The following is a 45,281-nucleotide window of genomic DNA, read 5'->3' as shown; positions in this document are numbered from 1 at the left end:
CGGTGACCGCACGGCCTCGGGCGGAACCAAGTCAGTCACGATCAGCGACTCGGCCGGAGGCAGTGCCGACATCGTCGACCGCGACCAGTTCGCTGGATTCGAACGACGCACGATCACCAAGCTCGGGTCGTCGGGCAACGTCGTCGACATCGACATCAACACACCGTGGACCAGCGCCGCCACCGCCTCAGCGAACAGCCGCAACGCCTACCTCGTCAATGTCGGCTCAACCGACACCAAGACCCGCCTCGAGGACGGCAGCTACCGCACCACCCGAAACTCGACGACCTTCGATTCACGAGGCCGCGCGACCCAGGTCAACGACGCTGGCGACATCGCGACCACCACGGACGACCGTTGCACGGCCACGACATTCGCCGACAACGCTGCAGAGTGGATGTTCGACTACCCAGCCACCGAGGTGACGCTCGGGCGGACCTGCGGCACCGCAGCCACCGAGCAGTCGCACGTCATCTCGGCCACCCGCACGGCCTACGACGGCCAGAACGTCGGCGTCGCGCCCACCAAGGGCAACGCCACCGGTGTCGACGGCCCCAAGTCGTTCGCCGACGGGACCATCTCTTACCAGCGCGACTCCACCACCACCTACGACGCCTACGGACGCGCCCTGTCGAACACCAATGCGAAGGACCGGACAGTCACCACCGCCTATGCCCCGGCGACCGGGCACCCCGACACCGTCACGGTCAACAACCCCAAGAATCAGCAGTCAATCAGCTACCTGAACCGTCAGTGGGGAACACCGAACCGTTCCACTGATGCGGCCGGCAAGAACACCGACTACACCTACGACGCGCTGGGCAGGGTGACAGCGATTTGGGGACCTGAGCGCGATAAGGCGACCCAGACTCCGACGGCCAAGTACGCGTACCGGGTCAGTACGACCGAGCCCAATGCGGTGACTTCCGAACGGCTCAATGCGGCTGAGGAGTACGTCAAGACCGTCGCGTTCTACGACGGCCTGATGCGCGAACGCTCCACTCAGAGCCCATCTCCTGGTGTCGACGGAGGACGGATCATTACCGAGAAGTGGTACGACGACCGCGGTTTCGTCGCCTATGACATGGGCCCGTACTACAACGCATCGGCAGTCAGCACGACACTGAGCACCGCCGATGAGGCCGACGTGCCGCGCTACACCAAGAACACTTACGACGGCGCAGGCCGAGTCACCGACGCCGCACTGGCGTCCCTGGGTGGTCTCAAGTGGTCCACCAAGACGCAGTACAAGGGTGATCGGACACGCACCATCCCGCCGGTCGGCGGCACCACGACCACCGAAGCCATGGACGCACGTGGACAACTGACGAGCCTGACGCAACACACCTCAGCAACTGCGACGACTGGCGACGTCACCAACTACGCCTACACGCCAGCAGGGCAGCTGCGGACCGTCAAGGACGCGGCCGGATCAACCTGGACGAAGACCTACGACATCCGCGGGCGCCTGGTCAACGACGCCGACCCGGACAAGGGCACCAGCACGCACACCTACGACGCCACCGACCTGCAGACCACGTCGACCGACGCACGCGGCGTCACGTTGTGGACTGGATACGACGAGCTAGATCGCAAGGTCGAGCTGCGAGACGACAACGCCACCGGCACCAAGCGGGCCGCCTGGACATATGACGCGGTCCGTCCCGGAGAGCTGTCAGCATCGACCCGCTTCGTCGGCACCGATGAGTACACCACTGAGATGAAGTACGACACCGCCGGGCGCATGATCGAAAGTCGTCTGCGGCTCCCAGCCGCTGAGGCCGAGCTGTATCGCGGTGCCGGATACCCCACCACCACCGCCTACAACCCCGACGGGTCAGTTCAGCAGGTCAATCAGCCGCTTGTTACCGGGTTGAGCACCGACGCCCTGCGCTACACCTACGACGCGCTGGGCAACGTCAAGACCTTCAAGGGATCCGTCGCGTTCGTCACGGACACCATCTACTCGCCGATGGGTGAGGTGCTGCAACGCACCAGCGGCAGCGTGTCGGGCAAGTCGGTCTACGACACTCGTTACTACGACGACGTCACCCGACGCGAAACCCGCCGATCCATCGGCCGGCAGGGCACAGCGACCCAACCCGTCCTCGACCTGCAGTACACCTACGACCAGGTCGGCAACGTCACCCGGCTCGATGACAACGCGACCGGCGACGCAGCTATGAACGGTCAGAAGTGGCGCCAATGCTTCACCTATGACCACCTACGTCAGATGACCAAGGCCTGGTCGACTTCCAGCACCACCTGCGCAGCACCGACGCCGACGACGCTGGGAACCATCGCCCCCTACGCCGACACCTACACGCTGGGCAACAACGGCAACCGCACCAAGGTCATCTCGATGCGCAAGCCCGCCAGCACCGTAACCACCACGACCCGCACCTCAGCATTCCCCGCAGCGACGGATCCAAGGCCCCACGCAACGACCTCCGTGGCGTCGACGGGAAGCGCAACCGGCACCGAAACCTTCACCTACGACCCAGCCGGCAACATGAGCAAACGCTCCACCGCACCCACGGCTGGCAAGGCATATGAGTGGGATCGCGAAGGCCGCGTCAAGGCCATCGCCGATCTGGCGAACTCGGCCAAGAAGATCGAGTACATCTACGACGCCGACGGAAACCGTCTGCTGGAGAAGGACTCCACTGGCTCGCAGAAGACCATCACGTTGAACGTCGGCACCTCACAGATCAAGGTCAACGCCAACCCACCGGGCACCACCGGCACCGCGACGACCACCACGACCCGCACGTACACGATCGGCGATGAACCCATCGCCACACGGACCGCAGCAGGCGTCAAGCTGATGGGCACTGACGCCCAGAACACCCCACTGGTCACGATCGACTCCAACAATCAGTCTTACACGAAACGCCGCAACACCCCCTACGGCGACCAGCTCCAAGCCCCCGCAACACCGGGCTGGCCATCGAACAAGGGGTTCTTGAACAAGACCACTGACAGCTGGTCCGGCACCACCCACCTCGAAGCCCGCGAGTTCGACGCCCGCGACGGACGATTCATCTCCGTCGACCCCATCGCCGACTTCACCAACCCTCAACAACTCAACGGCTACGCCTACGCCCACAACACACCAGTCACCGAGTCCGATCCCACGGGGCTTTACGTCGACGGCGGACTGCGAACCAACCGAACCGGGCCAGTCATCGTGAAGCGTGGGGGGAAGAATTACGCCCAACAAGGAGGCTGGTACGTCAGACCGCCGCGGGTCCCGACGAGGAAGCCGCTAAGTTCGTCCGGCCGATCCGTTCAGAATCTCTTCAATCAAGTTGTGACTAGTCCCGGGGCATCGGCCGCTAGCGCTGTACTTACAGGCGCTTCCAAACACCCGATCGCTACAACGATCCTCATCAATCGAACAGCAGATGCAGCGCTGAGTGTCGCTCTCCGTGATCTTGATGCTCTCCGGGCACCACCCAAGCCAGCACGGCATCGCGCGGAAACAGGACGTGCAGCAAAGTTGGGGAGGTTCGTACGCGGGGCATCCGGCGTCGCCACAGGAGTCGTGGCCGTCTCCGAGTCCGTACAATTGTTTCGAGCTCAGTGGGCCTCCGACTCGGAGACCGGAACCTCATGGGAGCTAAAGGTCCTTCGAGCCACAGCACGTCCTACATTCGAGGTTGGAGGCAAGCTTGTTGGAGGCACCGCTGGAGCAACGCTGGCTGCAACAACTCTGCCCGCTTGCGCGACAGTGGTGGCCTGCGGCGCATCGATCGTGGCCATCGGCGGCTTTTCGTACTATGGGTCAGACGCGGGAGGACGAGTGGGGAAGACATTCGCAGATTCTTTGCTAGGAGGGAATCTTGATGAATGATGGTCCGCGGGAAGAAGAGATCCTCATACGAGCTCGCCGAGTCGGCCTACGAAGAACGCCGATATACACGTATATGACATGGCTGACAGTTCTAGCATTCGCTTGGGCTGTTCTCTTCTACCTGCTTGTTCGCGTCAATCCGGAGGTCGAAAACGGATCGGGGCGACCGTTCTTTGTCGTCATGGCTGGCATTGCGACCTGCACCTTTCTCGTTGACTTATTTTGGGCTTGGTTCTTGGCGAGAAAGTGGGGGCTTTCTCGACTTCTCAAGGCGCGAACGGGGGTGGCCGAGGAGGCTGCCGACCGTAGCGATCATCAAGCGGTACTGACCGCACTCGACCCCGTTAGGCGGTTCTGGGGCTCCGAGGAGATGTTACTGACAGCTCGCGCCCGCATCGCCGTCAGGAAAGCTGAACGGTCGTAACGCAAGCACGCGTCTTGAGCAGACCTTGCGAGATCAACGATCTCACGGATGGGATCGTCCTAGAGCGCGCCAGACAGGTTGGGCTTCGGCGGTCACCGATTTACACCTACATGACTTGGGCGTCGGTTGTCGCTCTGGCGTGCGCGTTCGCTGGATTCATGCTGACTAGCCTCGGTCAGGCAGGTGAATCGGTTCTCCTCCCGACCGTGCTGGCAATCGTCTTCTTTTCGGGAGATTCAATCGATACGCCGGTGGCTTGGTTCCCAGCATGACGGTGAGGGCAGCTCGGCTCTTGGAGGAGCGGACGCCCGCGGCCGAGGAATCTGCTCACCGTAACGATCACCATGCAGTACCAGCCGCTCTTGACCCAGTCAAGCGCTTCTGGGGCTGTGAAGAGATCTTCTTGATCGCCCGTCCACGTCTCGCTTTGCTAAAGGCTGGCCGGCTGACCTGGTCGTGGCCTGGGCGCTGATCAGTTGGTCAGGTGGTGTTGGTGGTGTTGAGCAGGATCCGCAGGGCGGCTTGGCCTCTGCGGGCCGCGGAATCATCGAGCGTCATCCACGCCGAAGTTGTGGGGTCGCCGAGGTGGTCGGCGAGGTGCCGCAGTCGACGTCTGTCGCCGCCCGAAGCCGTCCCGTCCAGAACGGTGAAGGGGTCGGCGATGCAGGCCAGCAAGGTTGCGGCGTCGCTGAGGTGTCGTGCCTTGTCACGCGAGTCGACCTGATGCGCGGCGGCCTTGAGGATCAGCGCTCCATACGGGTTGGGGACGCTGATCGTCACCGGCACGTCGTCGATGGTGATCGTGGCGTTGATGGTGCGGCGAAGTGCCTGGGTGCCGCCGGCGATCGCGACCATGTCGTAACCGCGGAGGCGTTCGATTCTTGAGGGTGCGACGTGGTCGGCAGTCACGACATCGACCGTCTCCATGCTCAGGTCGACGCGGTCGTTGCCGCGACGAAATCTGTGCGCGAATCGGTTGCGCGGGTCGATGGACGGGTCGAACGCATACCCAAGCTCTTCTAGGGCGGTGGCGACACGGGCCGGGCGGCCGGTGGCGGTTTCGACGTGCACGACCATGTCGACGTCTCTGGTCGCGCGCAGTGTGGTGATGCCGGCGTGGATGGCGTGAAGCTGGACCATCAGGCCCCCGACCAGGCTCCAGTCCTCCGGCCCCAGGGTGCTGGCCATCTCGGCAACCTGCGGCCACGGTGGCGCCCACCCGCCCGGCGGCCTGCTGATGGTCAGGTGGTCACGTTCGGTCATGCGAACGCCTTCAGTCGACGAGTCAGGGCGTCGAGGGCTGCGGTGTGTTCGCGCGGATCCAGCGAGGTGGCCAGGTCGATCGCAGCCAACGTCTCCCCCGCTCCCGCGATCGTCTCGATGATCCCGAGGTCGAAGCTGGTGGTGCAGACAGTGACATCGATGTCGCCAACTCCGTCGGTCGCCAATGCGAACTCATCGATCAACCCGTCCAGGTCATCTGTGGCCAGATACCCCTCCACGCCGGCGCCGCTCGCAGGAGTCAGGTCATCGAACAAGGGCGAGGTGCTGGCGGTGACGAGCCGCTGCCCCAACCGCGTTGCTGCTGCGCGGTGGGCAGCGAAGTGGTGGACGGTCGCGCGGTTGCGGACGGCTGAGACGAACTCGTCGGCGCCGATGTCACGCAGCCTTCCCTTCAACCGTGAGCGTTGGGCCTGACCCAGCCATTCAACCCGCACGCCGGCCAGCAGGCCGATCGCCGCCCACGCAGTGTCCTCAGCCCAGGCACGTTGCCGGTGCCCCGCCCTCTGGCGGCCGAACCGGTGCACCGACTCCGCATCGAGCAGATTGGCTCCGACCGCCACGATCGCGCCAGCCTTGGCCAGGCGCTGCACCTGACGCACCGACACACTCAGTCGCTCTGCAGCCACGTCCATCGCCATCAAAGCCATACAGACAATGTCGCATCAGCGACACTATCGGTCAAGCGAGGTAGCCGGCCGTCAGGTGTCATCAGGCCGACCACCTGGCCGCGGTCTCCGAGGCGAGTCTGAGCAACGGCTCGAGATCACGGTGCTCGCGAAGTCATCCCAGCACCAAAAGGCCGTCCAGGTCCTCGGGCCTGGACAGAGCCCCAACCCTAAATCAGATCGCCCGCCCCCTGAATCAGCCACGGATCCCCAACGGAGCAGATAACGTACGCGGACGCATTGGTGAGGGAGAACATGGATCACATTGACTGGCTGCCAGACAAGGCCAACAGCATTAGCTCATCGACTGGGAGGCTCGTGGTCGACGGCGCCCGGTCTGTTGAAGTTCACCCCGATGCCTCATCCAAGGCGCAGATTGCGGCCCTGCTCGACTTGCTTGATCTTCACCTCAGCGGCGCGGCGACCAGCGAAGACATCCGCCCCGACCGAGTCATAATTCGAATCCCAGAGCCGAGTAGCGAGGCCCGCGGTGCAATCGGCACGCTCATCGACGCTCTTGTCACTCCACTGACTATCGACGTGCTCGAACTGACCAGAGACTCTGCCTGGTCCCCCGCCGCCATCGGATGGGACCTCAGCGAAGTTAGCGAGTACCGCCGCTGGCCCGGCCTGCTCTCGCGATCTCGCCCAGTCCCACCTCTGGTGTCCGCCATCGTGAGAGACGCCGCCATCCCAGCGCTACGCGCGTATCCGATGCTCTCCACCGAAGCCGGATGGTCGCTGCGTCTAGAAGGTCTTGAAGTCGGACGCGTCACAGCGGATCAAGTCGCACTCGGTGTCGGGAAGGACGGCAAGTCCGGCGCCCAGAGCCGGCAGCGCGCGGCGTGGGTCGACTCCACAGGGAACGCGATGCCGTTGATCACTTCGGATGCCAGCGAGGCCGTTCGGGAGATCGCCAAATTTGCAACTAGTTGGCAGAATCCGGGGACAACGAAGCTCGAGCAAGATGAACACGCACTGGAGTCCCGGATTCTGCGCGGCGAGACGCCTATTCAGATCAACGGTCGTCTGCTGTCGCTCATCGAGTCTGATCCGGTCGTGAACTGGGGAAGCCAGTTCCCCACCAAGTGGGGTCCTGGCGGCAAGGCTCGGTACCTGGACGCCCTGCTTCGCGACGGATCGATCCCGTGGGCGGTCGAGATGAAGGTGGAAGGCGGCGCAGGTGTCGGGCAGTACTATCGCCACGCTGTTGCTCAGGCTGTCCTCTATCGAGAGTTCATCCGTCAAGCACACCCGCTCCACGAATGGTTCGAAGACCGCGGCCTCGACGCTGCGCAATGTCGGGCGGCCGTCGTCGTGCCACAGATGACCAACCCCAAGCAAGCACGATGGCGCGACCATGTCGTCCGACTTTGCGAAGCATTTGCGGTGGAGTTCATCGAAGTGGATCCGAAGCACGCGCTGCGACACTGATCGAGTTTTGTCCCACGCGTGCTCTAGCGTCCCGGGCCATGACGCTCGATGAGTACGCAACGGGACAGCAAGCGATCGCTTCAGCATGGAAGAAGCGAACACCTACCCTCCTCGGCTTCGCTCGGGAGTCCGCCCCGTGGATCAACCAAGATGGCAGTCCAGTTGGCTTCTACACCCACTGCCTGCCGCGTGAATCCGCCGCCTCCAACCTCTTACCGGGAAACCATGGCGCCATCGGCCTGTTCGCCGAACTCGAGATCCCGTGGCACTGCGGCATCAACGAAGGACCAGGCAACAATCTGCTGTCCAGTCAGGTCCAGTGCGTGAATGCGCTGATGCCGATGGTCAACGATCCCCAGCGAATTATCCGCGCTTTTGGCGATCTTCTTGATATCGCCGAAGTTCTCGAGATCGAGCCGAACCGATACCTGACGTTCGAGTACATCGGCCCGACCGACTACTTCAACGAGGGCGCTGGCCAGCCTCGAGTCCGAGGTGCCAAATGCACCAGCCTCGACGCGGCGTTCCTCTACTCGACCAGCGCGGGCACGACCGAGTTGGCTCTGATCGAGTGGAAGTACACCGAGAAGTACAACCGCATGCGTAAACCAAACATCCGCTATGACCAGACACGCATCAATCGCTACGGCCCGGACTACCACGACCCGTCCGGTCCGCTCCGCTCCGACTTGATCGACATCAAGTGGATGCTCGACGAACCCTTCTACCAACTCATGCGCCAGCAACTACTCGCGTGGCGTCTCGAGCAAGACCGAGCAGAAGGTGCCGCCGTCGTCAGGATCCTCCACGTACTACCTCCGACGAATGATGCCTACCAAGCGTCGCTCGTTCGGCACGACCGCCAACTTGGTGACAGCGTCGACGCTGTTTGGTCCAAGCTCCTCCACAGTCCCGACAGATTCATTCACGTCAACCCGGAAGTGTTTCTCGACGAATCAATCACCAGTTGGGACTACATCGACCGCTACTCACCGGCTGACACCCACGACCTTCCTTGGGGCGTAGCCGTCTGGCGCCGTGACGGCCGGATTGTCGCGGCCGCCTACGTCGAAGAAGACAGCTTCGAGTGGTGCCAGAGTCGCACCACCATCGAGCGACCAACCGACCGAACACAACTCGCCGCGATCCCTGACCGCGAGTATTTCGCTCTGGCTGACGATGAGAGGACCATGATCGTCGGCCCCCGACAGTTTGCACGCGCTTTTCTGCGAGCAGTCGTGGCTACCGGCCTCACCCAACCAGACACCCTCACCTGCTGTTCATGGCCCAACAACACCGAGGAACTCATCAGCGCATGGCCGCCACTCGAACTGGGGTTTCGAAACGGGTTCTGAAAGCCCGAGCGCTCACCTGGGACCAACACGTCGCCGACGCGTCAACTAGACCGCACCACCGGCACATGAAAAAATCCCCTGAACAGCATTTCTGCTGGTCAGGGGATTTCGTTGGTAGCGGGGACAGGATTTGAACCTGTGACCTCTGGGTTATGAGCCCAGCGAGCTACCGAGCTGCTCCACCCCGCGTCGCTGGTTCAAGTTTACGACATCGTGACCAGTGGACCAAATCGGGGTGCAGCGGGCGGCTCCGCCCTGCATCGTCACCGCGTACGAGCCATGATTGAAGAACCAATCACTTTCCATCGGAAGGCATGACATGCCCAGCACCACGTCCAACGGAATCGAACTGAACTACACCGACACCGAAGGTGACGGTCGTCCGGTCGTGCTGATCCACGGTTGGCCCCTCAGCGGCGCCTCGTGGTCCGAGCAGGTTCCCGCCCTCACCGAAGCGGGCTACCGCGTCATCACCTACGACCGCCGCGGCTTCGGCGCTTCGGACAAGCCGGCCGACGGATACGACTACGACACCTTCAGCGAGGACCTCGCCGGTCTGCTCGATCACCTCGGCATCACCGACGCCACCTTGGTCGGCTTCTCCATGGGTGGTGGCGAGGTCGCTCGCTACCTTGGCACCCGCGGCAGCGAGCGCGTTCGCTCGGCCGTGCTCGCCTCGTCCGTGCCGCCGTTCCTGCTCAAGACCGATGACAACCCCGACGGTGGACTCGCCGACGAGGACGTCGAAGGCATGAAGTCCGGCTTCCGCGACGGTCGGGACGCGTTCCTCGACGGGTTCACCACGAACTTCTTCTCCGCCGACGGTGACCTCAAGGTCACCGAGGCGCAGCGTCAGGAGGCCATCGCACTGGTGGCCCCGGCCACCGACGTCGCGATCGAGGCCTGCATCGACGCCTTCGGTCGCACCGACTTTCGAGGCGACCTGGCCAAGATCGACGTGCCGGTGCTCGTCATGCACGGCGACGCCGACGCCATCGTCCCGTTCGAGGTCAGCGGCAAGCGTTCCGACGAGTCCATCGCGGACTCGACGCTGCACGTGATCAAGGGCGGCCCGCACGGCGTCAACGTCAGCCACGCCGACGAATTCAACCGCGCGCTGCTTGAGTTCCTCGCCAACTGACCTCACCCAGACGACGGGCGCGGATGCAGGTGCATCCGCGCCCGTCGTCTGTCGTGTCAGCGTTCCTCGCGGAACTCCACATGTCGCCGTACGACCGGATCGAACTTGCGCAGGGTCAAGCGATCAGGATCGTTGCGGCGGTTCTTGCGTGTGACGTAGGTGAATCCCGAGCCGGCTGTTGATCGCAGCTTCACGATCAGGCGGATCTCACTACTGCGCGCCGCCATCAGACCCGCCCCCCTCGCGCCACCAGCTGCGCGATCACGGCATCGATGCCCCGGACGTCGATGGTCTTGATGCCGCGCGCACTCACCCGCAGCGTGACGGTACGGCCGAGGCTGGGCGCCCAGTAGCGCTTACGTTGGATGTTGGCGTCGAATCGACGCTTCGTGCGCCGGTGCGAGTGGGAGACCGCGTGGCCGAACCCCACCTCGGCTCCGGTGACCTGACAGACCCGTGACATGACTGCTCCTTCGCTTTCACTGCATGACGTGACTTGTGTAGAATGAGACTCATTCCCATTAAGTCTACGTCTGGAGCACAACCGATGCAGCACGGCATCCACCCCACCTATCGGCCCGTGGTCTTCCGAGACCGGTCGGCCGACCTCGTGTTCATCTCCGGGTCGACCCTGACCGGCGAGGAGACGACCGAGATCGACGGCCGCTCCTACCCGGTCATCGACGTCGACGTATCCTCGGCCAGCCACCCCTTCTGGACCGGCCAGGGACGCGTGCTCGACACCGAGGGCCGCGTCGAGAAGTTCCGCCGCCGCTACGGGATCGACGCGTGAGCACTCCCCTGGTGCTGCTGACCGGCATCGACGCCGAGGCACTGGCCAGTGCCATGATCGCCCTGCAGTGGGACGTGCCGGATGCCGTCGCCGTGCGCCACGAGATCGACGTCGAGCGACAGATTCTGACACGGACTGTCAGCGACGTGTCCGGCATCGTCGAACGGATCCATCTCGACCTCGACCATGCGTGCGTCAGCTGTGCCCTGCGTGAAGACATCATGCCGACCCTGGTGCGGCTGGCCGACGACGGTCAGTGGTCCACGATCATCGCCCACCTGCCGGTGTCGGCCGATGCGACCCAGGTGTGCCGCGTGCTCGACCACGACGAGACCCTCGCCCGGTCGCTGCACGTGGCCTCCGTGATCGCCGTGGTGAACGGTCCGACCGTCCGAGCGGACCTCCTGGGCGACGACCTGCTGCGCGAGCGCAGGTTGCAGACGTCTGCGTCCGACAACCGCGGTGTGGCCGAGGTCCATGCAGCCCTGATCGAGTACGCCGACGCCGCCGTCATCGTGGGCGACGTCGAACCCACAGATCGCCACCTGGTCTCGATGCTGCAACGACCCGACGCGATCGGCGCCGTCGATCACCTCGATCTCGACACCGCGCGCCTCGTGTCCGTCAGACGGCCGCACCAGGCGGCCGAGAACTGGGTCCACCCCGCACACATCGCTCCCGTCGGCCTGGTCGAGACCGGTCAGGCCTGGACCATCGAGCTCCGCTCGGACCGCCCATTCCACCCTCAGCGACTGCTCGACAACATCGGAGCGCTCGGAGGTGGCGCGCGTCGCTCGCGCGGCTGCTTCTGGCTGCCGACCCGCCCGACCGCCTCGAGGAGTGGGACGGCGCCGGCGGCCAGCTCAGTGTCGGGCCGTGCGAGCACGACGACATCGGCCCGCACACCCGCATCCTCGTCACCGGCGTCGACGACAGACGCGATGAGCTCCAGGCCCTGTTTCACCACTGCCTGCTCACCGACGCCGAGCTCGCCGAGCGCGGCACCATCTGGGAGTGCGAGTCCGACGGCTTCGAGCCGTGGCTCGGCCCCGTCCGTCAGACCGCCTAGCAACAGACCACCGAGAAGGAGCCGTCATGGCCGTGCCGAAGCGCAAGATGTCTCGCAGCAACACCCGTCACCGTCGATCGAGCTGGAAGGCCGCGCCGATCGATCTCGTTCCCGTGCAGGTCGACGGGGTGACCCACCGGGTCCCCCGCCGGCTCGTCCGGGCGGTCCACCGCGGCCTCATCACCCCAGCGGTCACACGATGAAGGTCCGCAACTCGCTGCGCTCACTCAAGCAGCAACCCGGAGCCCAGGTCGTGCGCAGACGCGGCAGGACATTCGTCATCAACAAGCAGAACCCGCGCTTCAAGGGCCGCCAGGGCTGAGCGACCCGGACGCACCACACCCCCGTCGGCACGGCCGACGGGGGTGTGGTCTGTCGCGGGGTTGAGGCCTACTGGCCTGCGGCCTGCGCATCCTGGGCGTCGGTGATGGCTCCGCCCATCTGGTCGATGCGCTGCTGGTACAGGGTCAGGTCGCCGTCCTGCAGAGCGTCCTGGGCCTCGTTGTAGAAGCGGCTCGCGTCCTCGAGGTACTCCGCGGTGGTCTTGCCCTCGACGTCCGGCGCAGGAGTCGGCTCGGCATCCGGCGTCGCTGCGTCGTCACCGGTGGCCTCCCCCCCATCGGCCCCGTCACCGGTGGTGTCGGTGGTGTCGGCACCCTCGAGCCCGACCGCCACGCGCAGCGCCTCGTCCAAGGTCTGGCCGAAGCCGACGGCCTCGCCGAACGAGACCGCGACGAACTGCAGCACCGGATAGGAACCAACGTCCGCGCTGCGCTGGATGTAGACCGGCTGCACGTACAGCAACCCCTCCCCGACCGGCAGGGTCAGCAGGTTGCCGCGCAGAATGCGCGCCTCCTCGGACTGCTCGAACTGCAGCAACGCCTGGGTGACGCCACGATCGGTCTGGAAGTCGTTCGCGATCTGGCTGGGACCTGGCACCTGGGTGTTGCTGGGCAGCTCCAGGATCTGCATGGTGCCGTAGTCCTCGCTCGTCGCCTCGGCGTTCACCGAGACGAACGACGCCAGGTTCTGCCGGCTGTTGGGCAGGAACACGCTGGTCAACGAGAAGTTCGGCTCGTCGGCTCCCGGTCGAGCGATCGACAAGTAGTACGGCGGCTGCAGCGTGGCCGCGTTGCGACCCAGTGTCGGGTCACCAGGCACGCGCCAGCGCTCACCATCTTCGTAGAACGTCTGCGCGTCGGTCACGTGGTACCGGCTCAGCACGTCGCGCTGGACCTTGAACATGTCGACCGGGTAGCGCAGGTGCGACATCAGGGACTCGTCGATCTCGTCCTTGGGCTGCACCGAGCCCGGGAAGGTCTTCATCCAGGTCTTGAGGATCGGATCCTCGGTGTCCCACTGATACAGGTCGACCGATCCGTCAGAGGCATCCACCACCGCTTTGACCGAGTTGCGCATGTAGTTGATCTCGTCGGTCGGCAACGCCGCCTGCGCCCGGTTCTGGGTCAGGGTGTCAGCAGTGGCCTCCCGCAGGGAACGCGATTCGGAGTACGGGTACGCGTTGCTGGTCGTGTAACCGTCCACGATCCACACGACGCGTCCGTTGACAACAGCCGGGAAGGTGTCACCGTCGATGGTCAGCCACGGGGCGACCTTCTTGACGCGGTCGCGCGGGCTGCGGTCGTACAAGATCTTGGACGCGTCGTTGACACGGTTGGACAGCACGATGTTCGGCTCGGCGAACTTGAAGGCATACAACGCCTTGTTGAACAGACCCCCGATCGGCACGCCGCCCTCACCGTCGTAGGTGTTGGCGCTGGCGTTGGCCTGACCGCCTTCACTGTCGCTGGCAGCGCCACGCGGCACGTCGACCTCGATGGCTTCTGCACCCTCGGGGCGACCCACGATCGAGTAGTCCGGGGAGTTCTCGCCGAAGTAGATGCGCGGCGGCGTGGTGATGTTGAGCTCACCGACCGGCGGGATGTCCTTCTCGACCCACACCGGCTCGCCCTGAGGACCGCGCTGGTTGCCGCGGGCCGCGATGACGCCGTAACCATGGGTGTAGACGGTGTGGTCGTTGGCCCAGTTGCGCTGTGTGTCGGGCAAGCCGTTGAGGTCCAGCTCGCGCGCCGCGATGATGATGTCCTGCGGGATCTCGTTGTCGCCGATCTGGTAGCGATCGACGTCGAGCGTGTCGGGAACGGTGTAGTAGCCGCGCACCTGCTGCAGCTGCTGGAAGGCATCAGAGATCAGCGTCGGGTCGAGCAGACGGGTGCTGACCCGCTCCTCGGCCGAGGCGGTCAGCTCGGTCGGTGTCAGCTGGGTGCTCGCGGTGTACGGCTGCGACTCGGAGTCCGTGAGGTTGAAGGCGTCACGTGTCGCGTCGATGTTGCGCGCGATGTACGGGCCTTCCTTGTCCGGCTCGGATGGATTGACCTGGAAGGCCTGCATGACGGCCGGCCAGATGCCACCGAGCAGCACCGAGCTCAGCACGAGCATGCCCAGGCCGAGAGCCGGAAGCACCCACGAGCGGATGAACACGGCGGCGAAGAACAGCAAGGCGCACACGATGGCCACGCCGATCAGGATGTTCTTGGCCGGGATGCGGGCGTTGTCGTCGGTGAACCCGACACCGTCGATCAGTCCGGAGTTGCCAACGACGTAACCGAAGCGATCGAGCCAGTACGACACGGCGCGCGTCGCGATGCCCAGGCCGACCAGGATCGACAGGTGGACCTGCGCGGCGCGGGTGAACTTGGGCCCGCGGCCCTGCATGCGGATGCCGCCGTAGACGTAGTGCACGAACACCACGCCGAGCACCGTGACGACGATCAGCGCGAACGAGTACGACGTCAGGAAGCGCCACCACGGGTAGTCGAAGATGTAGAAACCGATGTCACGGCCGAACTGTGCGTCGTCCTGACCGAACGATGTTCCGTTCCACCAGAGCTTGAAGGTCTCCCAGCGGCTCGCTCCGACCGACCCGGCGAACGCGACCACGATCAGGCCGACCACGAGGGTGACGGGCTTGAGGATGGGGTTCAGTGCGGTGCGGTACCGGAAGGCCGGGTCGTCGCGACGCATCGAGGGGTTCTCGGGGCGGAACCGGTACGCGAGGTACAGGTTGGCGATGACGACCGCTCCGAACACCAGACCGAACACCGCGAACATGCCGATACGGGTCAGCAAGAGGTTCTGGTAGACGTCGCTGTACCCGATGGACCTGAACCAGAGACGGTCGGTCCACACGCTGGTGAAGATCGAGCCCAAGAACAGCAGCGCTGCCAGGGTGATCAGCGTGGGGACGAGAACACGGCGTCCGCCGCCCCCGCCCTGGGGCTCGCGGGGCGCCCGCTGACGGGCGTTTCCGAAGATGTCGCTCACGTGTCTCCTGCTCGTTTCGCCCGGCACAGCCGCGGGAGGTTGTCCCCGACTCTAGGCCACTGATCCAACTGGTTCGTCATGGTTCCAACGTCTGTCGCACGAGCTCGACGAGCCCCGGAACAAGGTCCGGGCCCTCGAGCAGCTCGGCACTGTTGCCGTCGGAGTCGAGCGCGCGACCACGCACGGCGCTGTGCACGGCACCGCCGCGGGTCACGGCGGCCACGAGGCGCACCTCGCGACGGTCCGGATGAGCAGCAGCCGCCGCGATGAGCTCGGTGGGATCGTCGGGCAGTGAGTCCTCGGCGTCGGGGGGCAGCATGACCCGCTCCATGACCACCACACAGCCCGTGACCGACTCGGGCCAGCTGATCTCGCTGAGCAGGTCCTCGATGGAGCGACCGTCTGCGGGAACGTCCTGCTCGACCGAGGTGAAGCCTCCCGTGCCCAGAGACAGGTTCTGCGCGAGCTCGGGCTCGCTCTTGACCAGCTCATCGGTCGGGACGAGGGCGAACAGGCGGGCCGGTTGGTCCCAGCCGTCGGTCCCGACATGGTGCTCGACCTCGAGCGCGGCGCGACGGACGGGAGAATCAGGCATCAGCTGCATGTGGGAACTCTGGCATCTGGGTCGTCGGCCAGCTTCTCCAGGGAGCTGATCGCGTCATCGAGCGTCGAGGTCTCCACGAGCGTGAGGCCCTTGGTGTCGCCCTCGAGCGCCTCGGCACAGTTCGGCGCCGGCACGAGGAAGACCGTCGCGTCCTCGGCGGCGGCGCCGGCGATCTTCTGCTGGATGCCGCCGATCGAGCCGACCACGCCGTCGGCGCTGATCTCGCCCGTGCCTGCGACCTTGAGTCCACCGGTCAGGGAACCGGGGGTGAGTCGGTCGTAGATCGCGAGTGCGAACATCGTTCCGGCGCTGGGCCCGCCGATGGTGTCGCCGACGTTGTTCTCGATCTCGATCGGGAAGTCGTACTGGGTGCCGACGCTGATGCCCAGACGCGGGATGGTCGGATCGACCTCGTCGGCGCGGGTGGTCACCTCGATGGTGCGCACGGCGCCGTCGCGGTTGACCTCCACCGAGATGGTGTCGCCGGGCTCGCCGGCACCGACCGCCTCGACCGTCTCTTCTGACGTGGTGACGTCCTGCGCGTCGACGGCCCGGATGAGGTCACCCGGCTGCAGCTTGCCGGCTGCGGCGCCGTCCGGTGACACGTCGGCGACCTGGGGCGTGCCCGGCACGTCGAATCCTGCAGCCCGCAGGGCGGCGACGCGCGAGGAGTCCTTGGAGCCGTCGAGCTGGGCCGCGGACTGCTCTCGCGAGGACTCCGCAGTGGCGCCCTCGGGGTAGACCAGCGACCGCGGCACCACGGCGACGTCGTCGTCGAGATAGGCCTCGACCGCCTCGACGAGCGAGACCTTCGCATTGGCGCTCGCGACGCGCACCGTGGTGAAGTCCAGATTTCCTGACGTGGGGTACGTCGTGACGTCACTGCCGAAGGTGAACATCGGCTGTCCCTCGAACTCCCCCAGCGTGTCGAACGCCGGGCCCGGGCGCAGCGTGACGTACGGAACGGGCAGCATCACCGCGAGGCTGGTCAGGGCGATGAGAGCCAGCGCTGCCGTGAGACGCGTGACGAAGGTCCGGCTGGGACGCCCGGGATCGGGCATCGGATCACCGGGCTGGTGAGGGTCTGGCACGTGGCGATCCTAGATCCTCGACCCCAACGCGGGCCCGCCGCTCACAGCCACGCCTGATCGCCTGAGGAAAACGTCTGCTGCTTCCAGACCGGGACCTCGTGCTTCAGCTCGTCGATCAGCCGGCGGCAGGCAGCGAAGGCCGCCGGCCGGTGTCCGGCCGAGGCCCCGACCACGACGGCTAGGTCGCCGACCGCCAGATCCCCGATGCGGTGGGTGGCTGCCAGGGCCACGACGTCCTCCTCGGACCCGATGCGCTCGGCAACCTCGCGCAGCCGATCCAGGGCGGTGGGGTGCGAGGAGTAGCTCAGATCGCTGACCTGATCGCCCTGGTCGTGGTCACGCACCGTGCCCACGAACAGACAGGTCCCGCCGGAGGACGGATCGGACACCGCGGCGAACACCTCGTCGAGGCTCAGCGGGGCATCTCGAATGTCGAGCAGTCGAACGATCTCCATGATCGACCCATCGTAGAACGACGTCGCCACGACCCGCCGCCTGGAACCGGACGCTGGGCCTGGTCGCTAGAGTTGGGTCATGTCCGAACGCGACGACGACCAGCCCGAGAACCCCTTCAAGGGCACGCCCTTTGAGCAGATGTTCGGGGAGATGGCGGGTGGCCAGATGGACCTGAACCAGATCATGGGGCAGGTCCAGCGCATGTTCACGCCCCACGAGGGCAGCGTCGACTTCGACGCCGCCAAAGACGTGGCGCGCCACACGATCGCCGCCGCCGGCGCGGACCCCTCCCCGCACGCAGGTCAGATCGGCGCAGTCGCCGACGCTGTCCGGCTCGCCGAGGCGTGGCTGGATCGCGCCACCGACATCCCTGCGGGTGCCACCACCTCGACCGCCTGGAGTCGGGCCGAGTGGATCGAGCACACCTCAGACACCTGGCACCAGCTGGTCGAACCCATCGCAGCCCACGTCGTGTCGGCCATGGCCGACGCGCTGCCCGAGGAGGCGCGCGCCATGGCCGCTCCCCTGATGGGGATGCTCACCCAGGCCGGCGGCGCCATGTTCGGCCAGCAGATCGGTCGCGCGCTCGGCGAGCTCGCCGGTGAGGTGCTGTCGGCCAGCGACATCGGAATTCCCCTGGGGCCCGTCGGCGTGGCCGCCGTCCTGCCCACCAACCTCGAGGCCTTCGGCGAAGGCCTCGACCACGGTCCCGCCGACGTCATGCTCTATGTCACCTTGCGCGAGTGCGCCCACCAGCGCCTCTTCAGTCACTCGCCCTGGCTGCGGTCGGCCCTGGTCACGGCGATCGAGGAGTTCGGCCGCGGCACCCGCATCGACGTGTCGGCCATCGAGGCCCAGCTCGGGCACCTCGATCCGACCCGTCCTGAGCAGATCCAGGAGGCGCTCAGCAACGGGCTGTTCGAGCCCGAGCGCACCCCCGAGCAGCAGAAGGCACTCCTGCGTCTGGAGACACTGCTGGCCTTCGTCGAGGGCTGGGTCGACGACGTCGTCACCCAGGCCACCGCGGACACGATGCCGGCGGCCATCCCGCTGGCCGAGGCCATGCGCCGTCGCCGCGCCGCGGGCGGCCCGGCCGAGCAGACCTTCGCCTCGCTGGTGGGACTGGAGCTGCGCCCCCGCCGGCTGCGCGACGCCAGCACGCTGTGGGCGGCGCTGCGCGACCGCCAGGGCACCGAGGCCCGCGACCTGCCGTGGACGCACCCCGACCTCATGCCGACCGCCGACGATCTCGACGATCCCCTGGGCTTCGCCCAGACCGAACGACCCGAGCAGTCCGCGGACGACGACTTCGACGCCGAGCTCGGCCGCCTGCTGGACGGCGACCTCGACGCGGGCCCCGACGGAGACCCTGACGGAAGCGCTGACGGGGACGAGGACGGGGACTCCCCCTCCTCGTGACACTGCACGACGACGCGACGGCGACCCTCCAGCGGTGGGACGCCCCCGACGCGGCGCAGGAAGATCTACGCCTGCTCTATCTCCGTCATCTCGCGGCTGAACCGGACGCCATGATGCGCAGCTGTCGTCCCGACCACCTCACCTCCAGTGCGCTGGTGATCTCCCCCGACGGCGAGCAGGTCGTCCTGACCAAGCACCCCAAGGCGGGCCTGTGGCTGCAGACCGGCGGGCACTGCGAACCCACCGACACCACCCTCGCTGCAGCCGCCCTGCGAGAGGCTCTCGAGGAGTCCGGCATCGCGGACCTGCGCATCGATCCAGTGCCCCTGCTGCTGTCGCGCCACGAGGTCCCGTTCTGCGGCCCCGTGCAACCGGCACACCACCTCGACGTGCAGTTCATGGCGACCGCACCCGCTCATGCCGAGCTCGTCATCAGCGTGGAGTCCGATGCGCTGCGCTGGTGCCCGTCGGACCGTCCGCCCGATCCCACCGATCAGGACGTGCGCGACCTCATCGCTGCTGCCAGGACACGCCTTCGAGGAATCCCCGGGATCGCTCCCCGTGGGGAAACTGACTGATCAACGCCCAGAGCCGCTTGCTGTGATTGGCCTCGATCAGGTGGGCCAGCTCGTGCAGGAGCACGTAGTCGATCACGTCGTCGGGCATGCCCTGCAGTCGGTGCGACAACCGGATGGTGCGATCGACACTCGTGCACGAGCCCCATCGGGAGCTCTGGTTGGTGACCCACCGCACCGAGGCAGGAACCGCGCGACCGTCGAGCCACCGATCGGACAGCGCACGGGCGCGGACCATCAGGTCCTCATCGCCCGAGGGACGGCGAGCCTCTCGGCGATCGAGCCGCTCGACGAGCTCGCGCACGTGCTCGGCCTCCCGTGCCCTCGACAGGTGCGCCGGCACGAGCACGATGGTCTTGTCACCCTCGCGATAGGCCCGGATGGTGCGCCGGCGGCGCGTGCTGCGACGGATCTCGACCTCGGCCATGCCTGCAATGTAGTCCCCGGTTCAACCAAGCGACCGAACACGCCGATGTTGTCCACACCGCACGCGGCGATCCCCACATCCTGTCCCCAGGGTTATCCACATCGGTGGACAATAAGCCGAATTTTGTACGAGCCGCAGGCGGGAGGTTGCTGCAGTCTCGGGCCTCGTCCGCGTAGTCTGACGTGACCGGCACCACATCACTTGGTGCCCGATGGCAAGGAGACCCGAAATGGCAGAAACCTGGAGCGGCGAGTTCTACTGCGTCAAGTGCAAGGAAAAGCGCGAGGCAACCGGCGAGATCCACGTCAGCGACAAGGGCACCAAGATGGCCAAGGGTGTATGCCCGGTCTGCAGCACCAAGTTGAACCGGATCCTCGGCAAGGCCTGACTGCGGCTTGCCACGGACACGACGGGGTTCAGCCGCCAGTTGAACCCCGTCGTGCCACGGGCGTCGTAGAGTTCCTGGATGTCCATCAGCTCCTACACCGACATCCATGGGTGGTTCTTCTGGGAAGACACCCTGCTGTTCGCCGACATCCTCGGCAGTCAGGCCGAGCTGGGCACCGTGGTCGAGCTGGGGGCTTTTCTCGGGCGCAGCACCGCGTTGATGGGGTACTACCGGCGCGCCGACGAGGCGTTCGTCGTGGTCGACCTGTTCGGCCTCGAGCCCGAGGACGCCGCCAACGCCGCAGAGAACGTGCTGTCGTACAGCAATGTCGACCCTGCTTCTCTGCGTGCTGAGTTCGAGTCGAACTACGGCGCGCTGCACGACCGCATGCCGCTGGTCGTGCAGGCCATGTCGACCGAGGTGGCCCAACACGTCGACGCGCACACCGTGCGATTCGCTCACGTCGATGCCTCTCACCTGTACGCGCACGTCGCCGGCGACGTGGCCGTCATGCGTGACCTGATGCAGCCCGATGGCGTGATCGTGTTCGACGACTACCGAGCCGTGCACACCCCCGGGGTCGCTGCAGCGGTCTGGGAGGCAGTCGCCAACCACGATCTCGTGCCATTCGCGCTCAGCCCCTACAAGATGTACGCGACCTGGGGCGACCCGGCGCGACACCTCGAGCGAGCCTGGCGGCTCGGCCACGCTGAGCCCGACCTCGACGTGTCCCGCGAGATGATCCTCGGTCACGACGTGGTGCGGCTGGAGAAGACCAAGGGGCCAGCGCATCCCGCCTCGCGGATGTCCGCCGACGAGGTCGACGCTGTCGCGCGAGCGGTCGCCGACCACGTGGCAGGATCCGTGCGCACCACGCGGTCGCGCAGCGACTGGGCGCCGCCGGTCGTCGTCGAGTGGGTCCGTGCGAGACGGCGGAGACGTTCGACCAGCTGACCCGCCTGTGGACGGCGAGGCGCGAGGAACATCGCACCGCAGCACCCTGAGGCCATGGTGTTCCGCCCAGCGCTTCGTCCCGGTTCGGTCGTGCTGCGTCGAGATGCACGGCACCTCCAGGTCGGCACGTCACCCGGAATCATCGTGCGAGACCGGCCAGGTCTGCACCGTCTACTTCTCTTGCTGGACGGTCTGCACGACTCGGCGTGGTGGGCCGAACAGGTACCCGACCTGGATGCTCCGGTGCACACCGTGTTGTCGGAGCTGACCGCCGCCGGCGCGATCGTCGATGCCAGCTCATGGCGCCCCGCACGTGCGGTGGCCGAGGCTCGACACCTCGCCGCCACCGGCCGCCATCCCGACGCGCTGGCTCGACGAGCGCGGCTGCGGGTCTCCCTGCACCACGACGGTGGCACCGGTGACCTGGCTGCACTGACGGCGGCCGTGCTCGTCGATGCTGGTGTCACGCCGACCGAGGACCTCGATGCCGACCTGGTGATCCTGATGTGCACCGGCGAGCCGGCGCGGGCCGTCGTCGAGGAGGCCGTGCGGTGTCGGGTCAGGCATCTGCTGGTCCGGGTCGAGGAGAGTCGCGCGCAGATCGGACCTCTGGTCACCCCTGGCGTCACCCCGTGCCTGGGCTGTCACGACCTGCATCGCAGCGTGTGGGACCCGGGCTGGGGAGCACTTGTGCCGCAGTTCGGCCGACGCGCCACGGCGCACAATCCGCCAGCGCTGGGCGCGGTGCTCCCTCACATCGTGGTCGGCGAGATCGTCCAGGTCGTGCTGGTCGTCGCTGACCAGCCATCGGCTCATCCAGCGCTCGACGTCACGTGCCTCGGCCCGGGGACCGCTGACCGGCGCACCTGGGCCGCGAGCTTCCACCACCGGTGCTCGTGCGCTCTTCTACCAGCGGCGTGATGAGGGTGTTCGCACTATCGTGAGGGTGTGGCTGACAAGGGCGAACGCGACCGCGACGGTTTGACCGGTGGCGCGTTCTCACGCACGGCCCGACTCGCCGCGCTCCCGGTGGGATTCGCCGGACGCACCACGCTCGGCCTGGGCAAACGGATGGTCGGTGCTCCGGCCAATGTCGTGCTCAGCGAGGTGCAGCGACGTACCGCCGACCAGATCTTCTCGGTGCTGGGCCAGCTCAAGGGCGGCGCCATGAAGTTCGGCCAGGCGATGAGCATCTTCGAGGCGGCCCTGCCCGAGGAGCTCATCGGGCCGTACCGCGAGACGCTCACCCGATTGCAGGACGCCGCTCCACCGATGCCTCCCAGCGTCGTGAACCGGGTGCTCACGGCCGAGCTCGGCCCCGACTGGCGCGACCTGTTCGAGTCCTTCGACGACACCCCTGCTGCCGCCGCCTCCATCGGCCAGGTGCACCGCGCCGTGTGGTCGGACGGGCGTGACGTCGCCGTCAAGATGCAGTACCCCGGCGCAGCCAAGGCCCTGATGTCAGATCTGCGCCAGATCTCGCGGCTGTCGCGACTCTTCGCCGTGATGGCACCGGGACTGGACGTCAAGCCCCTCATCCGCGAGCTGCAGGACCGCGTGGCCGAGGAGCTCGACTACACGCTCGAGGCCCAGGCGGGCGCCACGTTCGCTGCGGCCTTCGCCGATGATCCCGAGATCATCATTCCGACTCCCATCCACCACACCGAACGTCTCCTGGTCACCACCTGGCTGGAGTCCGAGTACTCCCTCGCGAAGGTCATCGCCGAGGGGACCCAGGACGAACGCGATCACTTCGGCGAGATCTATGGACGGTTCATGTTCGCCGGCCCACAGCGCGCCGGTCTCCTGCACGCCGACCCGCATCCGGGCAACTTCCGGATCATGGCCGATGGTCGGCTCGGCGTGATCGACTTCGGTGCAGTCGCGCGTCTCCCCGACGGCATCCCACCGGACATGGGTCGCCTCATCCGGCTGACCCTCGAGGGTGATCTCGAGGGCGTGCGCGAGGGTCTGATCGAGCTGGGCTTCCTCAAGGCCGGCACCAAGCTCGATGCCGATGCGGTGGGCCGCTACTTCGGACCGTTCGTGGAACCGGCCCGCGACGAGACCTTCACGTTCAGCCGCGAGTGGATGCGCGGGCAGATGACGCGGGTCAGTGCCCCGACCTCTGAGGGCATGGGCACGGCCATGCAGTTCAACCTGCCACCGGAGTACATGCTGATCCACCGCGTGTGGCTCGGCGGCATGGGCGTGCTCAGCCAGCTCGGTGCCACGGCTCCGTTCCGCGGCATCCTGGCCGAGTCGTTGCCGGGGTTCGCGAGCCACGAGGACCGCTAGTGACGAGCTGGCCGTGGCTCAGCGGCTCGCGGTGACCAGTTCGAGGATCACGTCGGCGTACCGCTCGAGCTTGGTCGGCCCGATGCCCGGCACGTGGGCCAGCGCATCGGCGTCGACGGGCTTCATCTCCGCGATGGACTGCAGCGTCGCGTCGGTGAACACGACGTAGGCCGGCTTGCCGATGGACGTGGCCTCGCCGGAGCGCCAGGTGCGCAGGTTCTCGTACAGCGTCTCGTCGTAGGTGGAGGCGCAGTCCTCGCACCGCCCGCGCGGACGGTCGATGACGGCGAGCACCTGGTTGCACACGCGGCAGCGGGCCACCTTGCGCTCGCGCGGCTGGCGCGCGGTGCGGCGCGACTCGTGACTGGCGGGGAGCAGGGCGTCGAGGAACCGGGTGGGGCCGCGCGTTCCGCGCTGGCCCTCACGGCGAGCAGCGGACCACGACACCATCAGGGTGGATCGGGCCCGGGTGACCGCGACGTAGAACAGACGTCGCTCCTCCTCGACCGCCACGGGGGTCTTGGCGTGCGGGCTGGGCACGGTGCCCTCCTGCATGCCGACACAGAACACTGCGTCCCACTCCAGCCCCTTGGCCGAGTGGATCGTGGCGAGGGTGACGCCCTCGGCGGCCGGAGCGTGGGCGGCCGCGGCCCGGCGGTCCAGATCGGCCACGAGATCGGCCATCGTGACCTGCGTGTTGCTCCCGGCGAGATCGCGTGCCATCGCCACGATGGCGCTGAGGGACTCCCACCGGTTGCGCACCTCGCCTGCCGCGGCAGGGGCGGTGTCGCTGTAGCCGATCCCGGCCAGGATGTGCCGGACGTCGTCGATGAACTCCTCACGGCCGTCGGCGGCGGTGCTCTGCAGGTCCGCGCGCAGCAATGCCATGGCCTGGCGGACCTCGCTGCGCCGGAAGAAGCCCTCACCGCCACGCAGGGTGAACGGGATCTCGTGCTGACTCAGCGCCTCCTCATAGGCCTCGGACTGGGCGTTGATGCGGTACAACACGGCCATCTCGCGGTAGGGCACACCTGAACGGTGCAGCAAGGTGATCTCGTTGGCCACGGCCTGCGCCTCGGCGGGCTCGTCGGGATGTCCTGTGTAGCTGACCGGATCGCCGGGTGGGCGTTGCGGTTGCAGCACCACGCCGTCGCTGCGCCCACCGGGACCGAACACCGCATTGGCCACCGCCACGATCTGCGGGGTGGAGCGGTAGTTGCGCACGAGCTCGTGGCGCTCCCCCTCGGTGAAGCGGGCCGTGAAGTCACGCAGGATCTGCGGGGACGCACCCGCGAACGAGTAGATGGTCTGGCGCGGATCGCCCACGACGCAGACATCGTCGCGACCACCGAGCCACAGGTGCAACAGCATCGACTGGAGCGGGTTGACGTCCTGGAACTCATCGACCACGAACCACCGGTACTGACGGCGCACCGTGGCGGCCACCTCGGGGTTGTCGGCCAGGATCGAGGCGGTGACCAGGAGGATGTCCTCCATGTCGATGCGCTCGGCACCCTTGAGGTCCTCGTAGCCGGCCAGCACCTGGGCCGTGGTGACATGATCGAGATCGCCGACCTGCCTGGTGCGTGCGGCCGCCTCGCGCACGTAGTCGGCGACCGGGATGTTGCTGACCTTGGCCCACTCGATCTCGGCCGCGAGATCGCGCACCAGGGCGTTGTCCGCGCGCAGCCCCAGACGGGTGGCCGTGGTGCGGACCATCGCGAACTTGGACTCGATGATCTCGGGGAACGCGGTGCCGAAGACCTGGGGCCAGAAGTAGCGGGCCTGGCGCAACGCGGCGGAGTGGAAGGTGCGCGCCTGCACGCCCGGGGCCCCCAGGTCGGACAGTCGGCCGCGCATCTCACCGGCTGCACGGGTGGTGAAGGTGACGGCCAGGACCTCGCTGGGCTCGTACAGGCCGGTGGCCACCCCGTAGGCGATGCGGTGGGTGATGGCACGGGTCTTGCCGGTGCCGGCACCGGCGATGACGGTGACCGGACCGCGCAGCGCCTGCGCGACCTTGCGCTGCTCGGGATCAAGACCGTCGAGCAGGTGGGCGGCGTCAGTCACGGGCGTCCTCGGGATGGGGGAATGCTTGCGGGTGTGTCACTGTTCTACCGACCGAGACTAGTCGTCGAAGGAGACAGAACATGACCGGATCGTTCACCCTCTACTCCACCCCCTGGTGTGGCTACTGCCACCGCCTCAAGTCGCAGCTCAAGCGCGAGGGGATCGAGTTCGACGAGGTTGACATCGAGCAGGACCCGGCCTCGGCCACGATCGTCGAGAAGGCCAATGGCGGCAACCAGACCGTCCCCACCCTGGTCTTCACCGACGGCAGCGCCCTGTCGAACCCGTCGGTCGCCCAGGTGCGCGAGAAGCTCGCCTCCTAGGACTAGGCCCATCTGCCGTGGATGGTCCCGCCATGCCAGGACTGGATGAGGGCGCGGGAGATCGAGACGTTGGGCGGCAGCAGGAGCTCGGCTGACGAGGTCATCTCGGTGACCTCGTCGCGGGTGAACCATCGCGCCTCGGCGATCTCGTCCTGATCCACCCTGATCTGCGCTCCGTCGTCCGCATGGTCGGCGGACCCGAAGTAGCCGACCATGAGGCTCTGCGGGAACGGCCACGGCTGACTGCCGGCATGACGGACCTCGCCCACGCGCACCCCGACCTCCTCCATGACCTCGCGTCGTACGGCGTCCTCGAGCGCCTCTCCGGGCTCGACGAAGCCGGCGAGCGTGGAGAACCGGCCCTCGGGCCACGAGGGCTGACGACCGAGCAGAGCGCGGTCCTGGTCATCGGTGATCAACATGATGACGGCCGGATCCGTGCGCGGGAACTGGTGGGTTCCACACTCGGCGCAGACCCGCACGTGTCCGGCCTGCGCGGGCACCGACGCAGCGCCACACGACGGGCAGAAACGGTGCCGCTCGTGCCACCGGGTGATGCCGACCGCGTGCACCGCGAGCGACGCATCGTCACGATCGATCTCCGGGCCGATCATGCGCAGGCTCGTGGGGCGCAGCTCGGCCGGCACCCGGTCGATGACGAGGGCCGCGTGGCGCACGTCGCCCAAGTAGCCGAGGAAGATCCACTCCCCCTCCGGCACCTGATGGCCCGCCAGGTCTGCCTCGACGATCCACGCGACGCCACCGGTCTCGGTGGTGGCCACGTGCTCCCCACCGATCACGAGGATGCGCAGCGGCCCGGGCGCCGAGCGCCACTGGTCGTCGGTACGAAGATGGGCGGCTCGGTCGTGTGTCGATCGGGAGAAGGCGTGGTCCACGGAGGCCACGGTAGACTCAGCTCAGGTGAGGTCGAGCGTGGCCTCCAGCGTGGCCCGGTCCGGCAGATCGTCGAGGCGGTCCACCCGGCCCAGCCGGATGTAGGCGAAGGCAGCCGTGACGTGGGCGGGGTCGATGTCGTGCATCTCGGCCCACGCCAGCCGGTAGATGGCCAGCTGCAGCGGATCGGCGGTGGGCGTGCGGTTGGTCTTCCAGTCGACGATCTCGAAGCGGCGGGTGCCGTCGGCGGCCACCGTGCAGAAGACGGCATCGATACGGCCGATCACCTGTCGGCCGCCGATCCGGATCGAGAACGGGGCCTCGAGGGCGTACGGCTCGCGGCCAGCGAGCTCACCGGCCAGGAAGTTCTCGAACAGCTCGGCCAGTTCTGGCTCGGAGACCATGCCCTCGTCACCTCGGCCGGGAAGCTCGGTGGGGTCGAACAGCTCGAACCGCTCGTAGTGCGCCTCGATCATGGCGTGCAGCCGGGTGCCGAGGCGCGCTGCGGCCGACGGACGGCGCGGAACGGGTCTGGCCAGCTGACGCAGGTAGGCGGACTCGTCCTCGGCGAGCGCCATGGTGGCTGTCGCCGAGAGCACCGCCGGCACGCTGACCTCGCGCACGGGGTGCTCGGCCTCGGCGGCCTCCGCGAGGAGCACGTCCAGCTCGGCATCGATCGTCTCGAGACGCTCGCGACCTGCGACGTCGGGTTCGACGGGCTCGGTCGGCACCTCGACGGGGCGACCTGCGCGCAGCGCGATGACCAGATCTGCTGCGGTGCGCCGTGGTGCCATGCCGGCCAGCGGAGCCGGCCAGCGGTGAGCCACACCCTCGGTCAGGTGTGGATTCTGCGGCGCCGCGTCCGACTCATCGACCCAGGTGGTGGGCTGTCCCCCGGCCGCCACCACCCAGTCGCGCACGGTGATCAGGAAGTCCGAGGGGCCGCGCCGCTCGACCTGGGTGGGACCCCAGTGGTGTCCGCTGACGTGCAGCGCCGTCTTGGCCCGGGTCAGAGCGACATAGCCGAGGCGGTGCTCCTCCATGAGTGCATCGGCCCGCCACTGCGCCGCGAACGCCTTGGCCCCCGAACCCGTCCACTCCTCGATGTCGACCAGGCCACCGGCATCTCCGCGCAGCTCGACCGGCAGGGCTGCTCCGCTGCTGATCCAGCGCGGCCGGCCGCGCTCGTTGGGAAACACCAGGCGGCTGACCAGGGGGACGAAGACGGCCTGGTATTCCAGACCCTTGGCACGGTGGGCGGTGAGGAGCTTGACCGCGTCAGCGTCGGTGGGTGAGGCGACCTCGAGTCCGCCGGCATACTCGTCCTCGGCGGCGAGGTAGGCCAGCAGGCCGGCCAGATCGGCGTACCGGTCGTGTTCGGCATAGCCGGCGATGGCGTCGAGCAGCGCGGAGATGTTGTCAGGGCCGATGCCATCGGCACGGATCATCAGCTCGACATCGAGATCGAGGTGGGCCACGGCTCGGCGCGCGAGATCGACCAGAGGCTCACCCAGGTGGGCGCGCAGCCCACGGATCAGCGAGGCGATCTCGGCGAACCTGTGGCGCGCCTGCACCGAGAAGGAACCGTCGCCCGGATCCTCGACCGCCTCCAGCAGCGAGACGACGTCGACCGGGTCGACTCCCGTGACGGCCTCGGCCAGCTCGCGAGACAGTGCCTCGTCAGCGGTCTCGCCGGCAGACCCTGCTCCCCGTACTCGTCCGCCCAGGCGGGTCGCGCGACGACCGAGCAGGGCGAGGTCGCGGGCCCCGATGCGCCATCGGGGCCCGGTCAGCAGGCGCAGCAGCGCCGGGTTGGCCGTGACGTCGTGCAGCAACGCCAGGACGCTGAGCACGTCGCGCACCTCGGGCTGGTGCAGCAGACCCTGCAGACCGACGACCTCGACGGGCACGCCCGCAGATCGCAGCGCCTCCACGATCGTGCCGTTCTCCGACGTCGCGCGCACCAGCACCGCGATCTCGTGCCACGGCACCCCGGTCGCGTGCGTGGACTGGACGCGCGACACCAGGTCGGCGATCTCGTCGGCGACCGTCTCGTGCAGTGCGACGCCGACCTCACCCGGGGCGTTGGCCGGCGCCGCCTCGAGCTCGGTGACCGCACACGTGGTGGCGTAGAACGGCGCGGCGATCCGGTTAGCGACCGCGATGATCTGCGGTGCGCACCGCCGGGTGACGTTCAGCGTGTGCTGCACCCCCTCGGTGCCGTCGGTCCTGGGGAAGTCCTGACCGAACTCCAGCAGGTTGGTGACCGCCGCCCCGCGCCAGCCGTAGATGCCCTGGGCGGGATCGCCGACCGCCGTGACCCCGTGACCCCGACCGAGATCGGGCGAAGGTCCCGAGAACAGGGCGCGCAGGAGATCGCGCTGGGCGACCGACGTGTCCTGGTACTCGTCGAGGAGCACGACATCGTAGCGCGAGCGCAGGTCGGCACCGACCTCGGTCATCGCGGCCAGCTGGGCGCCCCAGCGCATCTGGTCGGAGAAGTCCATGACGCCCGCCTCCGCCTTGACCTCGCGGTAGCGATCGACCAGATGGCTGATCTCGATGCGCCGACGCGCTGCCTTGAGCGCGTCGTCCTTGACCGCCTTGGTGAGTCCTCCTCGCACGACCGCCTGGGGCTCGAGGTGTGCGATCAGGTCGTGGTCGAACTCGCGCAGCCGGGCGGGCTCGACCAGGTGCTCGGCCAGCTGCCCTTCCAGCGCGAGCAGATCGGTCACCAGGACCGGCACGTACGTGGACAGCGCCTCGATGGATCCTTCGAAGCTCGTGACGGCACGAGCGGCGAGCTGGAACCGTGAGGCGTCGGCGAGGACCCGAAGATCTGGCTCGATGCCCAGCAGCAGGCCGAACTCCGCGATCAGCTGACCGGCGAAGGCGTGATAAGTCGACACCGTGGGCTGGCCGGGCTCGGGCTGCTCGGGGTCACGCGCCAATCTCGGCAGGTCCTTGAGATTCTTGACGATCCGCTGCCCCAGCTCACCGGCCGCCTTGTTGGTGAAGGTCAGGCCCAGCACGCGGTCGGGGTCGATGCCCTCATGACCGACGAGCCACACCACGCGTGCTGCCATGACGGTGGTCTTGCCCGAGCCGGCACCCGCGATGATCGCCTGGGGTTGGTCATACGGCGCGGTGATGGCAGCGATCTGCTCATCGCTGAAGGGGATCTCGAGCAGATCGATGAGGTCGGCGACGTCGCGGACGGAACGCATCATGACCGCTCGCCCGGGTCGCGTCGGCCCACGGTGGGCGCGCCCTCGGACTGGGACGGACACGCCGCTGCGAACTCGCACCACTGGCACGCCTCCTTGCTGGGGGTGGCGCGGAAGTCCTCGGTGCGGATGATCCGCATGGACTCGACCACCTGGTCGAAGGCGAAGAACGGCTCACCCTCCGGCGGCGCGGCCTGCTGCTGGACCTTGGGCGATCCGGGATCGCCGGTGACGTCGACACGCAGCTGGACCAGCTCGGCGCCTCCGGAGGCTGCGTCGGGCGCCAGGTCGAGGACCGCTCCGTGATCGACGGCCAGCTGGTAGAAGCCCAGCTGCGGGTACTGGGCGATGTCCTTGGCCGGGGGCGGATTCTTGTTGGTCTTGAAGTCGATGACATGCACCCGCCCCTGCTCGTCGAGCTCGACACGGTCCATGTAGCCGCGCAGCACCGCCGTGCTGCCATCGATGTCGATCTCGGCGCGGAACTCGTGCTCGACGGCGAGGGGGGTGCGGGCATTGGTCTCGTGCCACCGGGCGAGGCGCTCGATGGCCTCGTGGGCCGCACGCCGTTCGCGCTCCCGCACCCACGGGGCGGCGAACTCCAGCTGGCTCCACGCCTCGTCGAGTCGATCCCGCATGGCGGCCCGATCAGCTGGCCCGCCGCGTCGGACCACATCGGCGGCGAGAGCGTGGACGATAGACCCGAATCCCTGGGCCGAGGTGGTGCCGGTCGACCCGGCGGCCTCGTGCGACAGGAACCACGCCAAGGGGCAGGCCGTGAGCGAGCTGACCCCGCTGCCGCTCAGCGTGATGGGCTGGGCGGGATCGACGACCGGAGTGGAGGTCTGTGTGTCGTCGCGGACCCCCCACCACCGCTCGGGTCGGGCCGCACGGGTGGCCCAGCTGCCCTGGTCTGCCAGGCGGGCCAGACGCTGAGCCGCCCCGTGGCGCACCACGGGATCGTCGCTGGACTCGCACAGGCCGCGCAGCTCTGCCACGACGCCGCGCAGCGAGAAGGGTGTGCGGGGCCGGGCCTGGGGTTCGGTCACCGACCCGGCCGTGGCACGGGCCGCCAGCTCGAGCACGAATCGCGAGGGTTGGTGGTCGTCGTCCCGGGGGCTCCTGACGGCCGTGACCACCAACCGTCGGGTGGCCCGGGTGCAGGCGACGTAGAACAGTCGTCGCTCGTCGGCCAGCTGCGCTGAGGTGGGCGGAGGCGTGACCTCGACGCCGGGACCGACCCGTTCGTGATGCAGCAGAGATCCGCCGGCCCGCACGGTGGGCCAGGCATCCTCCTGCACACCGGCGACCACGACCAACGGCCACTCCAGGCCCTTGGAGCGGTGCGCGGTCATGAGTCGTACAGCGGTGCCGCGGACCCCGGAGTCGCTCAGGGTGTCGGCCGGGATCTGCTGCGCCTCCAGCTCGTGGATCAGGGCGGCGACCGTGCGGTGCGATCCGGTCTCCTCTACTCGGGCCGCCTGGTGGAACAGGGCGCCGATGGCGTCGAGATCACGGTGGGCGCGCAGGCTCGACTCGCTGGAGGACTCAGCCTCGACCAGGAGCCGACGTTGCCAGTCGCCGGTGGACCACAGGGTCCACAACACCTGTTCGGGAGCCTCGCGGGCGAGGATCTGCGCACCAGCGCGGGCGACCGCTTCTGCCGCCCGTGCGGCGCGATCGACAGCGAGCTGGGTGGCGGGTGCGAGGTCGCAGGCCGCGAGGTCGAGCGGATGGCGCAGAGCCGACGCGAGCAGCTCGGAGGAGGGACGGGGTCCGCCGGGATGGCCCCGATCGCCGTCGCGCAGGAAGCGGTTGACGCGGCGCATCTCCGAGGCGTCGAGGCGCCCGATGGGGCCGGTGAGAAAGGCCGTGGCCTCATCCAGCGGGACCGGTCGCCCGGCAGCCACGTGCTCGGCGACACGAACCGCCGCCAGGAGGGCTCGAACCGCCGGTTGACCCGCCAACGGAATCTCGTCGCCCGCGACCTCGACCGGAACTCCGGAGGCGACCAGCACCCGTTCGAGCCGGATCAGCTCGGCCCCCGTGCGCACCAGCACGGCCATGTCGCTCCAGGCGAGGGGGTGGTCCCCGGTGAGGTGGGCCTCGCGCAGGAGACGGGCGATGTGCTCGCCCTCCGCCGCCGGTGTGGCGTAGGTGTTGACCTCGACGTCGCCGTCGGTCTCGGCGACGGACGTGGGCGAACGGAACCGGTGGAAGATCTCGGCGGCGAGATGACCCGAGACGCCGAGCGGCTCCACGATGGACCGTGTGGCATCCAGGATGCGTGGACCGAAGCGTCGGGTGGTGCCCAGGGCCACCACCGGCGCAGGTGTTCCCGGGGATCCGAATGCGCGAGGAAAGTCCAGGATGCCGCGCACGTCCGCCCCGCGGAACCGGTAGATGGACTGGTCGGGGTCACCGACGACGATCAGGTCGCGACCCTCGCCAGCCAGCTCGTGCAACAGCTGCACCTGCAGCGGGTCGGTGTCCTGGTACTCGTCGACGATCACCAGTCGGTAACGATCACGCAGCGCATCGCGCACGTCCGGCTCGCGCAGGAGCCGCACCGCCTGCACCACGACGTCGGTGTAGTCGCTCTTGTTCTGCAGAGCCAGCACCTGGGTGTACTCCTCGAAGAACGACGCGGCGGCGACCCACTCGGCGCGCCCGGACTCCTCGGCGAGATCGGCCAGGTCGTCGAGCCCCAGGTCCTGGATGCTGGCCGCAGCCATCAGGGCCTGCAGCTCGGCGGCGAATCCTCGGGTGCGCAGCGCGGGCCAGAGCCGTGGGGGCCACGCGGACAGATCGTTCCCGGCGACCAGCTCGGCGATCACGGTCTGCTGCTCGGGCGCGCTCATCAGCTGCAGGGGCGCCACGTACTGGTCGGACGCGGAGAACTGGCGGACCACGCCGTAGCAGAAGGAGTGGAACGTCATGGCCGGTGTGGCCGAGGACGAGGCGGAGAGACGGCGCGCGATCCGCCCGCGCAGCTCTTCTGCGGCCTTGCGGCTGAAGGTGAGGACCAGGACCTGCTCGGGAGCCAGACCGCGCTGCTCGATGCGATCCACGACGGTCTCGACCACCGTGGTGGTCTTGCCCGTGCCCGGGCCGGCCAGCACGAGCAGCGGTCCGGAACCGTGATCGACCACGGCTCGCTGGGAGTCGTCGAGCACGGGCACGCGCACTGCCGACTCAGCCGGTCGCCTGACGTACTCGATCTTCCTTGGCTCGATCACCATGGGCCCATCGAAACAGACGGGTCCGACACTCAGCCGGTGCGTGGTTCCCAGAGCGCCTCGGCCATGTGGACACGTCCCCGACGAACCGGCGTCGACTCCTCCAGCCAGTGCATCTGGGCCTCGGCCATCAGCGGCCCGGCGATGGTGCCGTCGGCCCGCACGACCCGCCACCACGTGACGGCAGACCCCTCCAGCGACATCACCCGACCAACGTACCGGGGCCCGTACCCAGCCGCCACGTGCTCGGCGATCCGTCCGTAGGACAGCACGCGTCCGACCGGGATCGACTCCACGAGCGCCAGCACCCGCTCGACGAATTCCTCATCCACCGTTCGCTACCTCGGCTCCGAGGGGTGCTGATTGACTAGTAGGAGGGCTGGCTGGGGTCGATCTGGTTGACCCAGGCCACGACTCCGCCGCCGACGTGGACCGCGTCCGCGTAGCCGGCACCCTTGAGCACCGCAAGAGCCTCGGCCGAGCGTGCGCCGGACTTGCAGTGCAGCACGACCTGCTTGTCCTGGGCCAGCTGCTCGAGCGCATTGCCGTTGAGGAACTCGCCCTTGGGGATCAGCACCGAGCCGGGGATCTGATTGATCTCGTACTCGTTGGGTTCGCGGACGTCGACCAGGGTGAAGTCGCGGCCGCCGTCGGCACGTTCCTTGAGCCAGCCGTCGAGCGTCGCGACCGAGATGGTCGAGTCGGCGGCGGCATCGGCTGCCTCCTCGCTGACAGCGCCGCAGAAGGCCTCGTAGTCGTTCATCAGCTCGGTCGGCAGCACGCCGGTGGGATCGCGCTGGACCTTCAGGGTGGTGTAGCGCATTTCAAGCGCGTCGTAGACCATCAGGCGGCCGATCAGCGGATCGCCGATGCCGGTGATGAGCTTGATCGCCTCGGTGACCATGATCGATCCGATCGAGGCGCACAGGACACCCAGCACGCCGCCCTCGGCGCACGAGGGCACCATGCCCGGCGGCGGGGGCTCGGGGTACAGGTCGCGGTACTGCGGGCCCTCCTGGGCCCAGAACACCGACACCTGCCCCTCGAACCGGAAGATCGAGCCCCACACGTAGGGCTTGCCGAGGATGACGGCAGCGTCGTTGACCAGGTAACGGGTCGCGAAGTTGTCGGTGCCGTCGACGATGAGGTCGTACGGGGCGAAGATGTCCAGGACGTTGTCGGTGTCGAGACGCTCGTTGTGGACGATGGTCTTGACATGCGGATTGGTCTCGGCCACCGACTCCGCAGCCGAGATGGCCTTGGGCTTGTCGATGTCGGACTGCCCGTGGATGATCTGGCGCTGCAGGTTGGACTCATCGACGACGTCGTCGTCGATGATGCCGAGCGTGCCGACTCCCGCCGCAGCGAGGTACAGCAACGCAGGGCTGCCGAGGCCGCCAGCGCCGATCACGAGGACCTTGGCGTTCTTGAGCCTCTTCTGGCCGGTCATGCCGACATCGGGGATGATCAGGTGGCGGCTGTAGCGGCGCACCTCATCGGTGGTGAGTTCGGCGGCGGGTTCCACGAGCGGGGCGACCACGGGGTTCTCCTTCACAGCTGACGTCGACGTCTTCACGGTGCACAACCGTGGGGCGCCACACATTGTTCCCGATCGGCTGGACCTGCGAGTCACCCACTAGGCTGAGCCGGTGACTGAGTCCGTCGGAGCGCGCCCCCGCTCGAGCCGCCTGCCGCGATCGGCCCGCCGTGCCCAGCTGCTCGACGTCGCTCTGGAGGTCTTCGTCGAACAGGGCTACCACTCCGCCTCGATGGATGAGATCGCCGAACGCGCAGGTGTCTCCAAACCGGTGCTGTACCAGCACTTTCCGGGCAAGCTCGACCTCTACCTCGCCCTGCTGGAGACCTCCTGCGACCTCGTGATCGCCGAGGTGCGCGAGGCGCTGGCCTCGACCACCGACAATCGCCGACGGGTCATGGCGTCCATGGAGCTCTGGTACGGCTACGTCGCCGACCAGGGCGCGGCGTTCCGTCTGGTCTTCGAGTCCGACCTGACCAACGATCCGTCCGTGCGCAGCCAGATCGACCGGGTCATCTACGAGTCGGCAGCAGCCATCGCCGAGGTGATCCGCGAGGACACCGGGCTCCCCGGTCCCGCCGCTCACCTGCTTGCTGTCAGTCTGGTCGGCATGGGGCACTTCGGCGCCCAGAACTGGATGTCCCGCGACTCTGACCTGAGCCGCGAGGAAGCCGTGGAGCTCGTCGCGGGCCTGGCCTGGCGCGGCATCCGAGGTGTCCCCCAGGATCGCCCCCGCGATCCACGTGAGAACAGCAACCAAGGAGTTGAGTGACCGTGGAGGTCAAGATCGGCGTCCAGTACGCCACCCGTGAACTGTCCGTGTCCACCGAGGACGAGCCGCAGGCCGTGCTCGCTGCCCTCGACACCGCGCTGAGGGATGACTCGGTGTTCACCCTGAGCGATGACAAGGGCCGCACCGTCGCCATTCCGGCGGCCAAGGTCGCCTACCTCGACTTCATCTCCGACGAGGGACGTCAGGTCGGATTCGGTCTGTCTGCAGGCGCAGCGGCCACCGCTGCCGGCTAGGGAGCCAGACCCAGCTTGTCCATGCGCTCGGCGTGGGCCTCGGTGATGCGGGTGAACATGCGCCCGATCCCCGCGAGGTCCATGCCGGGTCGGTCAATGCCGCCGACCAGGACCGTGCTGAGCGCGTCGCGCTCGGCGACGACCATCTGAGCCTGGCTGAGCGCCTCGCCCATGAGGCGACGACCCCACAGGGCCAGGCGCCCGCCACTGCGTGGATCGGACTCGATCGCACTGCGCACCGCACCGATGACGAATTCGGAGTGCCCGGTGCCCGACAGCGTCTCGAGCACCAGCTCACGGGTCTCCGGATCCAGGTACGCGGCGATCTCACGGTAGAAGTCAGCCGCCAGGCCGTCTCCGACGTAGGCCTTGACGAGCCCCTCGAGCCAGTCGCTGGGACGGGTCTGCCGGTGGAACCGGTCGAAGATGCCGGCGAAGTTCTCCATGAACGGATAGGGATCCTCGCCCATCTCGACCAGCCGGTCACGCAGCTTCACGAAGTGGTCGTGCTCGGCGGCCAGCATCGCGAGGATCTCGGCCTTCGTGCTGAGGTCGGGTGCCATCGCGGCATCCTCGGCGAGCCGCTCGCAGGCACTGATCTCGCCATACGCACACAGGCCGATCAGCTCCAGGATCCCGGTGCGGTAGACGTCCTCGTCGGTGCTGGGTTGGTCGTGGGTCGTCTCGTCTGCGGCCATGGTCGGCAGCGTATCGCCCTGCACGCGCTGCGGCTGCGGCTGCGACATGCCGACACGCTAGGATGGAGATGCCCGATGGGCCGTATCTCCGTCGTGAGGTCTCGCAGGACCGTCTCGAGAAGCGTCACGACACGTAGCGAGAAGCCTGCCTCCCCACTTGATTTGAGATTTTTTGTGACCACATTCGTCGATCTGGGCGTTGCGCCCGAGATCGCCGACGCGCTCAGCGACGTCGGCATCACCTCCCCCTTCCCGATCCAGGAGATGACCCTCTCGGTCGCCCTGGGCGGAACCGATCTGATCGGACAGGCTCGCACCGGCACCGGTAAGACGCTCGCCTTCGCGATCCCGGTCATCCAGCGCACCGTCGGACCGAAGAATGACGGCTACGCCGACCTGCCCGCCCCCGGCAAGCCCCAGGCCCTGATCGTCGCGCCGACGCGTGAGCTCGCGATCCAGGTCGGTGGCGACGTCGCCACTGCCTCGGCGAAGACCGGGACCCGCAGCCTGCTGATCTACGGCGGGGTCGGATACGACCCGCAGCTCGACGCGCTCGCCGAGGGCGTCGACATCGTCATCGGCACGCCCGGTCGTCTGCTCGACCTGGCCAACCGCGGCGCCCTGGACCTTTCCTACGTCAACTCCGTCGTGCTCGACGAGGCCGACGAGATGCTCGACCTCGGCTTCCTGCCCGATGTCGAATCACTGCTGGCACGCACTCCGCGTTCACGCCAGACCATGCTGTTCTCGGCGACCATGCCGTCGGCAATCGTCTCGCTGGCCCGCAAGCACATGACCCAGCCGATGAACATCCGCGCCGAGAGCCACGAGGCGAACCAGACCGTTCCTCTCACGGCGCAGCACGTCTACCAGGCGCACGAGATGGACAAGGCCGAGGTGCTCGCCCGCATCCTGCAGGCCGACAACGTCGCCCGCGTCATCATCTTCACCCGCACCAAGCGCACCGCTCAGCGGGTCGCGGACGACCTGATCGATCGCGGCTTCCCTGCCGCCCCCCTGCACGGCGACATGGCCCAGCCGGCCCGCGAGAAGGCGCTCACCCGCTTCCGTGAGGGCAAGGTCAACACCTTGGTGGCCACCGACGTGGCCGCCCGCGGCATCGACGTCACCGACGTCAGCCACGTGATCAACTACAACTGCCCCGAGGACGACAAGACCTACGTGCACCGCATCGGTCGCACCGGTCGCGCGGGCAACACCGGCACGGCGGTCACCTTCGTCGACTGGGCTGACCTGACGCGCTGGAAGCTGATCAACAAGGCGCTGGACCTGCCCTTCGAGGTCCCGCTGGAGACCTACTCGACCTCCGAGCACCTGTTCACCGACCTGGAGATCGGCCGTGACGTCAAGGGCCGGCTCAAGCCGCCGAGCCCCAAGGAGCCCCGTACGGACGGCGACCGTGGCGGTCGTGGCGGCCAAGGTGGCCGCGGTGCGCAGGGCGGACGTGGCGGCCAGTCCGGACCCGCCGCCCAGAGAAGTGGCGGCCAGAGCAGTGGCGAGAAGACCGGCTCGGGCGACGGCCAGCAGCGCCGGCGCCGCAACCGCAGCCGCACCCGGTCGCGCGGCGGCGAGCCCGTCGCCAAGACCGACTGACGCGCTCCTGGTCCCGGCTGGTCAGATCTCGGCTAGCGGCGCTTGCTGGCCGGTTTCGTCGCGACCAGCTTCTTCGCGACGGCCCGGTAGGCCTCGGCGCCCTTGTGGGTGCGAGCGGTCGAGAGGACGCTGCGGCCGATGGCCGGCGCCTCGGCGAATCGGATGGACTTGGGGATGGCCGGCTCGATGACGGGCAGGTCGTAGGTCTCGGAGATCGCGGCCAGCACGTTGCGCGCGTGCTTGGTCCGACCGTCGTACATCGTCGGCAGCACGCCGAGGATCTCCAGGGACGGGTTGATGAACTGCTTCACGTCGTAGATGGTGTCGAGCAGCTGACCCACTCCACGGTGCGACAAGGTCTCGGCCTGCAGCGGAATCAGCACCTGGTTCGAGGCCGACAGCGCGCCCACCGTGAGCACCCCGAGGCTGGGCGGGCAGTCGAGCACGATGACGTCGTAGTCGTCGGCGATCTTGTCGAGCGCGACGCGCAGTCGCTGCTCGCGCCCCGTTCTCGTGACCAGCGATTCCTCCGCCTGGGTCAGCGTGATGTTGGCGGGCACGAGGTGCATGCCGTCCTCGGTGACCAGCACCGCATCTCCTGGCTTCGCCGTGCCCAGCAGCACCTCGCCGACGGTGACGTCGAGCTCCTCGGGATCGATGCCCAGGGAGAACGTCAGGCTGCCCTGCGGATCGAGGTCGACCAGCAGGACGCGCTGCCCGATCTCGACCAGTGCAGCGCCCAGCGAAGCCACGGTGGTGGTCTTGGCGACCCCACCTTTTTGGTTCGCAACCGCGATCGTGGTCGTCATGGGGGCATTGTGTCACCTCCCCGGGACGTCTCGCCCAGTCGCCTACGGGCGCGCCGGGCTGATGTCTTTGGCATGCTTGAGCCATGACGCGTCGCGCACTGGTCACCGGGGCCACATCCGGGATCGGCCACTCCTTCGCCCAAGCCCTCGCCGCCGACGGCCACGACGTGGTCATCGTCGCTCGCACGACCGACCGACTCCAGCAGGTCGCCGAGCAGCTGCGCAGCGAGCACGGGGTCGAGGTGGACGTCGTGGTGGCCGACCTCGCCACCACCGACGGCATGGATCGCGTGGCGCTGCGCCTCACCGACTCTGCCCGTCCGGTCGACCTCCTGGTCAACAACGCGGGTGCCTCGCTCGCCGGGTGGTTCGGCACCACGGCGATCGAGGACGAGGACCGGCAGCTCGATCTCCTGGTCCGCGCCCCGATGCACCTGATGGACGCGGCGATCAAGGCGATGGCCGGCCGTGGTGGCGGCGCCATCATCAACGTGGCCAGCGTCGCGGCCTTCACCCCCCGCGGCGTGTACTCGGCCCACAAGGCCTGGCTGCTGAACCTGTCGCGCTGGGCCGACGTCCACTACGACGACGTCAACATCGCGGTGCAGGCCCTGTGCCCGGGATTCGTGCGCACCGAGTTCCATCAGCGGGGCGAGATGGACGTCAGTGGTGTGCCCGGGTGGATGTGGCTCACATCCGACTTCGTCGTGCGCGAGTCACTGAAGGATCTCGCCCGCGACAAGCCCCTCTCGATCCCGGGCCGGCGCTACCGATGTCTCGTGATGCTGACCAGGTTCCTGCCCACCTCGTTGGTCACCCGCATGGCACGACGCGGCCGATGAGCACGCCCCAGTCCCTGCTGATTCCGGCAGGCGTCACGGCGCAGACCGTGCACACCGACCGTGGTGCCTTCGCCGCGCACACCGCCACCCCGACCGGCGACCTGCGTGGCCATGTCCTGCTGGTGCCTGGCTGGACGGGCTCCAAGGAAGATTTCACGCCCATCCTGCCGCTGCTGTCGGCAGCGGGATTCGCCGTCACCGCCTACGACCAGCGCGGCCAGTTCGAGACGCCCGGCACCCCCGACGACGACTACTCGCTGGCCGCCCTCGCGGTCGACGCCATCGCCGTCGCGGAAGCAGCGGCGGGCACAGATCGTGGCTCTCACCTGCTGGGCCACTCCTTCGGAGGACTCGTCGCGCAGCGCGCCGTGGTGGGCCACCCGGACCGATGGACGTCGCTGAGCCTGCTGTCCAGCGGTCCCGGCGCGCTGATGAGCTCACCCACCCGACCCCTGGAGCGCCTGATGGAGGCCATCGGGACCGTGCCCCTCGCCGACATCCACGAGGCACGCGAGCGTGCGGTGCTCGACGGTCCCGACCCCCGTCCGTCCGACATCACCGAGTTCCTCGCTCGCCGATTCACCGCCAACAGCCCAGACGCCCTGCGCGCCATGACCCAGCACCTGCTCAGCGCCCCGGACGCCATCGAGGAGGTGCGCGCCGTGGGCCTGCCGGTGTGGGTGGGTCGCGGCGCCGACGACGACGCATGGCCGCACGAGCAGCAGGACGACATGGCCGCCCGACTCGGCACCCACGTTCACGTCATCGATCCGGCCGCCCACTCCCCCGCCGTCGAGAACCCCATCGGGCTCATGGCCGCGTGGCGCCCCTTCCTGGAGGTACCTGCATGAACGACACGCCTGATCCCGCAGCGCCCGTCACGCGCGGCTTCGTCGGCCGCGAGCGGCCCGCCGATCCCGGCCGGCTGCCCCCCGGGCAGTACGACGTGGGTGAGAACTGGCCCGTGCTCTCGGCCGAGGTCGTGCCGACGGTGCACACCGAGGAGTTCACTCTCGCGGTCGACGGTGCGGTCGAGAGCCCGCAGTCCTGGGACTGGGAGGGTCTGCGCGCCCTGCCGCACGATGGCTACTCCGGCGACATCCACTGCGTCACGACGTGGTCGAAGTTCGACATGACCTTCACCGGGGTCAGCCTCGACGTCCTGCTGGGCGCGGCTGTCCCGACCGGTGACGCGGCCTACCTGATCGTCCACTCCAGCAGTGGGTACACCACCAACCTTCCGCTGGCGGACGTGCTGGGAGGCAAGGCGTGGGTCGTGTGGGAGGCCCAGGGCAAGGAGCTCACGGCCGAGCACGGAGGGCCGGTGCGTCTGCTGGTGCCGCACCTGTACTTCTGGAAGTCCGCGAAGTGGGTCAACCGGCTCGAGGTCTCGAGCGTCGACCGCCCCGGCTTCTGGGAGAACAACGGCTACCACGACCGGGGCGATCCATGGCTCGAGCAGCGCTACGTGGGCGATCCGTGAGCGGCTGGCAGCTCGCCACGGTCACCGACGTGCTGCATCCCGCGCCGGGATTCGTCCGCGTGCGTCTCGACGTCCCCGACCGGTCGTCGGGCCTGCCCGGGCAGCACTACGTGGTCAGGTTGCGGGCCGAGGACGGCTACACGGCGCAGCGCTCCTACTCGCTGGCCTCCGATCCCGAGGACCCGCAGATCGAGCTGCTGGTCGAGCAGATGCCCGATGGCGAGGTCTCCGGTCACCTGCACCAGGTGTTGAAGCCCGGAGACCAGGTCGAGGTCCGCGGGCCCGTCGGTCGCTGGTTCACCTGGTCCGGAGAGGAGCCGGCCATCGCCATGGCCGGCGGCTCGGGTCTGGTACCGATCATCGCGATGATGCGCTGGGCCGTGCGCCACGGACGCACCGACGACCTGCGCGTGGTGGCCGTTGGTCGCACGTGGGAGCTGTTGCCCTATGCCGAGGAGCTGGAGGCCTACGGCGCCTTCATCGCGTTGACCCAGGAGAATCGCATCGACGCGACCGGTGTCGAGAGGGTCTCTGCGCCGCCGTATCCCGATGAGGTCACTCCCTTGGTCGAGGGCACCGAGCGCGCCTACGTGTGCGGCTCGGTCGGTTTCGTCAGCTACGCCAGTCGGCTGCTGGGCGAGTCCGGCGTCCGCGCCGACACGATCCGGGTCGAGCAGTTCGGTGCTACCGGCTGACCCGAGCCCACTCAGGTGCGGCGACGCACCAGCACGGTGCCGCCGACGATCGCGGCCAGGGCTGCGAGCACGGCCAGCCAGGTGAACGGGGCTCCCGCGTCGGGCAGCAGGCCGCCGGCGGAGTCCTCGGCGACGATGTCCGTGTCGGTGTCCTCGGCCACGTCCTCGTCGCTGTCGACCGGCGGGGTGGGCGTCGGTGTTCCCGCCTCGCCGGGCGGCACCTCGACCGCCTGACTGGCGAGGGTGACGGCTCGGTGGCTGGGGGCGGTCCCGGTCACCTCGACGGTCAGCGAGCTGCCTGCATCGGCGTCGGCCGGCGTGTAGGTCGCCTCGTCGGCGCCGTCGATCGGCTCGCCATCACGTTGCCACGCGTACGTGAACGTGGCCTCGGGCGACCAGGCGTCCACGGTCGCGGTCAGCTCGGTGCCCACCTGCGGCTCCCCGGTGATGACCGGGGCGCTCGTCCGCGCGAAGTCGGCGGTGATCGAGAAGTAGGTCGTGGTGCCGGACACCTCGTTGCCCACGGCGAGCATCGCTGCCTCTGTCGGGCTGTCCTCGGCGGCGACGAAGGCGATGCTCTCGGGTCCGAGGTCGCCCGCGGCGTCCAGCACGGCCGCCGGATCAGCCGCGTCCTCGACCGAGACCGAGAAGTCGCGGTTGTTCAGGTAGGTGACGAACGTGGAGTCCGCCGGGGTCGTGATGTCGAAGACCGCGATCCCGCCGACGCGCTCGAAGCCGATGAACGCATACGTGCGGTCTCCGACCGAGCCGATCGTGATCGCCTCGGGCTCCGGGCCCTTGTCGTCACTGCGTCCTTCGCGGTTGGACTCGGAGTGGTTGGAGTTGAAGAACTCCGGTGCGGCCTCGGCCGTGATCTGCTCGAAGGCGTCCCCGGAGTCGAAGACCTGGTTTCCGTCGGTGTCGATGATCGAGAACGAGCGGGCGCCGAAGCTGTACAGCTGCTCGTAGCACGAGCCGTCGGCCGACAGGCCGCTCGCCGTGGTGACGTTGAGGCGCCCCAGCTGGGCATCGGAGGTCAGATCGGCAGCGGGGCTGTCGGCGCAGATCGGAGCAAGACCGTCGTCGCCGAGGTCCTTGACCCGGGCGCCCTCCACGTAGTCGCCCCACTCACGGGCGTCGCCCTCGTTGGCCGTGACCAGATAGGTGCGCCCATCCGCCGTGTACGAGTCGATGGTGTCGGGCATGTACAGGCCCAGGACGGGCCAGGTTCCGATGCTGGTGGTGGGCGCGTCCTCCGGGTCGCGATCGGACGGATCGAACCCCTGGCCGTCGATCGAGTGATCCTTCACTCCGAGAGGGAGCAGATCGGTCACCGTTGCCGTGGCGAGATCGACCACCGCGAGCGCGTTGGCCTCCTGCAGTGACACGTAGGCGGTCACGCCGGAGTCGTCGAGTGTGACGTACTCGGGTTCGAGGTTGGCCGACACGGGGAACTGCTCGTTCACGGTGGGGCCGAACACCCGCACGCCAGCCGGCAGCGGCTTGGAGCCGCCCTCGTCGTAGTCGTGGAAGTCAGCCGTGGCGACGTCGGACTGGGCCGGGGCCGACAGGGTCTCCGGCAGATCGACGATCGCGACCGAGCCCTCGGGGTCGATCGTGTAGTCGTCGGACGGCTCGCCCTCGTTGGCCACGACGGCTCGCTGGCCGTCGGGCGTGACGGTGACCATGTCGGGCAGCGCACCCACGCGGACCGCTCCGAGGGTGCTCAGCTCGGCACCGTCGAGCACCAGGAGCCAGCCCGGATCGGTCTTCACGTCGGACTCGACGGCGACGACGACGAGCCCGTCGGCGCGCACGTCGACGGAGTTCGCGACCGCGCCGGCGGGAATGGTCGATCCATCCGCCGCTGCGACGCCGGCCGCAGAGATCGAGTCCTCCAGCGTGGGATCGGTGGGGTCCGAGGCGTCCAGGACGTCGACCCTGCCGGAGTTGGCGTTCACGACGAACGTCCGGTCGGTGCCGGGATCGAACGCCACGATCTCGGCAGCGGACTCATCGAACTGGCCGGTGCGATGGGTGCCGAGCACGTCGAGGTTCAGCAGCGCCTCCTCGGCCGAGGTCGTGGGCGGATCGTCCACGGCGACGGCCGGGCCGGCCAGGACGGTCGTGGCCAGCAGAACGGATGCGGTCAGGCCGAAGCGGCCACGCGTGGTGAGCATGAGTCGGAATGTAGATACCGCCGATGGACCACGGCCGACGTCAGGGTGAACACGGGGTGGACGCCGGCGGTCCGTCCTGTGGGTCGACCGTCATCGACGGGTCATCCGGCTCGTGGTGCCCGAACGGAACATCCTCACCGTGACCGAGAGCAGCGAGAACCGACGGCAGCATGGCCTTGGCCGTGCGCTGGTATCCCCGGCTCGACGGATGGAAGCGGTCCTCGGCGAACATCGCGTCGGGCTGGCTGAGGAAGAACGGCCCCACCACCTCAGACAGGGACACGACCCGAGCGCCGAGGCCGAGTGCCGTCTCCCGCTGGGCGGCGGCCAGCTGGCGCGAGGATCGGCCAGCCAGGGCTCGCAGCGGCTGCGGGACCGCGACGAGCGCGCCGAGATCGGGGCAGGTCCCCACGACCACCTCGCAGCCACGTTCACGCAGTGCCATGACGGCCTCGGCCAGGTGCGCCACGGATTCGCCGTGCTTGACGCGGTGGGTGATGTCGTTGCCACCCACCACGATCACTGCGACGTCCGGGCGGTACCCCGCAGGCAGCCCACTGAGCTGGGCGCGTAGGACCGACGACTCCGATCCCACCACCGCAGCGGTGTGCAGCCGCACCGATCGATCGATGCGCTTGCCGAGCTTGCGGGCCAGCTGGGCACCCAGGGTGTCGCGCGGGCGCTCGGCTCCCAGGCCTGCCGCGATCGAGTCGCCCAACATGAGCAGCTCGACACGATCACCGCGCTTCTTGCGCCAGGTGCGGTCGGCGGCCAAGGCGTCCTCGCCCAGCGGCTTGCCGATCATCTGTCGGGCCGCCGCAGCCTGCCTGCGCAGCAGGTGCCGAGTGCCCCAGGCACCGACGAGGGAACCGCTGACGGCGACACCGGCAGCCGCGATCCCCACCGTTCGTCCCGTGCTCACCCGTGCATGATCCGCCTGTCAGATGGCTGGCAGATGAACGTCTCACGGCGTCAACCGAACAGTCGCTCGAACTCCTCCGGAGCCGTGACGTGACAGCCCAGGAAGAATTCCGAGCTCTTGCCGGTGCCGTGGTAGTCACTGGAG

The 45,281-nt window shown here is 67.8% G+C and carries 43 protein-coding genes and 1 tRNA gene (1 of these 44 only partly in view); 21 read left to right on the top strand and 23 right to left on the bottom strand.

The window, feature by feature from the left end; translation table 11 throughout:
* A partial coding sequence (locus ACHAA3_RS15130) for an RHS repeat-associated core domain-containing protein (protein ID WP_435709873.1) occupies window positions 1-3,856 on the top strand: 3,856 nt, incomplete at its 5' end.
* A 904-nt stretch (window positions 3,857-4,760) separates the two neighbouring features.
* On the opposite strand, the gene ACHAA3_RS15125 is transcribed toward ACHAA3_RS15130, so the two are convergent.
* A complete protein-coding gene (locus ACHAA3_RS15125) occupies window positions 4,761-5,543 on the bottom strand; it encodes a hypothetical protein (protein ID WP_435709872.1) in 783 nt (260 codons plus the stop codon).
* Entirely contained in the window at window positions 5,540-6,211 is a 672-nt protein-coding gene (locus ACHAA3_RS15120) for a hypothetical protein (protein WP_435709871.1), read from the bottom strand. Before ACHAA3_RS15120 ends, ACHAA3_RS15125 begins: the two co-directional genes overlap by 4 nt.
* Window positions 6,212-6,484: 273 nt before the next feature.
* Between ACHAA3_RS15120 and ACHAA3_RS15115 the strand changes: the two genes are divergently transcribed.
* Together ACHAA3_RS15115 and ACHAA3_RS15110 are read left to right on the top strand one after the other, a co-directional pair.
* Entirely contained in the window at window positions 6,485-7,663 is a 1,179-nt protein-coding gene (locus ACHAA3_RS15115; RefSeq protein ID WP_435709870.1) for a hypothetical protein, read from the top strand.
* A 38-nt stretch (window positions 7,664-7,701) separates the two neighbouring features.
* Window positions 7,702-9,018, top strand: a complete 1,317-nt coding sequence (locus ACHAA3_RS15110; protein ID WP_435709869.1) for a PGN_0703 family putative restriction endonuclease — start codon at window positions 7,702-7,704, stop codon at window positions 9,016-9,018.
* Window positions 9,019-9,130: 112 nt separating this feature from the next.
* On the opposite strand, the gene ACHAA3_RS15105 is transcribed toward ACHAA3_RS15110, so the two are convergent.
* A tRNA-Met gene (locus tag ACHAA3_RS15105) sits at window positions 9,131-9,207 on the bottom strand.
* A gap of 130 nt (window positions 9,208-9,337) precedes the next feature.
* Here ACHAA3_RS15105 and ACHAA3_RS15100 point away from each other — a divergent pair.
* A complete protein-coding gene (locus ACHAA3_RS15100) occupies window positions 9,338-10,159 on the top strand; it encodes an alpha/beta fold hydrolase (protein WP_435709868.1) in 822 nt (273 codons plus the stop codon).
* A 56-nt stretch (window positions 10,160-10,215) separates the two neighbouring features.
* On the opposite strand, the gene rpmG is transcribed toward ACHAA3_RS15100, so the two are convergent.
* Both rpmG and rpmB read right to left on the bottom strand, forming a co-directional pair.
* Window positions 10,216-10,386 carry a 50S ribosomal protein L33 gene (rpmG, locus tag ACHAA3_RS15095; RefSeq protein ID WP_435709867.1) on the bottom strand — a complete coding sequence of 57 codons (171 nt, stop codon included), beginning with the start codon at window positions 10,384-10,386 and terminating at the stop codon, window positions 10,216-10,218.
* The gene (gene rpmB / locus ACHAA3_RS15090; RefSeq protein WP_435709866.1) at window positions 10,386-10,622 is read right to left on the bottom strand and encodes a 50S ribosomal protein L28; all 237 of its coding nucleotides are present in this window, start codon (window positions 10,620-10,622) and stop codon (window positions 10,386-10,388) included. The genes rpmG and rpmB overlap by 1 nt, the downstream gene beginning before the upstream one ends.
* 84 nt (window positions 10,623-10,706) lie before the next feature.
* Between rpmB and ACHAA3_RS15085 the strand changes: the two genes are divergently transcribed.
* Window positions 10,707-10,952: a type B 50S ribosomal protein L31 gene (locus ACHAA3_RS15085; protein ID WP_435709865.1), complete on the top strand. Its 246-nt coding sequence runs from the start codon at window positions 10,707-10,709 to the stop codon at window positions 10,950-10,952.
* Here ACHAA3_RS15085 and ACHAA3_RS15080 read toward each other — a convergent pair.
* Both ACHAA3_RS15080 and ACHAA3_RS15075 read right to left on the bottom strand, forming a co-directional pair.
* Window positions 10,934-11,614 carry a hypothetical protein gene (locus tag ACHAA3_RS15080; RefSeq protein ID WP_435709864.1) on the bottom strand — a complete coding sequence of 227 codons (681 nt, stop codon included), beginning with the start codon at window positions 11,612-11,614 and terminating at the stop codon, window positions 10,934-10,936. The two genes, ACHAA3_RS15085 and ACHAA3_RS15080, sit on opposite strands and share 19 nt — an antisense overlap.
* Window positions 11,615-11,697: 83 nt before the next feature.
* On the bottom strand, window positions 11,698-12,024 hold the full coding sequence (locus tag ACHAA3_RS15075) for a hypothetical protein (protein ID WP_435709863.1): 327 nt from the start codon (window positions 12,022-12,024) through the stop codon (window positions 11,698-11,700).
* Window positions 12,025-12,047: 23 nt separating this feature from the next.
* Between ACHAA3_RS15075 and rpmF the strand changes: the two genes are divergently transcribed.
* Together rpmF and ykgO are read left to right on the top strand one after the other, a co-directional pair.
* Window positions 12,048-12,224: a 50S ribosomal protein L32 gene (gene rpmF / locus ACHAA3_RS15070; RefSeq protein WP_435709862.1), complete on the top strand. Its 177-nt coding sequence runs from the start codon at window positions 12,048-12,050 to the stop codon at window positions 12,222-12,224.
* The gene (gene ykgO, locus ACHAA3_RS15065) at window positions 12,221-12,343 is read left to right on the top strand and encodes a type B 50S ribosomal protein L36 (RefSeq protein ID WP_149690268.1); all 123 of its coding nucleotides are present in this window, start codon (window positions 12,221-12,223) and stop codon (window positions 12,341-12,343) included. The genes rpmF and ykgO overlap by 4 nt, the downstream gene beginning before the upstream one ends.
* Before the next feature lie 68 nt (window positions 12,344-12,411).
* On the opposite strand, the gene ACHAA3_RS15060 is transcribed toward ykgO, so the two are convergent.
* The 4 genes from ACHAA3_RS15060 to ACHAA3_RS15045 all read right to left on the bottom strand — a co-directional run bounded on the left by ACHAA3_RS15060 (window position 12,412) and on the right by ACHAA3_RS15045 (window position 17,516).
* Complete coding sequence (locus ACHAA3_RS15060; protein WP_435709861.1) at window positions 12,412-15,366, bottom strand: UPF0182 family membrane protein; 2,955 nt, start codon at window positions 15,364-15,366, stop codon at window positions 12,412-12,414.
* A gap of 76 nt (window positions 15,367-15,442) precedes the next feature.
* Window positions 15,443-15,961: a PPA1309 family protein gene (locus tag ACHAA3_RS15055; RefSeq protein WP_435709860.1), complete on the bottom strand. Its 519-nt coding sequence runs from the start codon at window positions 15,959-15,961 to the stop codon at window positions 15,443-15,445.
* A complete protein-coding gene (locus ACHAA3_RS15050) occupies window positions 15,961-17,061 on the bottom strand; it encodes a YlbL family protein (protein WP_435709859.1) in 1,101 nt (366 codons plus the stop codon). Before ACHAA3_RS15050 ends, ACHAA3_RS15055 begins: the two co-directional genes overlap by 1 nt.
* 41 nt (window positions 17,062-17,102) lie before the next feature.
* On the bottom strand, window positions 17,103-17,516 hold the full coding sequence (locus ACHAA3_RS15045; RefSeq protein ID WP_435709858.1) for a molybdenum cofactor biosynthesis protein MoaE: 414 nt from the start codon (window positions 17,514-17,516) through the stop codon (window positions 17,103-17,105).
* A gap of 79 nt (window positions 17,517-17,595) precedes the next feature.
* Here ACHAA3_RS15045 and ACHAA3_RS15040 point away from each other — a divergent pair, with 79 nt between their 5' ends.
* Window positions 17,596-18,936, top strand: coding sequence for a zinc-dependent metalloprotease (locus ACHAA3_RS15040; RefSeq protein ID WP_435709857.1), 1,341 nt, complete (start codon window positions 17,596-17,598; stop codon window positions 18,934-18,936).
* The gene (locus tag ACHAA3_RS15035; RefSeq protein WP_435709856.1) at window positions 18,933-19,514 is read left to right on the top strand and encodes an NUDIX domain-containing protein; all 582 of its coding nucleotides are present in this window, start codon (window positions 18,933-18,935) and stop codon (window positions 19,512-19,514) included. The genes ACHAA3_RS15040 and ACHAA3_RS15035 overlap by 4 nt, the downstream gene beginning before the upstream one ends.
* Here ACHAA3_RS15035 and ACHAA3_RS15030 read toward each other — a convergent pair.
* On the bottom strand, window positions 19,447-19,938 hold the full coding sequence (locus ACHAA3_RS15030) for a M48 metallopeptidase family protein (RefSeq protein WP_435709855.1): 492 nt from the start codon (window positions 19,936-19,938) through the stop codon (window positions 19,447-19,449). The two genes, ACHAA3_RS15035 and ACHAA3_RS15030, sit on opposite strands and share 68 nt — an antisense overlap.
* Window positions 19,939-20,167: 229 nt before the next feature.
* Between ACHAA3_RS15030 and ACHAA3_RS15025 the strand changes: the two genes are divergently transcribed.
* The 4 genes from ACHAA3_RS15025 (at window position 20,168) to ACHAA3_RS15010 (ending at window position 23,578) form a co-directional block, all read left to right on the top strand.
* Complete coding sequence (locus ACHAA3_RS15025; protein ID WP_435709854.1) at window positions 20,168-20,326, top strand: DUF5679 domain-containing protein; 159 nt, start codon at window positions 20,168-20,170, stop codon at window positions 20,324-20,326.
* 78 nt (window positions 20,327-20,404) lie between these two features.
* Window positions 20,405-21,280, top strand: a complete 876-nt coding sequence (locus tag ACHAA3_RS15020; protein WP_435709853.1) for a class I SAM-dependent methyltransferase — start codon at window positions 20,405-20,407, stop codon at window positions 21,278-21,280.
* 54 nt (window positions 21,281-21,334) lie between these two features.
* Window positions 21,335-22,201, top strand: a complete 867-nt coding sequence (locus tag ACHAA3_RS15015) for a hypothetical protein (protein ID WP_435709852.1) — start codon at window positions 21,335-21,337, stop codon at window positions 22,199-22,201.
* A gap of 27 nt (window positions 22,202-22,228) precedes the next feature.
* Window positions 22,229-23,578: an ABC1 kinase family protein gene (locus ACHAA3_RS15010; RefSeq protein WP_435709851.1), complete on the top strand. Its 1,350-nt coding sequence runs from the start codon at window positions 22,229-22,231 to the stop codon at window positions 23,576-23,578.
* Between the two features lie 18 nt (window positions 23,579-23,596).
* Here ACHAA3_RS15010 and ACHAA3_RS15005 read toward each other — a convergent pair whose 3' ends face one another.
* On the bottom strand, window positions 23,597-25,648 hold the full coding sequence (locus ACHAA3_RS15005; protein WP_435709850.1) for an ATP-dependent DNA helicase UvrD2: 2,052 nt from the start codon (window positions 25,646-25,648) through the stop codon (window positions 23,597-23,599).
* An 80-nt stretch (window positions 25,649-25,728) separates the two neighbouring features.
* On the opposite strand from ACHAA3_RS15005, the gene ACHAA3_RS15000 reads away from it, so the two are divergent.
* Complete coding sequence (locus ACHAA3_RS15000; protein WP_435709849.1) at window positions 25,729-25,971, top strand: mycoredoxin; 243 nt, start codon at window positions 25,729-25,731, stop codon at window positions 25,969-25,971.
* A gap of 2 nt (window positions 25,972-25,973) precedes the next feature.
* On the opposite strand, the gene nudC is transcribed toward ACHAA3_RS15000, so the two are convergent.
* The 5 genes from nudC to moeZ are packed head-to-tail and all read right to left on the bottom strand — an operon-like array spanning window position 25,974 to window position 34,871.
* The gene (nudC, locus tag ACHAA3_RS14995) at window positions 25,974-26,867 is read right to left on the bottom strand and encodes an NAD(+) diphosphatase (protein ID WP_435709848.1); all 894 of its coding nucleotides are present in this window, start codon (window positions 26,865-26,867) and stop codon (window positions 25,974-25,976) included.
* Window positions 26,868-26,888: 21 nt separating this feature from the next.
* Window positions 26,889-30,095, bottom strand: coding sequence for a UvrD-helicase domain-containing protein (locus tag ACHAA3_RS14990; protein WP_435709847.1), 3,207 nt, complete (start codon window positions 30,093-30,095; stop codon window positions 26,889-26,891).
* Window positions 30,092-33,334, bottom strand: coding sequence for an ATP-dependent helicase (locus tag ACHAA3_RS14985; RefSeq protein ID WP_435709846.1), 3,243 nt, complete (start codon window positions 33,332-33,334; stop codon window positions 30,092-30,094). The genes ACHAA3_RS14990 and ACHAA3_RS14985 overlap by 4 nt, the downstream gene beginning before the upstream one ends.
* Window positions 33,335-33,363: 29 nt before the next feature.
* Window positions 33,364-33,663 carry an MGMT family protein gene (locus ACHAA3_RS14980; RefSeq protein ID WP_435709845.1) on the bottom strand — a complete coding sequence of 100 codons (300 nt, stop codon included), beginning with the start codon at window positions 33,661-33,663 and terminating at the stop codon, window positions 33,364-33,366.
* A gap of 35 nt (window positions 33,664-33,698) precedes the next feature.
* Window positions 33,699-34,871, bottom strand: a complete 1,173-nt coding sequence (gene moeZ, locus ACHAA3_RS14975) for an adenylyltransferase/sulfurtransferase MoeZ (RefSeq protein ID WP_435709844.1) — start codon at window positions 34,869-34,871, stop codon at window positions 33,699-33,701.
* Window positions 34,872-34,980: 109 nt separating this feature from the next.
* Here moeZ and ACHAA3_RS14970 point away from each other — a divergent pair, with 109 nt between their 5' ends.
* Window positions 34,981-35,640 (top strand): TetR/AcrR family transcriptional regulator, encoded by a 660-nt coding sequence (locus ACHAA3_RS14970; protein ID WP_435709843.1) that lies wholly within the window; start codon window positions 34,981-34,983, stop codon window positions 35,638-35,640.
* Window positions 35,637-35,894 (top strand): DUF3107 domain-containing protein, encoded by a 258-nt coding sequence (locus tag ACHAA3_RS14965; protein WP_435709842.1) that lies wholly within the window; start codon window positions 35,637-35,639, stop codon window positions 35,892-35,894. The genes ACHAA3_RS14970 and ACHAA3_RS14965 overlap by 4 nt, the downstream gene beginning before the upstream one ends.
* Here the strand turns inward: ACHAA3_RS14965 and ACHAA3_RS14960 are convergent.
* Window positions 35,891-36,640, bottom strand: a complete 750-nt coding sequence (locus tag ACHAA3_RS14960; RefSeq protein WP_435709841.1) for a ferritin-like fold-containing protein — start codon at window positions 36,638-36,640, stop codon at window positions 35,891-35,893. The genes ACHAA3_RS14965 and ACHAA3_RS14960 overlap by 4 nt on opposite strands.
* A 126-nt stretch (window positions 36,641-36,766) precedes the next feature.
* Here ACHAA3_RS14960 and ACHAA3_RS14955 point away from each other — a divergent pair, with 126 nt between their 5' ends.
* Window positions 36,767-38,206, top strand: a complete 1,440-nt coding sequence (locus tag ACHAA3_RS14955) for a DEAD/DEAH box helicase (RefSeq protein WP_435709840.1) — start codon at window positions 36,767-36,769, stop codon at window positions 38,204-38,206.
* Between the two features lie 32 nt (window positions 38,207-38,238).
* On the opposite strand, the gene ACHAA3_RS14950 is transcribed toward ACHAA3_RS14955, so the two are convergent.
* Window positions 38,239-39,015, bottom strand: coding sequence for a ParA family protein (locus ACHAA3_RS14950; protein WP_435709839.1), 777 nt, complete (start codon window positions 39,013-39,015; stop codon window positions 38,239-38,241).
* Between the two features lie 83 nt (window positions 39,016-39,098).
* Between ACHAA3_RS14950 and ACHAA3_RS14945 the strand changes: the two genes are divergently transcribed.
* From ACHAA3_RS14945 to ACHAA3_RS14930, 4 genes are read left to right on the top strand one after another with little or no spacing between them, the layout of a single operon-like run.
* A complete protein-coding gene (locus ACHAA3_RS14945; RefSeq protein WP_435709838.1) occupies window positions 39,099-39,857 on the top strand; it encodes an SDR family NAD(P)-dependent oxidoreductase in 759 nt (252 codons plus the stop codon).
* A complete protein-coding gene (locus tag ACHAA3_RS14940) occupies window positions 39,854-40,708 on the top strand; it encodes an alpha/beta fold hydrolase (RefSeq protein ID WP_435709837.1) in 855 nt (284 codons plus the stop codon). The genes ACHAA3_RS14945 and ACHAA3_RS14940 overlap by 4 nt, the downstream gene beginning before the upstream one ends.
* Complete coding sequence (locus tag ACHAA3_RS14935; protein WP_435709836.1) at window positions 40,705-41,340, top strand: molybdopterin-dependent oxidoreductase; 636 nt, start codon at window positions 40,705-40,707, stop codon at window positions 41,338-41,340. Before ACHAA3_RS14940 ends, ACHAA3_RS14935 begins: the two co-directional genes overlap by 4 nt.
* On the top strand, window positions 41,337-42,035 hold the full coding sequence (locus tag ACHAA3_RS14930; protein WP_435709835.1) for an FAD-binding oxidoreductase: 699 nt from the start codon (window positions 41,337-41,339) through the stop codon (window positions 42,033-42,035). The genes ACHAA3_RS14935 and ACHAA3_RS14930 overlap by 4 nt, the downstream gene beginning before the upstream one ends.
* 11 nt (window positions 42,036-42,046) lie before the next feature.
* Here ACHAA3_RS14930 and ACHAA3_RS14925 read toward each other — a convergent pair whose 3' ends face one another.
* The 3 genes in view from ACHAA3_RS14925 to ACHAA3_RS14915 are tightly spaced (at most 50 nt apart) and all read right to left on the bottom strand, a layout consistent with a single transcriptional unit that may run on beyond the window.
* Window positions 42,047-44,215, bottom strand: a complete 2,169-nt coding sequence (locus ACHAA3_RS14925; protein ID WP_435709834.1) for a choice-of-anchor I family protein — start codon at window positions 44,213-44,215, stop codon at window positions 42,047-42,049.
* 40 nt (window positions 44,216-44,255) lie between these two features.
* Window positions 44,256-45,137, bottom strand: coding sequence for an SGNH/GDSL hydrolase family protein (locus ACHAA3_RS14920; RefSeq protein ID WP_435709833.1), 882 nt, complete (start codon window positions 45,135-45,137; stop codon window positions 44,256-44,258).
* A 50-nt stretch (window positions 45,138-45,187) separates the two neighbouring features.
* Window positions 45,188-45,281, bottom strand: the 3' portion of a protein-coding gene (locus ACHAA3_RS14915; RefSeq protein WP_435709832.1) for a PHP domain-containing protein. It continues 731 nt past the right edge of the window; 94 of the gene's 825 nt are visible here — the last part of the coding sequence; the start codon falls outside the window, past its right edge — the gene reads right to left on this strand; its stop codon occupies window positions 45,188-45,190.

This window comes from Aeromicrobium sp. CF3.5 (genome assembly GCF_051262695.1).
In the GTDB taxonomy this organism is placed as follows: domain Bacteria; phylum Actinomycetota; class Actinomycetes; order Propionibacteriales; family Nocardioidaceae; genus Aeromicrobium.
This window is presented reverse-complemented; position numbering and strand designations above follow the sequence as displayed.

Excerpts from the sequence above, each read along its gene's own strand:
- ACHAA3_RS14950 (WP_435709839.1), bottom strand. The coding sequence starts at position 39,015 with ATGACGACCACGATCGCGGTTGCGAACCAAAAAGGTGGGGTCGCCAAG.
- ACHAA3_RS15085 (WP_435709865.1), top strand. The coding sequence starts at position 10,707 with ATGCAGCACGGCATCCACCCCACCTATCGGCCCGTGGTCTTCCGAGAC.
- ykgO (WP_149690268.1), top strand. The coding sequence starts at position 12,221 with ATGAAGGTCCGCAACTCGCTGCGCTCACTCAAGCAGCAACCCGGAGCC.
- ACHAA3_RS15055 (WP_435709860.1), bottom strand. The coding sequence starts at position 15,961 with ATGCCTGATTCTCCCGTCCGTCGCGCCGCGCTCGAGGTCGAGCACCAT.
- ACHAA3_RS15020 (WP_435709853.1), top strand. The coding sequence starts at position 20,405 with ATGTCCATCAGCTCCTACACCGACATCCATGGGTGGTTCTTCTGGGAA.
- ACHAA3_RS14960 (WP_435709841.1), bottom strand. The coding sequence starts at position 36,640 with ATGTCGCAGCCGCAGCCGCAGCGCGTGCAGGGCGATACGCTGCCGACC.
- ACHAA3_RS15030 (WP_435709855.1), bottom strand. The coding sequence starts at position 19,938 with ATGGCCGAGGTCGAGATCCGTCGCAGCACGCGCCGCCGGCGCACCATC.
- ACHAA3_RS14940 (WP_435709837.1), top strand. The coding sequence starts at position 39,854 with ATGAGCACGCCCCAGTCCCTGCTGATTCCGGCAGGCGTCACGGCGCAG.
- ACHAA3_RS14985 (WP_435709846.1), bottom strand. The coding sequence starts at position 33,334 with ATGGTGATCGAGCCAAGGAAGATCGAGTACGTCAGGCGACCGGCTGAG.
- ACHAA3_RS15045 (WP_435709858.1), bottom strand. The coding sequence starts at position 17,516 with ATGGAGATCGTTCGACTGCTCGACATTCGAGATGCCCCGCTGAGCCTC.
- ACHAA3_RS15100 (WP_435709868.1), top strand. The coding sequence starts at position 9,338 with ATGCCCAGCACCACGTCCAACGGAATCGAACTGAACTACACCGACACC.
- ACHAA3_RS14935 (WP_435709836.1), top strand. The coding sequence starts at position 40,705 with ATGAACGACACGCCTGATCCCGCAGCGCCCGTCACGCGCGGCTTCGTC.
- ACHAA3_RS14990 (WP_435709847.1), bottom strand. The coding sequence starts at position 30,095 with ATGATGCGTTCCGTCCGCGACGTCGCCGACCTCATCGATCTGCTCGAG.
- ACHAA3_RS15000 (WP_435709849.1), top strand. The coding sequence starts at position 25,729 with ATGACCGGATCGTTCACCCTCTACTCCACCCCCTGGTGTGGCTACTGC.
- ACHAA3_RS15025 (WP_435709854.1), top strand. The coding sequence starts at position 20,168 with ATGGCAGAAACCTGGAGCGGCGAGTTCTACTGCGTCAAGTGCAAGGAA.
- ACHAA3_RS15110 (WP_435709869.1), top strand. The coding sequence starts at position 7,702 with ATGACGCTCGATGAGTACGCAACGGGACAGCAAGCGATCGCTTCAGCA.
- rpmF (WP_435709862.1), top strand. The coding sequence starts at position 12,048 with ATGGCCGTGCCGAAGCGCAAGATGTCTCGCAGCAACACCCGTCACCGT.
- ACHAA3_RS14945 (WP_435709838.1), top strand. The coding sequence starts at position 39,099 with ATGACGCGTCGCGCACTGGTCACCGGGGCCACATCCGGGATCGGCCAC.
- ACHAA3_RS15015 (WP_435709852.1), top strand. The coding sequence starts at position 21,335 with ATGGTGTTCCGCCCAGCGCTTCGTCCCGGTTCGGTCGTGCTGCGTCGA.
- ACHAA3_RS15115 (WP_435709870.1), top strand. The coding sequence starts at position 6,485 with ATGGATCACATTGACTGGCTGCCAGACAAGGCCAACAGCATTAGCTCA.
- rpmB (WP_435709866.1), bottom strand. The coding sequence starts at position 10,622 with ATGTCACGGGTCTGTCAGGTCACCGGAGCCGAGGTGGGGTTCGGCCAC.
- rpmG (WP_435709867.1), bottom strand. The coding sequence starts at position 10,386 with ATGGCGGCGCGCAGTAGTGAGATCCGCCTGATCGTGAAGCTGCGATCA.
- ACHAA3_RS15120 (WP_435709871.1), bottom strand. The coding sequence starts at position 6,211 with ATGGCTTTGATGGCGATGGACGTGGCTGCAGAGCGACTGAGTGTGTCG.
- ACHAA3_RS15125 (WP_435709872.1), bottom strand. The coding sequence starts at position 5,543 with ATGACCGAACGTGACCACCTGACCATCAGCAGGCCGCCGGGCGGGTGG.
- ACHAA3_RS15040 (WP_435709857.1), top strand. The coding sequence starts at position 17,596 with ATGTCCGAACGCGACGACGACCAGCCCGAGAACCCCTTCAAGGGCACG.
- ACHAA3_RS14925 (WP_435709834.1), bottom strand. The coding sequence starts at position 44,215 with ATGCTCACCACGCGTGGCCGCTTCGGCCTGACCGCATCCGTTCTGCTG.